The sequence below is a fragment of the Microvirga yunnanensis genome, from assembly GCF_025460875.1.
Map to the genome: position 1 here is coordinate 153,975 of NZ_JAMXFI010000002.1, position 41,409 is coordinate 195,383.

Genomic DNA, 41,409 nt, shown 5'->3' on the forward strand with positions numbered 1-41,409 from the left:
CCGTGAGGCCGGCATCTTCCGCGGCCTGTCGGGTTCCTTCGGTCATCTGTAGCGGGAAGATGAGAACCCGAAGCTTTTTGTCGTCGCGCCAAAGATAGCCAAACCTAAACCTGCCTTGGGCTTCGATCTGAGCCAAGTAAAGATTCTTATTGATCTTTTTGAACAGGTATTGATCTGGCCTTTGGGGGTCGCGATAGACTGTCCCGCCATTGGAAACCTTTTCAGGTACTGGGAGCATGGCTAGCTCCTTTTTCCCCATCATTGTGCAGAATGCCTTGCTCGGAAGGCCCACCTCGTCACCGTTTTCGATGACCTTTGTTTTCGACTCAAAGCAGCCAGCGAGGCTGAGGCTTGCGGCACAGACGGTGACCAGGGCAAATAGGCGAGTTTTCGTAAGGTGCATGGTGGAACCTTGGAGGGGATTGCAATGGGTTCTATTCGGTGGCGACCCAGGGTCAGATTAGTAGGGCGTGAAACTGCTTGAGTTCCTCGTCATTGGCGTTTCGAAGGAACTTGAGCCCGCCCTTTGTCGGATATCGGAGGAACTCTCCAGCGGTCGCACCGATATACCCGACGATGTTGCTGCCCTTATACAGGAACACATGGGTGTCTCCGGAGGGCATGGTCGCGAACGGGTAGTGCCATCCGTCAAGGCGATCGTTTGCGAACTGGATGATTGCGCTGACCTGATTTGGGTCAGTGATTTCTCGATCGAGCCGTTTAGGATCGGAGCCTTTATAGGTGACCCCTAACCGATCTGCCGCTGGCAAGGGCTCTACCGTCTCGAACCGACTGCACCCTGCGAGAAGCGGTGCGATGGTCGCCAGGAGGGCTCGTTTTGTAATCATGGGAAGTCTCGGCTGTCGAAGAGCATCGCCAATCAGACCGAGGGAGCTTCGGCGCTGACGGGAAACCCGAGCACGGTGCTCACTTTCGCCCTGAGCGTCTCGGCGCTGAATGGCTTCACAATGTAATTGTCAACGCCGGCCTGCTTGGCAGCAATCACGTTCTCGGGTCTGGCCTCTGCGGTGACCATGATGAAGGGAAGCTTCTGAAGCATGGGGTGCGCCCGGACCTGCTGGATAAGCTCATATCCCGTCATCGGAGCCATGTTCCAATCGGAGATTACCAGCCCGTAGGGCCGCTGATTGAGTTTCTCCAGTGCCTCTCGCCCGTCCCTGGCCTCGTCCACGTCCGTGAATCCGATCCGCCTGAGTAGGTTGCGGACGATTCTGAGCATAGTCTGATAATCGTCGATGATTAGGACCGGAATGGACGTATCGAAGGCCATGATGGTTCTCAGCCGATGCGGGGCGTGTCGCCTGCGGGGTCTGTACGAGCGATCTGTTCAAAAACGGTTGCGATCGGCCACTGCGGCTTTGCGACACTTTGGATATGTCCAACGACGCCGATCGGGCCAAGAGGTGTTCCAATCCAGAGAACATCCTCTGGATGGTAATCGATATGCCGGAACTTGGTCTCGACGACTGCCACCTTCAGGTCCTGAAGAAGAGGCGATTGAGTCTCGATGCGGCGCACTTCGCCCTCCTCTAGAACAGCGAGGGCGTTGAGTTCCGGCAGGGGATGTTCGGTCAGAGAGCAGAGATAGGTCGCTTCACCTGCATCATCCATTTCCCGGTTCAGGCCGTCGAGTTCTTCCCGCCAGTTTTCGCTCGTGACGGTTCGATCATCATCACAGGACTGCACAAAGGCGGCGGCAGCCCCCTCGGCTTCTGTCTTGTCGAAGAACGGCTGGACGGTATCGACCCCTGTCAGGAGCGTCCAAAAGTGGGTGGGCATGGGAGTTGTCCTCGTCACAGAAAGGGCAAGCCGTGGGGCTCGCCTTTAGGCTTCGCCCTTCAGCTTCGGGATGTAGTGAAACGGCTTGGTATCAGCCGCGATGTAGAGGGGATGGCCCGCATTGCCGTTCTTTGTCAGAGCCAGGCACCAGAGCCGATGGCCGTCTTCAATGAGGGCCTGGCATACAGCGTCAGCGTAATGCTGCAGCGAGGGGTGGACGGCGCCGAACCCCATGACGATCATTGAGGCGCGGCTCGCCTGATCCCGGATGGCGGGAAGGTTATGCTCGCTGCAGGGGATGACACCGGGATCACGCAGTCGCTTTTGCTCGGTGACGCAATAGTCCATCACGTTGCATTTGACGTACGAGCTGTAGCCCCAGCGTCGGGTGAAATCCTGCTCCCGCGCCACAGTGGGATCGTCGACCTCATAGCTAGCGACCGACGGGTTCATGCCCACCCACAGAACGAAGGGAGCGTTCGGATCCGCTGTCCAGCGGCGGGTCAGGATAGGCCGGTAGCGGCGGTTCTCGTAGAAGACGGCATCGGCAATGACGCCCTCCTTGAGCCGGAGGCGGCTTTTGCCACCGGCATCATGGAGTTCATCAGGAGAGACAGATTGGGCGACCGGCATTTGAGTTCTGATTTGAGAATTGAACTGCGGTCTTATACCAACCTAGGAGCACGGCTTCAAATGAAGTGATCAGTGGGAACGCCGCGATCGCGCCTACAGCGCTGAATTGTCTATTAAGCCTACTGGCATGCCGCCTGCCGGATCCGGAGCACCGAACTTGACCCTTGTCGAAGGGTTGAGCAAAACTGGACGAACATTTTTCGTCCCGGATTTCAAATGCGTTTTACTGTTTCGACCGTACTGAGCGTTTTGGTACTCACCCATCCTGTTGCCGCAGCCGAGTCTGATGAGAACTACAAGCTGACCTGTAACAGGGAGCTTCGTCCAAACCTAACTTCGAAGGCTGCCAGCGCCCCCTTCACCGTCGAGATCGCTTACACGGAAAGGTTATCTCCCGCCCTGATCCGAAGGATGGGGAAATGATGTCGTTCGACGAGCTTCAGCTGAAGTCAGGGAGCGAAGCAAAAGCTGGCGGCCGAGTGTTCGGCTCAACTTATGACGCGTCGCGGACTTGGGATGGGGAGTATGAATGGGCCTATTCCCGCGGCCTGAATGGCTTTTCGGTTACCCGCCGCGGGAAGAGCTATCTCTGCAAGATGGGTTGAGACACCGGTCGCTGACGCTACCTATGGGCCCGACCTTACCTCCTGACGGATGCTGTCAGCGAGCCTGTCGGTCGGGTGAATGACCTCGGACATTCCTGAGGCGATATTGATCACGACGATCTGCCCGCAGCGGAGGGTGTAGGTGTGGACGGGCCCCTCTCGCTTCAGAAGACGCGGGAAGGCTTTCTCGAAGCGAGTGCCGATCGTGCTGGTTAGGTGCGCGCCCTCTGGCAAGTCCGGCCCCTGAATGATCAGCCCAGGCTCCTGAGCCCAGCGCTCGAGCGTCCTGAAGTCGGTGATTGAGGGCAGATATTCCCGCTCGGCATCAAATGTTGCAACGCATTCGAGCTCCTCGACCGGGAACGCGGCCATGGCCGTCGTCGGGTATTTCGTCACCAGACGGCTGGCGGCCCGCCGCACGCGCTCATAGAAGCTCTCAAGACCCTTCGAGCCGATGGCGTTTCCCTCGTAGTAGCAGAGGATCCGGCCATCCTGCTCCCCTGCCCCGACGATGGCGCTCCCGGCGAGGACGAGGCCGGCGGCAGAGGATCCGGGCTTCGGGGTGTAGACGTTCAAAATCATGGGGCGGCCTTCATGGTGGATGTCATGACAAAGGGCGGCCTGATCGCTCAGACCGCCCTTGGGTTGCTCGGCTATCGCCACTGGTGCTTGCGCTGGCTTTTCCAGCTGCGCTCGTAGTGCCGCGGAATATCCGACCAATAGGTTGGGAGTTCGCGCTGCCTCTTGATGCGACCGAGCGGAACCCCGACGAGGAGAAGATCTTCGCTGTCGGCGTCGTGCCAGGTCATCGTCTGCTTCGTCCGCACAATCCGGATGGTGGAGCCGCGATGGCCGCGGGGCCGACGGATGCCCGGCCAGGGGCCGTTGCGGTAGGCGCCCTCGGGCGAGGCAGGCCGTGCTCTCAGGTTATGGGCGATATCAAGGACGTGATCCCGGGTGATAATATCGCCGAGAGACGTTCGGACGATCAACTGTCCTGCAGGGGCTGCATGGCGGACGCCGTCTATGTCGACACGGGTTTCGTATGAGAAGCGGTCGGTAAGGACCTCGGAGAGGAAGAAGCCTTGTTGGAGCGCCGCTTTGGTGAGGGCCAGAACTGCGGCTTCAAGGGTGTCGTAGGTCCAGACTTCCTGAGCCCGATTGATGATGCGGTACTGAGGCTGGAACCGGGTGGTGCTGTGCACGGGTAGTCTCCGTTAGGGGTGAACCTAACGGAAGCCCGGCATGTGCTCGTGACGGATGAAGCCCATCTGGCTGTCCTTACGCGGCAAGGGCTATCGGTGTAGCGATCATATCGGCGTCGGCAAGAGCCTCGGCCGACCGGAATTCGGCGAGAACTGCTAACGCCTTAGTGCGGGGCACCTCAAAGGAATTCGCGATCCGGAGGGCGAGGAGCGAGAGTACTTTCGACGGCTCCAGTCCGTGAGCGGACAAAACGAAGCGAGTGTCCACGATGCCGAAGCAGATCAGTTCCTTTTCCTGATCCGTGATGAGAATGGTGTCGGCATAGGAGGCAGCGCGAGCAAGTGCGCTCTCAAGAGCGTCGATCGCTCCCAAGATATTGATGCCTGCAGTGACAAAGTCTCTGATGCTGAACATGGCTCGCTTGAAATCTTTCGGGGATTGGCTGAAATTAACCTTCGTTAAAATGCTCTCTTCAGTGATCGTAATGCATGGCTATGATGGTCAAGAGGTCGGGGATTCGGCCGATCTCCTGAGGCACGAGGCTTGTAGGAACCTGACGAAATCCGTCGCTCCTCCGTGAGTGGCGGTTTTGTCGCAGACCTCATTTGTCGTTGGATGCAATGAGAGCGAATGCCTTCACCGGCACACAACGTAGAAACACCGGGAAAGTGCCATGCGTGTGACGGCTTTTTAAATCTTCGCCGGTCTGTGGATTCGGGGGACTTGTACGGATTGATGCCATAATCGTTGTGCCGCTTTGAGAAGAATCAATGCGGTGGCGAGTGCTATTGCTGCGTTCAGGGCTCCGGCCAGAACATCAACGAGGAAGTGGCTGCCGTGTAGCGGCGTGGCTACGAGCATGAGTCCGTTGAGGATGAGACCTGGGTACCGGAGATAGGGAACATGCCAGAGTGCCCAGGCGAGCAGCACCGCGTTGGCAGCATGGAAGCTGGGAAACGTGATCAGGCCTGTCGGTGCAAGGCGGGAGATGTTTAGAATTGAGCCATCGCGGACGCCCATAATCTCCGGCACATGGAGGCTTGCCACTCGCACCGCGATATTCGGATGTTGCGAGGGGTCGATGCCATAAAACTCGTAGGTTCCGAGAGCGGGCAGGATCCATGCGATTGCGTAGGTGACGATGAGGGTCAGCAGGAGAGCAATCGTTGAAACCTGCAGAGCTCGATATCTGCCAAAACCGGCGAGTAGGATAGGAGCCATGATGGATTGGAAGCCGGCCGACATATAGATCCCGTAGGCCATGGCCGACACGACGGGATGGTCGTTGGCCCATCCAAGCATCCCGACCCAGTCGAAGCCGAGGGCTTCATCTCCCTTGGCGAGGAGATCGTCCCAGAATGGTTGTGACCTGGAGAGATAGCTGACCACGTGGCCGAGCTCGCCGAAGGCCAAGGCTGAGAAGGGCACAAGAGCGACTGTGAAATACAATGATGCCATACGGGGCCGGTGCCGGGCCGGGCGGCTGTAGATCATGGTGCCGATGGCGGGGATGAGACCAAGCCCTAGGAGCGCAATCTGAGGTCCAGTGTGGAGCTCCAGCGGAGTTGCGGTTACGACAGTCAGCTTAAAGGCGACCACTGAGAGGCATAGGAACGCGCAGAGCAGCATTCCCGGAATGATCTCCTGGGGCTGTTCGCCCTCCCCTGCTCTAGAGGCAAGATGCGCGGACGATCTCATTACAGACGTCATGACCTATCTCACTGGTCGCGGATGGTGGGGTTGGCCGAAATAAAAAGGACGAGGCGGGATGCGCCTCGCCCAAGCGAGTGGCCTTTGCTCGCAAATATATCTAGGCGGACATCCCGAGCGCACTCATGTAAAGCTCAAGAATTGCCTCTTCTTCCATACGCTCTGAATGATCGCGCTTGCGCATGCTAACCAGTTTTCGGACCACCTTAGCGTCGAATCCAGCCCCCTTCAACTCAGAGTAGACGTCTTTAATGTCTCCGCTAATCCCGGCCTTCTCTTCCTCAAGCCGTTCTATGCGCTCCAGAAACGCCTTAAGCTGGTCGGCGGCCACGGATTCTGTGTTGAAAGCTGCGTCGTCCATTTCACGAATCGTCCTGGTTTGTCGTGTTCGATGGACGAATTATAATGCAGAATTTAAACTAATTAAATCGGATGCAACGCCCTGACCGGAAATGTGACCAGCGTCGTTAATGGGGAAATGGCCTGATCGTCTGGGCAGATGGAGCAGACGCTATCGGCGTGACCGAGCTAGTCCCGAACTGCTGGGAGACCAAAAGCTGGCTCCAGCGCGTCATCATCTGTACCTGGTCGCGTCCCATTAGATCTCCAAGAGCAAGCCCTTCCGCAATGCCTTTGAGATAAGCCTCATTGACCGGGTCACCTCTTCCAGCAGCGGTTTTGCCGAGATCTCCCACAAGCCGAATGATTTTTGCAATCTCATCGCTAATCTGGTTGTTCACGCAGGCACTCTTGGGGCAGGCTTCAAGGCTCGACAGCTTGGGGCAAATCGAGCCTTACCCTTCGGCGAAATTCCTTACCGTTCCGTTCTCCCGGCTCCTATGTCCGGTGATCGCGGAGCATGGGGTCGATAAGGGTGAACGAAGGCTTGAAGCCGCGAAGGTCTAGGCGGCCGCTCGGCACTGTTCCATTTCGTCGAGTTCCTCTCGATCGCCAGTTGGCGCGTCGATCTGTTCAGGCAAAGAGTTCACGAGCTGGGCAAACGCCAGCAGATCCATCTCGGCGGCAGTGAGCAGTTTCGAAAGTGTTTCGGTCGAAGGCCACCGCTCCCGTCCATCGGGGTGCATCCGCTTGGACTTGTTGAGTGAAGTGGCATCCAGCCCTGCCTTTCTCGCTAGGCCGGAAGCGGATAACCCGCTCCGCTCGGCAAGCAAATCGATGGCGTGCCAAAGGTCTCCATGAGCAAACATCAGTTCTATCCGTACGCAATTATCACCAATTCAACGATGGTTTGCGCCTATAGGGTACGAAACTGGCCTGAAGATTGCGCACGGATTACATCATTCGCCGCCTCCTCATAGCGAGGAGTTCAACCTCGAGGTCGAGTTTCCCGGCTTTGACCATGCGGACCAGGGCCCGATAGTACCCGCCCGGGTTCTTGATCCGGCTTTCTCCGCCGTTCTTGGCGAGGTCGTCGTCGTACAGCTGAAGGGTGTAGATCACCGCGATTGCGGCTCTGACGGTGCCGATCCCTTCGACGGCTTCGGCCCAGGCACTCTCGTTGGCGCCCAGCGATGCTCGGAGATAACGCCCGGCCGAGACGATGTCGGCTAGATCCCGTACCGGCTGGCCGTAGTCGCTCAAGGTGGGGCAAGCCTCAAGGATCAATTCCGGTGATAGGTGCTCTGCCGGTTGTTCGGTTGAACGAACCGCCTCAGCTTTCTTCGGAAAGCCCTTGTTACAAGCCTCGGTAGGAGATCCGTTGTTGTTATAAGAATGGCGGCAATCCTTGCCCCCATTGCCAGCATCAAAAAATGCTTTCTCGCAAAGTGTCCTCAGGTCTTTCCACTCGTCGAGAGCGTCCAGCGGCAAGGCTTTCGAGCTGCGCACAGGCGTCCGGGCTTTCAGGGACTTGAGGCGGTCTTCAAGGTCTGAGCGATCCAGATCCGGGTAGTGCTCGGCCAGGGCGCTCAAGGCCTCCTCGGCAGCGCGGCGGGCGATCGTGATCTCGTCGAAGGTGCGCTTGCGGGCTTCGCGAGCCTGCTTCTGCTCAATCAGACGCTCAGCCCACTCCCCTCGTCTGGCATAGACCGGCGTCAGGTCGAAGCCGAACGCATCGACGATCTCGCCTGCCAAGTCTTTGACTGCGAAGCGCTTTCCGTTAGGCGATTCCTTCGGAACGATCAGCTGGAGGTCGATGAGGGTCCGAAAGGCATAGCGGACCGACCGTTCGGATAGACCGGTGCGACCCATAAGATAATCGTTGGACGGCCACACCAGCAGGCGCTCCCATTCCTGTTCGCCCCAGCAGGCAATGAGCTCCGACAGAACCGACCGGGGGCCGTTCCGCAGTTCCAAGGCCTTGGCGGCGTCTCGGGCGGCAGCCGATAGTTCTTTCCGCGTCACCGTGCGCCCGGTTTCGAGCACAAGTTCTCTCGCGGCCAAAGCAGCATGTCTCAGCCGCCGGCCTCCTGACGATGCAAGCTGCATCGTACCCTCCTATGTGAGGGCAAAGCGGGAGCGTTCACCGTAACCGATGCTCTTGACAGTCAGTTTGTCGGGATGGCATAAGGAAGGTGCAAACTTTTCCGAATGCCCACCCCTCGCGGTGGTCTCCAAAGGCCCTCGAAGTGTCCAGCTTCGTGGGCCTTTTGCTTTGCCTGGTTTACGTCACGACATTTCGCTCCTTTTGGGCAAATGTGGCCTCGAGGGCATGAGTGATTGCTTCCTGCCGGTTCCGGAAACGACCGCTCTCGATCGCTTGATCGATCGCGACCCTAAGGGACCCAGGCACCCAAACGTTCATCTCGTGGTCTCCCCGCTCCCGGCGAGACTTACGAAAGCGCTGAACACGTTCGGTATGCTTTGCATCAGGCATGGCATCCACCCATTACACTCGTGCCATCACGAGTGATGCCCGATTCCAATTAGGCTGTGGAGTCGCCTAGCAAGAATCCATTCACAATAGATCGATTCAGCGGTGGGAAACTTCTTTGGCTTGAATCATTTAGCCCGAAAGGCAGAGTCAATTCGAATGTAAAAGCCCGGTTCCGGGTGATTCTCAGTTACGCACTTGATTCGATGTTGCGTAGTATTCGCGCCGAAGTTGGACTCGCGGTCCGGAATTTTGATTCGGGCGCAGGACGGGGTGGATGGTTAAGGACTGTTAACGGAACCATCCTACGGACCGGATATTTGAACTAGATTCTAGGCTGCCATCGGCAGGTCCGTTTTCGTCGGACGGGGCAGTCCCTTGTCCATCCGCCGGCGGATCTCCTGGCGAGTGGAATGCGTCCCGCACGGGAGAACATAAGCATGGTTCCCGTTGTGGCGCATCCGCCGGAACGGCCCCTCCTGAAGGGCTCGGCGAATGTAGTCGGCCTCTGGTTCGCCGAGAGCGCGGGCTGGGGCTCCATGGGAGCGGAGGAACTCATAGGCGTAAGCCGCGCCTCGCTCGCCGTTCCGGAGCTTCGAAAGCGCCCGGGGAGAGACGATCGATCCATCGCGTGTTAGCCAATGCGTCCGAGGAGTCCCGCGCCCGACGTAAATACTTGAAAATGCAACATAAATTTGCCCTATATGCCCGGCGTGAATGAGCGCCCCTGTCGAGGTCGTCCTGGGCATCGGATCGCTATACGAGAGACAGAGATCGTAAAATGGGCGGCGGTCTGCCCGCTGCTTGTCCTGGGTGAGGAGTCGAAGGGCTCTCGATAAGAAGAACGTTTCTCCGTTTCCTCCCACGTGGTCCTTAAGGACAAACCGTCCGAGCTCACAGAACTTCGCGGTGGGGGTTGCGCCATACGCAGCGGCGGCTTTCGGCTGCATAGGAACCGAGAATACCGCGACCCCGACCAAGTCCTGCTGGAAAGGACCAGTCCTCTCGAACAGCCCGTAGGCCGCGATCGCGGCTGGGTAGGATCCAGAATAATAGTGTTGGTGACAAATTCTCGGGCGGCCGCATCTCCGATGGGCTCAACAGAGAACTGGCTGGGATCGATTGGCTCCTGAGAGGGACGATAGAACGCGCGGCGGCTATTCCACCGCATCGACAGGTCGAAGAGCGATAGCTGGGTCATTTCCAAAGATGATTTGAGAGAGGGAGCTTCGAGAGTGGATCAGGGCGGCGCACACCGCGACGGCCGAAGCCGAAAACAGAAAACCCTACGTAGCGGGGGCTATGCTACGCAGGGTTCCCGGAGGACAGGATCAGTTGGGTTGATCCTTGACGCCAGAGGTAGGCTCCGGCCCTTAACAAAAGCTTACCGAGGGGACGGATCCACAGGCAGGAGTTTGAAGGGTCTAATGGCACTATCGGGGATCGGCGCAGCGTATCTCACCTGGCCGGTGATCATGAACACCGAAGCCCAAGGGATTACGCCGGCGGCCCATTCGGCCTGGGAATATCCTTGAGCCAGGATGTCATCGGCCATGGTCTGAGCCTCTTGATCCATATCCGGCAGGAGGTGTGCCGAGTCTATGGCGGAGGCGTCGATCGCAAGAACAATCCAATCGACCGGCCACTCTTCACCGCGATTGCAATCGGCGTAATTCGTTGCAATCCCGACTTCGTCGGTCAGGAAGACCACCGGCACGTCCTTACTCGAATGCATGCTTGGTCTCAGGCCATGGTCTTTGATTTGACCATGAACAGCGGGATCCCAGATACCGTGATTGGCTGTGGCGTGGGGATCGTACCGGTAGAGGGGAGTTGCGTGATAAAGGGTTCGGGGGAGAACAGTTGTCATCAGAAACCCAAAACCCCGCGCAGCGATGGGACAGCTGCACGGGGTTCATTGGATTAAGGTCCACTGAGCGAAGACCTTAATGTCAGGGTGGCAGAGTATGGTTAATGGCTGCTTAAAGCTGATCTAGGCTGCCATTCGCTTAGAAAAGCGGTGCTGCCCTCCGAGCACGTACTCGAGCATGCACTCTGAAGCGACCCAACGGCGGTCGAGGGCCTCAGCAACTGCGGCGGTCGTGAGAGAGCCACCAAAGGGCTCGAACACGAGATCCTTCGGTCGCGTGAGGAACTTGATGAACATCTCAGGCAATGCCGCAGGAAATCTGGCTGGGTGGACCGGAAGACCGGCCGCCTTGACGCTCCGGATGTAGTCAGAATTACTCTCGGTGTTGGCCGCGACGATGAGGTTGCCAGGGATGGCGCCGCCATTGTCATTGCCAAAGGCACCTTCTGCCATCCTGTATCCCGCTGGCCGAGTTGCTGCTTCCTGGCCTCCCCTCTTCAGGACTGCCTTCATGCTGTCAGAATAGGGGACAAGAATCTGACGGTTGTCAGCATATGGATTGTCCGAGGCGGACAACCAGAAGACATTCTCTAGAGATGGCTTCACGCGAATCCTGCGTACGGTGACCCATTCCGCCGGATTTGGAAGCCGCGCTGGATTCTGCCAGGCAAAGCGCTGACAGAGTTTCAGACCCAGCTCATCCTGAAATTTAATAAGAAGACGCTCTTGGTAGAGCGAGAGCGTAGGTTCGCCTCGACGCCATGCATCACCGAGGTTGAGGACGACAGAGGCGTCCTTGGCAAGTTTCGGCATCCACTGCTCGGCCAGGCGCAGCATCCAGTCAAGATACTCCCGTTCATCCAGGTTTCCGTACTCCTTCTGACGTAGGAGCGGATACGGAGGACTTGAAAACACGAGGCTCAAGCTGTTGTCGTCGAGCAGGCCGACGGCATCTTCGCAGTGCCCCCACAGGGCAGCGCCCTTGTCGGTCATGAAGATCGTGACAACGATCCCAGGGGTCGCCTTGGTAAGAGCCGAATGCCCTTTGTCGGTGAGGGCCCACAGGCCTGCATCCGCCGGTCGCAATAGCCCTCGAGTTTTGCTCTCTGCTGGGCCCAGCGCACCTCCCGCTCGAAGGCACTATAGGAGTGTCCGCAAATGGTAATTCTCGCGGAGCGCTCGTCAGCCGGCAGATCGATCTTCTCGGCCACCAAGTCATAGACGTCGCGAGCCTTCGCGGCCCCTCCCCTTTCCTCGATCGGGTCAAGCAGCGGAAGGATGAGCTGCGATTGGCTGATCTACTTTTTTTGGGGTTTGGCCTCGTCTGATCCACTCCAGACAGGTCACTTCGATAGGTTGAAGCTTAGGCTACTGAACGCCGAGCCAGTTCAGGGCAGGTTCGGACAAGCTTGGCGAATTAGGTAACAACTTTGTTGGTTCCGTAAGAACTTTATTGTCGCTGACCAAACTTTGTTGGCACAGGGCACAAAGAACGGATTAGGAACGGCTTCGCAGCGGCAGGCATATATTGTCGCAACCCTCACCTTAGCTACAAATGTTCCTTGCCTATGAAGCTCCGTCGATTCATTTCGGAATCGTTAATTCGGCGTTTGATTCCGAAGGCAAAACCAATAATGAACAGACCTTGGTTGTGGCGTGACGACTGTCCGGTCGTTGCTGACGATATTGCGCGTGCCCGGTCGACATTGCTCTCTCTGAGAATGAAGATCGATTCTAAGGGCCATGAGAAGGTGTATGCGTACGGTCAAGCGCTACGGCATGTGGCTCGGCTGATTGCTGGCGCCGTCCATGTGAGCGAAACCGATGCGCTTAGGGCACGTGGCGTTGATGCCGAGACGCTCGATCTTGTCTATCGCGATCTGTTTAGCAGCGCCCGTCGATGCCGGAGCTTCCTTCATAAAGGGACGCAGGCCTCAGAGATGGCGGACAATCTTGCGACTGCGTGCTCGATCCTAAAGAACCTCTACCGAATGCGCTTCCATGAGGAGCGAGCATCAGGTTCTCAGCAGGTTGAAGCAGGCGACTTGGCCGAGCGATTCATGACTCTATCTCTGGCTCTTTGTGAACTTGGGGCTGCCGTTTCGTCGGCCTATTGGGAAGAGGAGCAGCGCCTGGCCGCTTGATCGATGGCCGGGTAGGTTCTCCGACTAACCTTCTCGAAAATGCCATGATTGGTCTTCGGGCAGAGGCATCAATCCCTGCCTTGTGGAGATCGGTATGAGCTTCGACGACCACGACAGACCTTTCCGGCGATGGTTCCCGTATTTCTTCGTTGGATTGGCTGTGGTCGCCTCTATCGTATATATCTCTCTCGGCTAGCGCTTGTTGGCGCGTGCATCCATCAGCTGTTGCATGAGTGACCTCAAATCCTCAGCTGCCTTTCCTCCCCGAAGGAAAATGATTCCGCGCTCGATGGTTTTTCCGTTCTCATCCTTCGTGCCTTTTAAAAAGGCATCGCGTTCTGCCTTCGACATCTTCAGGACTGCGCGAGCTTCGCACTCGCGCTGCCACTCCTCGGACCACGTGTTGACCGGTTGTTTGGTGATTTCCGAGATAGCGGTTGTGTCGCGGGAATAGGCTATTTTATCAGGATCGCACAGGTGAATGGAGGAGATTGTCAGCTGATGCTGAATTAGACATCGGCAGGAGTAGCAACTTTCTCGACGGTCGGTCGCTTCGGCGGCGCTGAGAGGATGAGCTTGGCGAAAACCTCATAGACGGATTGTGGTCCACACTCGTTCTTACGAGCGGCGCAGTCTTCGAAAAAACCGAGATACTGGTCACATTGGATCGACCGCTGCTCCTTCGGAGCTTCCGTACACTGGGTGTATGCCTGCCTTAGCATAGGTGGTGGATCGAACGATTCAAACACTTCCCGGGCCGGCGATTGCGTGAGTGTCTCATGGGCCAGAATGAGACTGGCGGGGCCCGCGAGGACGACGATAGCTATGAAGCCATGATGGATCTTTCCCATTGGCGTACCTCGGACCTTTATGGTTAAGACGGAGTTAACCAATTCCCCCTGACATTGAAACATGTAACGGCATAGCATAGCCAGTAGCGTTGAGCCTAAGGAAGCGAACAGATGGAAAAGCGCCCCGAGCAAGAGGACGAACAAACGGAAACCAATGCGAAAGCCAGTACGCCCCAGCTGGATCGGCTGGAGAAGCTGGCCAATGCTGCTGCCACTGCCGCTCAGGCAAAGCAGTGGCGCGCACGCAAGAATGGTATCAATCAAGAGGAGGAACCCTCGGAGGTTCGCAACCTCAGTAACGATGCAGAGGCCCGGGCTCGGGCCGAGGAAGCGATGCAGCGGATGATGGCAAAGCCGCATGGCAAACGACGTGGATATTGATGATCGGACCTCTTATTTGAAACACTGATCCTGACATTTGGTCGATCAAACCGGGATTAAGGGAGTGTTCAGCCCTTGCTGGCCATGGTCCCGCCCCTCTTTGCCCCTGCGGATTGCAGCGAGGCGCAGTTTAGGAGTTTTACAATGACCGAAGCCAAAGCAGCCAAGAAGTCCAATCCCGCTCTGGCAAAGCCGCTGCAGCCGTCGAACGAGCTGGCAGCCGTGGTCGGATCGTCTCCCCTGCCCCGCACGGAAGTGGTGAGCAAGGTGTGGGAGTACATCAAGGCCAACAACCTGCAGAACCCTGCGAACAAGCGTGAGATCCTGGCAGACGACAAGCTCCGGCCGGTGTTTGGCGGCAAGGACAAGGTGAGCATGTTCGAGATGAACAAACACTTTGCTCAGCATTTGTCTTGATCTGCGCGCGAAGATAGCGCCAGGCGGAAGAGTTCCGGCTATGATCCCCGGGGCTCTTCCTCTGGGATAACGACCCAGACAAGATCGTCGCTGTTGTCAGGCGAGGGCATCACGCACTCGTTTAGCCTGCTAGCGTCGACCGCAAGCAATCCGGATCTCCACCTCGATCTGTATCGGACCGCCCGTGTCGCGAAGATCCCTCCGGATCTCCTCACGCACGGCGCGGCGGACCTCCTCCGGCAGCGCGACTAGCGCCTGTCCAGACGAGCCACCGCCCCGCTCGAAGGGTCCGAAATACGCGTCGAAGGAGGGTAGCGTGAAACGATATGCCTCGGTGCTGATGTCCACATCCCGGAAGCCCGCACCCTCGAGCAACGAGCGCAACCGCCCTTCATCGCCCAGCGAGAACCTGTGAGCGATCGCTGCGGCCGCGGATGGCAGGTGGCGTGCCACGGCTAAACTGATCGTCCCGTTGTAGGAGCGCTCGGGCGAGGTGGTGACGGAGGCCGCCGCCCATCCCCCGGGGCGGAGCACACGATGGAACTCGGAGAGACCACGCGCCGGGTCGGGGAAGAACATCAGCCCGAGGTGGCACAGGACGGTATCGAAGCTCTCGTCCGGGAACGACAAGGCTTGGCCGTCCTCGACAATTGCTGAGGCGCCCGGCGTCCGACCGAGGCGCTGGCGCGCCTTCTCGATCATTTCGGGCGAGATATCGGTGGCTACGACTGATCCCTCACGGCCAATGACGTCCATTGCCGCCTCAGCGGCGATGCCGGTGCCGGTGGCCACGTCGAGAACGCGCTGCCTCGGTGCAAGCCGTGCAGCCCGCAGAAGGAACGGAACGAAATGGGCTGAGACATGCGAAAAAGCATGATCGTACTCGGCGGCGGCCTCCCGCCTAAATGCCAGTTCATCGGTCATCTGCAGCGCCCTGCCGCGATGGCCTAGGATAGGCTCCGTGTCGCCGCAAGTACAGGCGCGGGCCGCAAGCGCCTATTAGCAACACCGAGATACTACGTTCCGTTGGGTTCTTACCATCAGCGCTCTAGGTTGGGATTAGCGGCCTACACCGAATGTTAAGCCTGGCCGGTCCAAGTTGCCTGCAACGGGCGCGTTGCGTATCAGCCCGAACATTCTCCATAGCCCTAATGCTTGGAGTTGGCCCTGGCCGAGATCCCTTACACTCTCGGCTGGGGCTTTTTCGTTCGATACAGCCGGTTTTATTTGAAGCATGCTGGCTGTCACGAAGCTAGGGATGTCGGCTTCTGGGAGCGCAAGTATGCATCCCGATTCTTCTTGAAGGTTGCTGCCTTCTCCAGATCCTTCAGGACCTTCTTCTGCGCTGGCACCTGTCGCTGGGCGTATCGAGCACAAAGCCGGGGTAGTGAGAACGGGACTGCAATGTCTGTCCGGTTCTTCTGAATGGCGTCCTGGATGAGCTCAACCTGCTCCCCTGGCACGGGCATCCCACCTTCCTCTCCGAGGAGCAGCAAGAGGTTCATCACGGCTGAAGGCATTGCTCTGATGAGTTCCTTCCCGGGCTTCGCAGCGACGATCTCGAGATACTCGGTCCTTGCGAGCGTGATTGTCATCGCTTGGTCCTTGCTCACGGGTCCATCGGCGAGGTCGGTGAGATAGTCCCGGAAACTCTGCTCCCGCGCACGCGCTGCATCGTCATGGCGGCCGAACCCTGCCTTTTGTCGGATCCACTGCTCGCTCGGACCTTTCGGGCCGACCGCCACGATGGAGGACTTGATCAGGCCCTCGGCGAGGCTCGGGCGGAGTTGCTCTTCCTTCTCAGGGTTGTCGATGATGAAGAATCGCACGTTCGTGTTCGCCACGATGGCCTTGATTTCAGGCAGTACGCTCGGGTCGAAGGTCGTGACGGAAAAAGCCGTCGGCTTCCCTCCAAACGCATAGGGATAGAGATCGGCGAACCGCTGGCGCAGCCGGCAGTAGGCGGCGAGAAGATCGCGCCTTTGTGGGGTGAGTTGGTTGGGCCGGTCCAAAACGACCGAGCGGAGGTCAGGCCGCAGGCTGTGAGCACCCGTTGCCCGCTCGACCAGCCGGACAGCTGCAACATTGAGCAACCTGGCAAGCAGTCCTGCCTTGTCCTTGAGGAGATCGATGGCGGCCGACATCTGGGTCGCGTTGGCCGGTGCTGCAAATCCCGTGAGCCACGGGAGTGCGAGAGGCCGTGCCTGCTGAAGGCTCGTGAGGAACCGGCGTTGCTTGTCCGTGGGGCTGGCGCTCTCATAGTCGCCGTCGTGGCGGATGCCAACGAAGGCCACGTACTTGCGGGCCACATCCTGGGTCTTGCAGAGGAAGGCCTGCTGCGCCCCGGTCCGTTCGTCGTGGGTGGCAACCAGCCAGCGCGGGAGATCCGGGGCAGCTTCCTCGTCAAAAAGCCTGAACTCTTTAAGGTCGCAGAACAGCGCCACGCGGCTGGAGTATCTCTTGGTCTCGGAATCGTACCGACGCATTCCGGTCGCCATGAGACCGGCCGCAAAGGGCTTCGGCACCGGAAGGGTGTCCTCGTCGCCAATCTCCATCGTGGGGTCGAGCGGATCGTCGTACTGCTCGCTATCCCCCTCGCCCATGCGGAGGCGGATCTGACGCTGGCGTTCCTCGATCTGCTCACGAAGGCTGGGATCCTTGTCGAACCATGCCTCGAACTGCTCCCGGATCGGGGCGGCCAGCCCGCGGATCTGACGCCGACAGCGCTCCGGATCGTTCCGGCGCATGGCGTCGATGTCGCTGAAGATGCGCAGGATGGAATTGCCGACGTCGACGAAGACTTGGTGCGTCTTCCCAGACGCCTTATGAGCCCGTTCTCCTCGCCCACTGATCTGCTTCACCGGGCCGATGGATCGCTCCTGACAGGCCAGGATATTGAGGTCGGTCTGTGGAACATCGGTACCGACGCCTAGAGCATTCACGTTGACCAGAATGTCGAAGCCGCCGGCACGGGCCGCATCGAGGAGATCGTCGCGCTTGATCTTGCGACCTGGCTCCTCGCCGTCCTTCAACCCTACCTCGGTGCCGTTGCGCCAGACGCGGATTTCCCCGGCCACGACAAAGGCCACGCGGGGCTTCTCTCCTTCCCTACGATGACCGGAAGGGAGGCATTCTTGAGCCAGATAGCCGGAGAGCTCCTTGGCGAACTCGACGCTGTCGCAATGGATCATCGCCAGGGTGGCACTGGCCGCACGCTTCGCCCAGATCCTGGCGACGGCGGCTACGATGAGGGCAGCAATCGCCTTGTCACCCTCACTCGCACCTTCCTTGAAGAACCGCGAGAACGCCTGCTGGGAGGCTTGATCCACTGACTTGTTCTCGGCCAGCAGTGCGAGGAAGGCGCTCTCGATGAGCCGGACGGCGTCGGTGCCGAGATGAGCCTCGAATTCTCCTGTAGCGATATCGAACCTGGTGGGAACCGTGCGGCCCGTCGCCAGGACCTCGTCATAGGTGGCAACGTCGATCAGGTCGTGCTCGATGCTGGCACCGAAGGCATCCAACGGATCCTTGCCGTCGGTCCGGAATGGTGTGGCGGTCAAAACAATGCCGGAGCCACCAGCATGGGCAACGCGGGAGAGCACCTTTGCGAGCTCATCTGCCGCAGCCTTGTGCCCCTCGTCGATAAGGACCACCCCTCCCCTTTTGCCGAAGCGGTCGAGGGAGCGCAGGAATTCCTCGTCATCGAGCTTGTTGACGAGAGACATGTTGGTGGCGGGGATCACATTTGCGTCGAGTGAATTCCGAATCATCGGACCGTCGCCGATAACCTCATTCTTGGCGACGTAGAACGCGGTCTGGGCCCCTCTGACAGCCGGAACGCTCTGGAATTGGGCATAGTTCTGGCGCAGCAGGGAAACATCGGGATGGAGAACAAGGATCGGCTTCCCCAGATCGATCGCGTCTTCGGCGGCGCCAGCCGCCAGAAGACTCTTGCCGCTGCCAGTAGGTGCAAGCACCGCACCTGAGCGTCCCCGTCGAATGGCCTCACGAACGGATGCTGCGATCCTAGCCTGATAGGGCTCAGCCTGCTTGTCACCGATCCGCCGGCCGGATTCCGAAACGGAGATTTGAGGCAAGGATTCCGCAGGGTTGGAGTTTGGCCGCATCGGTCAAGGATCTGAAAACAATGGAAAACGAGTGAAGTGGCGGACCGAAAATGCGTCATGATTCGCAAATCAAAACGCGGTCTGCCGATTGCAGTGATTATACCCTGAAGGGTTGCGCGGGGCAGCGCTTATTGTCACGTTGGGCGCAGACAAATGCTCCTGGATGAAACGAACGCCCGGATGCCAAGACGGAAGGTTCCACCCGTGTGCAATCTCTATAGCTCGTACGCAACACAGGCCTCGATGCGGCAGGCCTTCGATGTTACCCGCGATAGCGCAGGCAACCTCCCTCCCCTGCCGGCGATCTTCCCGGACCAGATGGCGCCGGTCATCAGAAATCATGGTGGCGAGCGCGAGCTGATCCAGATGCGCTGGGGGTTCCCTCCTCCGCCGAAGGTCGGCAATCATCCGGTGACGAACGTGCGCAATGTTGGCTCGCCGTTCTGGCGTGCCTGGCTCAAGCCGCAGTACCGGGCCCTTGTGCCCCTGACGTCCTTCTCAGAATACAAGGATACCCGTCCCCGTAAGACACCCGTTTGGTTCGCCCTGAATGAAGAGCGCCCCCTTGCCGCATTTGCTGGCATTTGGCGGCCGTGGACCGGCGTACGTGGAACGAAGGCTGATCCTGTCGAAGGTGAACACCTGCTCTATTCATTTCTGACATCGGAGCCGAATGGCGTAGTGGGGCCGATCCATCCGAAAGCGATGCCGGTCATCCTCACCACGCCTAAAGAATATGACATCTGGCTCAATGCTCCGACTGAAGAGGCCCTGAAACTTCAGAGACCGCTCCCCGATGACATGCTGCAAATTGTTGCGGAGGGGGAGAGATCAGACCAAGCGAAGGTGCCGGTTTGAACGGTCACCGTCACAGCCGGAGCGTGGGGCGCTACCATCGCCCTCGGAATTCAGTCCGACGAACAAGCCTATGAGGTAAAATCGCAAGTAGCAGTTTGGCAAACAAACGACACTCTGAACAATGCAATCTAGCCCACGCAACTTTCCTGCAGCGCATTAACCATAAGCTTTGACATTGTTAGTCTTAAGTTTGTGCGGGCGAGATAAGCATTCCTCAACCAATACGCCGTACCTTCCCACGCGCTATTTATCCATTTTCCTGGTATAGCAACAAACTTCACGGCCACTGGCAACAGCGGCCGTTTTTCATATCGGGGTGCTTGAAGCAAAGGTCGGGCCAACAGGGTTGCCGCGCTTACAACCTGAGAGACCCGAATTGACTCTCGCCTGTTATCAGGGAGCTTGTAACGTCAGACATGTCTACCGAGATCGCGCAAGCCGTGTTCGAGGATCTCCGCGCCCGTGGCGTGCACGTCGGCACCGTCACGGTCGGGACCTATGTGAAGCCAAGCTCACCCGAGGCCGTCGCGGCGCTTCAGAACCAGCTGCCCTAGCGCTGGACCTGAGGGACGGCGTACCCCTAGCGCCGCCCGCATCACTTGAAGCGACTGGCCGGTCGCGCTAGGTCTCACGAATGGCTGATACCCGCACGAAACCCAAGTCCATTGACCCGTTCTTCGAGGTAATCGCCGACGGCGAGTGGAACGCGTGCGTTGGCGTTCAAGGCAACGCTCTGAACTATGTCGACGGTTACCTGGAAGCTGCCCGCGAGCTGATCGCCGCGGTCATCGACAAGCGCCTTTTCGCGAGCCGCGACACGCTAGCGATGCCGATCCTCTACAACTGCCGCCACGCGCTGGAGCTGTCGCTCAAGTTCGCGATTGACCGGCTGCACCGGATTGAGATGATCGCGGCCACCCATCCCGTGAACCACGACATCCACTCGCACTGGCAGCACCTGCGCAGTGCAGGCGTCGGCGATGCCCAGCTTGTTCGGATTATTGGCGAGCTCGAGCCGTTCGTGACCAGCCTGGCTGGGATCGACGAGGATGGCCAGGAATTGCGTTACGCGACCAATCGCGACGGCGGAAAAAGCCTGGGCGGCATCGCGATCGTCAACCTGCCGCTGATTCGGCACAGCATCGACGCGATGAGCGCCATACTTGAGCGCCTGAAGAACCGGCTCTTCGATCTCGAGGACGAGCGGCCGACTGGGACGCATACTAAAGAGTGCTCGCGCGCCGATCTCGAGGAGATCGCGCGCGTGCTAGGCGACCACGCGACGTGGTGCGAACCGAGCTTCGATGAGAAGAAGCGGCAGGTCATGGAGCGTTTCGGGCTCGGGAGCCGCAAGTTCTCTGCGGCCGTTGATGCGATCCGCCGGTCGCGCCCGCTCGCCGCCATGGTTGGTCTCGAATCCGAACTGCGCTACCTTAGCGACGACAAGGCGATCGCTGCGCTTGAACTGTGGGCCAAGGCGCACCCCGTGAAGGTCTACGATCCCGAGGATCTCGGCATGGACTACTTCGATCGCGACTGGGACAAGTTTCGAGAGGAGGCGCGGATCGCGCACGAACTATACCAAGCCGTTCTTGAGCTTCTCACGGTCGAAGAGCTCGCTGACCTGCAGGTCCTGTTCTACATCGGCCGCGACCGGATCAAGGGCGAGCACTACGACGACCATCTTGAGCGCACGATTGCGGAGCACCAGGCTGCCAAAACGCTCTGGGAGGGCGTCCATCACCTCATGTCGAAAACCAGCCTGCTCGATGCCGCAGTCGATGGTGCCGCCACTGTTGGACGGCCAAGCTTGGGCGCAAAAATCCGCGCCATTCGCCTGAGATGAGAGTATTGCGCGTCGCTAGGCTCGCACTGCGCCCGGTTATTAGACTTTTTGTCTCGCCCCAGCGCACTTGCGGTAAGCAGTCGTGTGAGGGCACAACTCTGCCCACCGGCAGCCTCTCGGATCAGTTCAAGCCGTGATCACTGGGAGCTATTCTCACCGTGAGCACGGGTGATGGAGCGGTGCCGAGATGAGCGAGAGAAAGTACCTGACAGCTGAAGAAGTGTCCGAGCGTTATCGCGGCGAGATCAGGGTCGGCAACGCTCCGAAATTGGCGCGATGCGTGTCGGTCCTAGCTTTGTGAATCGGGAAAGCGGCGATCTATCCGCTTGACCAGCTCGATGCGTAGGACGAGACGAACTTGGTGGTCTGCCGTGCGTCACGACGACTCACGATGAGCGAGCAGGACTGAGCGTGATGATTACGGGGCAGCACGATCTGCCGATCTCAGCAACCGCTCCCAGCGATATCGCCGATCAAGAGAAACTGATGCTTTCTCAACGCGGTACCTCCTAAGACTGTGCTGTTCCATAATCAGCCTCCGGAAAACTCGGCGCGGTTCATCTGCTGGTGAACGGCGGGGGTGGTGCGGGCTTGGGGATGAAGGGACAGCATCAGATCTTCCACTAGGCACGCGGTGGGCGCCGCGAGCCATCGAAGCGCCAAGTATATTCCTCAGTCGCCCAACGCACCGGTCCCAACAACGTTCCGCCACCAAACAGCTAAACACTTAGCCCGTCGATTGTCCGTCCTCAAGATCTGGGAAGCTCCCGAGGACAGGGGCTTTGAGCCATTCTCCGACGACAGCTTCGTGCGGCGGATGAGGACACGCATGGAGAACGGAGGCTACGACGAGGGAGATCTTCAGGGATTGTTGCGCCGTGACCAGGGGGTTGACTTGGCGACAATGGTCCGGGTTTGGCCGAGACTTACGTCTTCCCGGTCTAACTCACCAAGGAGGAGCATGCCCTGTTGGACGACAAGCACGAGCGGGAGCGGGGTCTCTATTAGGCCCACCGCTCGGCGATCCAGGCAGATGCCGCGTTAAGCGGCCCGCCAACGCCTTAGCGAGCAGGTTATTGCGGATGATGATGCCTGACGTCACGCACCCCAAGGCCCCCACCATGACCAGCAAGGATAAACCTGCCATCGGCGTTGATCGCTTGGCGGCTCAGGTCGGGCAAGCGTCGAGCGGCAGCCGCTCAGTCCATCCGGTAGCACTCGCCAGCAAGCCACAACGAAACCGGCACGCCATGGTCGTCCGCGCTCAGCGAACCGGCCTCGTAGCGCCTCGTCTCGACGTAGGCGAGCCCCGCCCTCACCTGGTCCTGGTTCCCAGTCAACCGCTTCTCAAAGCAGGCCAGCAGGGCACCGACGGACAGTCCCTTACTGGACAGGGGGGAGAGCACGAAGCGGACACCGCCGACAAGTGCAAGGCTCTCCTCGTAGCGCTGCATGGCACCAAGAAGGCTTCGGTACAGCTGGAACGGATTGTCCTCCGTGGCATACAAAATGTCACGGGGATCGACCTCGAAACGCTCGAACAGCTGCTCGCCGACCTCATGCATGATGTTGTCCGCCCGGTGCGGGTCGGCGGTCTGGGCCGGCAGCACAGGGCAGACGTCCTCAGGCACAACATGATCGGCAATTCGCGCAAGGATTTCAGCGTTGCCCTCGCCGAGCACCGGAAACCAGACCGTCGGCCATGCCTCCGTTGCCTCTTCGTCGAGGCGAATGGACAGGTTGTGGATTGGAGCAAGGTCCGGCTCCAGCTCCTTTTTCTGAATGCGGCTGTCGATGCCTGCGGCCTCTGCGTAGACCACATGCAGGTTCGTCGATGCCCCAAGCGGCCATTCGGCGTCCTTGTCGACAAGCCAAGTCAACAGCGTGTTCAAGATCGTCAAGTAGATGATCCGAGGCAGCGAACTGATGTCGAGAACGATGTCCGTGTACCCGGAGAAGCTCCGGACGTCCCCGAGCATGAGCGCCGTGTTGCGCGATACGCTGCGTATACCGTCCTGATCGTTCGGCTCCAAGCGCCGGACATCGAGACTTCCGCCTGGGAACAATGCATTGAGGCCGGTTTGGTTGACGTCACGGAATGCCCCTGCCGCCTCGTCGGCGGTGAAGCCGTCTTGGAAATCGATGGCGATACAGTGGCGCTCCGCGTTGGGCTTGGCGGCGACGATCTTCTGCAAGGGGCCGAGGACGCGGGGGTCGAAACCAACCCCTACGATGAACAGAAGCTTGCGCGGTCGCGCGAGATGTTCCGACCAGAAGCCGTCAAATCCCGGCCCCACGAACCGGCTGTAGGGATTCCACCACCTCGTCATCGTGCAAAGCCTCCCGCCTCAGGTCAGGCTGAGACGGCCGACGGCCTGCGGAAGCGAGCCCCGGCACCACTCGGCGAGCCTGCGCAGCGACACGCGCTGCCAGCCTCCCATGTGGTAGACCAGATCGAAGCGGGCGCACAAGGTACGGTTCAGATAGAACACCGTGAACTCGCGGTTGTCATGGCGAATATCCCGCATATCGAACACGTTCTGCGCGACGCATGAGGTCAGCACCGCGGCCAGATCGGTGTAGATCGATAGGGACGGCTTCTTGCCCAAGGCTGCATCAGCCAGCATGATTCGGTCTTCCGCGCTCAAACCGAAGCCCGTGACCCCAGGTGCGTAGGGAGCGTTCGGCTCGTAGGTGCGCTCCCGCGACATCGTGCCAACTGCCTCAACGAGCTTTTGGGCCATCTCGCCGTGACGGACACTCCTGGACAGTTCGGCAAAGCGCCGTTCAGCGAGCTTGCGCACCGCGGCCTCCTGGTCAGCAGCCGAGACGGCCGTGGGGCGTCGGCTGCGGACCACCCGCGAAGCGTGGATAAGGTCGTAGAGCGCCGCGCAGATCTGCAGAAACTCCTCGACATTGTACGAGGCGAGGCGAACGATGCGCTCGATGCCGTAATAGTATGGCACTCCAAACCGCTGCGCCACAAAACGCTCTGCGGCCTGCGCGACGCCAGACGCGTTCAGGTCGCTGTCCGGGAGCGGCTCCAGGTCGAACGATCGTTGCGGCTTGTTGCGGTCACGGGCGATCAGGATGCCCACGCGTGCCCAGTCGATCGCCTCCTGCGCCGAGGTCGCGTGATCGCTTTCCGCAACCATGCGCACCCAGTAATCATACCGGTTCGTCGCCGCCGCCCGTTCTGACATCTCCTTGCGCAGTTCCTTCACAGCGGCGGTGATGCGGGCCTGGATCTTCTGGTCGGAGAGGTCACTCGCCAAGGAGGCCGCGAATTGGAGATCGTCGCCGACCTGGCGCAGGCGGCGGTCGGCGATCGCGGTCGCGAAGGCCTGGAACCGCTTCGACTTGTCGCTCCAGGCCCTCTCAAGCTGGATGACACGGTAGTCCCTGTTACTGCGGCTTGCGCTCAGCACCTCCTGTGGATCAAGCGCCTTGGTCTGTTCGGCCAGCCAAACCATGACGGCCGTGCGGTGCTCCATGCACTCCGCGAACAGGATCTCGCGCTGCCATGGCCGCAAACGCTGGACATCGTCGAACATCAGGAGGGGACGGTGGGCCAGCGGGGCGCCGTCCAGGCAGAAGCGGGATTGGGCAAGCCACCGAATCGCGTCGATGCCCGGGTGCGCCGGAAGGCCCCCGCGCGGCTCGCCCACGCTGAGAGTGTCGAGGTGCCGCAGGCAGAGAGCCTCGGTCTGCTCGGCCCACGCCCGCAGATCGGTGGCGGACGCCTCCTGGGGCACCGCCCCTTGATCGAACAGTCCCGGCTCCGTCTCGATTTGCAGACGTCCAAGGCCGCTCGGGTAGTCAAGGTCGGACAAGGCGCAGACCGCGCGTAAGGTCCGCAGCACGATGCGGGCGTTGAGAAGGGCGCGGAACAGGCCACGGGAGAGCTCCTCCGGCAGAGGCGGCCCGATCTCCGCGTAGCCGCTGCTGGACGACAGATAAATGCCAAGGATCCCAGGACCAGTCCTGTCGAAGGTGCCCAGCGCGTCGAGCTGGCTGTAGATCTCGTCGTATGGAGGATTCTTCCGGTTGCGGGCGACCTGCAGCAGAGGCCCGGGCGTGAACATCCGCAGCAGCGACGTCTTGCCCCCTCCAGGGGCACTCCTGATGACCAGGGCTCCCGGCACGAAGACATCGTCCGGCAGGATCTGAAGCGCATCCGCGGCAAAATAGCGGGTGAAGGTATCGTCCGGCGAGGATTGCTCCGATGTGCGGAGCGCAAAGGCGTTGCGGGTCACGTCAGATGTCCTTGTGCCGGGTCACTCGTGGGAACAGGCCATGCACAGCTTCCGGCTCGTTCGCCCACAGGAGATAGACGGAATTGTTTGGCGTATTATGAACGAGAACCACGGGCAATGCGCAGCCCGCGTAACCCAGCCTCATGTCGTCGGTGCGGCCCTTCTTCTCGTGGGAGTCCATTGGCCGCGTCCGATAGTATCCCTCCCCTCTGATGAGGCGTAGGAATTCGGCATCCTCGGGGTGCTGGTCGCTCACCGCCACCTGTCCGGACAGCGTGTACACGGCCGCGGCCTTAGGCACCGGCCCGACCGGGTTCTCGGCGGCGAAGCGGGCCAAGTGATCCCCGATATGGACCAGGGCCCCGGTCGTTGCGATGTACAGGATAATATGGATCTCCCGGTCGGGCGTGACCAGCTCGGACGGGATCTCATTGACCGCCTTCTGGATCTTGCCGGTCCAATTGCCATCGTCCTTCCGAATGTAGCTTGTGCCGCTGGCTGTGAAGTCGTCGATCAGGAAGATGGTTTCGAAGCGCGCATCGGGACCCTCTTCCTTCTGCAGGTCCTTGAGGAAGCGTTTCGCCTTGGGATCGCCAACCTCGTAGGCCTGCCATACCTGCTCATTGCTCAGGCCCGCCGCGCGGCGGAAGATATCCATGCGCGCGCCGTCGCTCAGGCCCAGGAACAGGCTTCGACGCCGGACACTCTGGTACTCGGGGCTGTGCATGACCTTGAGAAGGCGGTGCGGTGCGCAGTTCGGGATCCGCCCAGCCGCCTTCCTGAGCAGAATCGGCTGCACTACGTCAGGGAACGCGGATTCGATCAGCTGGCGCATCTCTTGGGTCGAGATGAACACCAACCGCCTTTTGACCCAGGCGTACGCCGCCTCGCGCTCCTCAAGGGTTTTGAATTGCCACAACCAAAGCCCGAGGCTTTCGATAAATTTGCGCCCCGGCAGGAACTGCTGGTACTCGTCGTACTTGAGCCGCGCCATGCGATCGAGCACAGGCCACTCCTCGCCGAGCCGCCCGACGTCCCACCGCATGACTTCCGCGAGCATCCGCTCGGCGAGCGCCTGTTTCATTGCCTACACACGTGTGCGGGCCGGCCATGACTGCCCTGTGGCAGCGACTCGCCCGGTCTTGCTGACTATGGGAGTTCCGGGCGCATCGCGGCCCGACGGATTTCGGCCACCACTCTAATGATCTGCGCGAGGCGTTCAAGCCCTTCGAGCGTGCCCCCGGACGCGTCACGGAGCAGCCCGCGCAGGGCATCGAGCTCGTCAGCGGAGCCCTCCGCCGGTCTCCGCCGCTCCCGCGTTTTTGCATAAGCCCACAATTTTTGCATAGTGGGGGTCCACGCTGGCCGCGGGCTGGTCAGAGCCCGATGCACGCTGGATTGATTGACTCCCACGAGGGTAGCGAGCCCCTGATCCGAAAGGCGCATTTCTTCCTTCACTGCACGGATACGCGCAACCGCGCGATCCGCCCCTTTCACCTTGCTCCTGGGTCGTCCGGGCCTGCGCCGCACCGCTTGATCCTTTCCAATTTATTGCATATACATTTATTGCACAAATTGAGTTAAGGGCAAGGGGTGTCCCAATGGACGAGATTCGCTTTTACCGGGCCAGCGAGCGGCCGTATGGCGTGTTCAGCAATCTCTATCGACGGACGATGGAGTTCGAGGGCCGGACGTTCCCGACCGCCGAGCACGCTTACCAGTTCGGAAAGGCCCGCCGGCCCGAGGTCCGCGAGTGGCTTATGGCCGCGCCCAGCCCGGCGCTCCTCGCCATGGCCGCGCACGGCCTCTATTATTGGGACGTGGCGCCGAATTGGTCGCGGACCAAGGTGGACCGCATGCGTGCCGTGCTGCGGGCGAAATTCTCACAGCATAGGGACCTCCACGATATTCTTCTCTCGACCGGGGCCGCTCGGCTGATAGAGTCCGCCACCGTTGACTCGCCCGTCAACCGGTTCTGGGGCGAGGTCAACGGCCAAGGCCAGAACACGCTTGGGCGCCTCCTGGAAGAGATCCGGGAGGAGCTGCGTCCGGCCTACAGCACTCCCTCCAGGACCGTGGCAAATGCGTAGATTCCGTGCAGCGAACCGTTTTTGACGCAAAATTGGAAACCCTGCCGCTCACGTGGCGCAAGGCAATGGAGCAGGATGTCTCAAGCCTGAGCCAGGATCTCGCGCTCAGCGGCGTCGCCGATGTCCTGGCGGTAGGATCAGGCGGATCCTACATCACCGCCCTCCTTATCGCCGACGCCGCACGTCGGGTGGGCGGGCGCGCGGCGGAGGCCGTGACCCCCCTTGAGATCGCTGCGATGCCGGAGCGGGCCCAGGGCCGCCATGTCTGGGTTGTCAGCGCCGGCGGGGCCAATGCCGATGTTGCCGCTGCCTTGGAGGCTGCCGCCCAGGTCGAGCCGGCCCGCATCTCGGTCCTCACCAACCGGGCCGGGACCGCCTTGACAGCGCGCGCGGCCGACCTTGCGCGAACCTGCCTGCACCTCTTCGAGCCTTGGGAGCCCAAAGACGGTTTTCTGGCGACGCACAGCCTCCTCATGAACGCTGTGCTCGTTGCCCGCGCCCTTGACCCGGACGCCGTGCCGGGCACCATGGAGGAGATCGTCCCGAAGGCGGGCGTAGACATTCTGCTCCACGACCCGACGGGGGATGCACTACGACGGTCGACGGCCATCATCGCCTACGATCCACTGCTCAAGCCCGCCGCCTCCGTCCTGGAAACAAACCTGTGGGAAGCTGCGCTGTGCAACGCGCAGCTCGTTGACCTGCGGAATTTCGCCCATGGCCGGCATGTGTGGCTTCACCGCCGCGCCGCCGAGACAGTCCTGATCGGCTTTGTGTCGCCTACGGGCGAGCCGCTCTGGACGACGATCGAGGCCGCGGTTCCCGCCGCCATCCCACGGGTGAAGGTGCAGATCGATTCCGCTCGTCCCGGTGGGCCAATCTCGGCCCTCCTCGCGGCCTACGAGCTCACCCGCGGGATCGGACAGGCGCAAGGCGTCGACCCGGGTCGGCCCGGTGTCGCGGAATTTGGACGGGCTCTCTACGACGCACAGGACCTCGCGCGGGTGCGGCCCGCGCTGGAGCCTCCCCCGGTGCGGCGCAAGGCGCAGGCATCCCGGGACGCGGGAGTCCCGGTCGCGACCACGAAGCCCATCGCCGCCGCGGCCGCAGCGTTCATGTCGGCGCTTGCCGACACGCCCATCGATAGCTTGGTTCTCGATTACGACGGAACGTGCGTCTGGACCGGGCATGCGGGCACCCCGCCCGGTCCTGGCATCGTAAACGCCCTCGTCCACCTGCTCGACCGCGGCTTGCGGATCGGCTTCGCAACAGGCCGTGGAGGTTCCATCGCGGAGGAACTCCAGAGCGTCCTGCCCGAACGGCATTGGCCGGCGATCACGATCGGATATTACAATGGCGGCCATATCGGCACGTTGGCGGTTCCGCCCGCCAACGGAAACCTGCCGGCTGATCCATCGCTAGCCGCTTTTGCGCGCGCCCTCGCCGACGATGAGGAAATCGCCCGGTGGTTGGATCGCCTGGGCGAGAAGCCATATCAACTGTCCCTCGTTCCGCGCCGGCCCGTTAGCCCCGTCGCCTTGCGAAGGCTGCTGGCTCAACGAGTCGACGCGGGGAGGCTGCCCAACCGAAGAATGCTGTGCTCGGGTCACACAGTTGATGTGCTCGCCGAGGGGGTCTCGAAACTGAACCTTTTGGCCACGCTGCGAAGCCAAAGGGTGGATCCTCAGGCGCAAAGCCTATGCATCGGCGACTCGGGAGGCTGGCCGGGAAACGACTTTGAGCTTCTGTCCGCTCCGCTCTCCCTCAGTGTGGATCGGGTATCCCCGGACTTGGCGACGTGCTGGAACTTGCTTCCGGGAGGGTGCTCCGGCCCTGACGGTTTGCTGTTTTATCTCGCCGCGCTGTCGCAGAGTGGCGACAGTTGGCGTTTCCAACCGGAATTGCTTCCGTCCCGCTGATCCGCGATCCTGACACTGTCCAAAGCCGGTGCCCGTTATGACACACGCTCGCCATCCCTTGCTGGTTGCCACGGGCTTCGTGGCCCTCGACCGGATCTTCAGCCCGGACGGGAAGCCTGCGTTCAGTGCCCTCGGCGGGAGCAGCGGCAACGTCCTTGCGAACGCGGCCGCCCTTGGCGCGCGCACCCTAGGCCTCTATCGCATCGGAGCCGATGTCCCCGGCCGGCAGGTCCGAGTCGAGATGGAAGGATTGGGCTGCGACGTGTCGATGGTGCGCGCCGACCCCGGCATCGTGACGCCCGTGATCGAGCACCTCGTCGCGCGCGAAGACGGTGGCGCCCCTGGGCATCATGAGTTTCGCCGGGTCGATCCCCTGACCGGAACCTCGTTGGGCCGGTGGTCCAGCATCGAAGCCTCCGACGTCGAGCGCCTCATTCGCTATGCTGTCCCTCCTCAAGTGATGTACTTCGACCGTGTGTCCGCCCCTATTCTCCATGCTGCCACATGGGCTCGCGAACAGGGTACCCTCATCATCTTCGAGCCATCCGCCATCCGGGACCCTGACCTTTTCCGGCAGGCGATGGAACTCGCGCACATTGTGAAAATCTCAGCCGAGCGGATGGCGGAGATCGTCGCAGGTGCCTTGCCGCCGGCGTCAACCATGATCATCACCTTGGGCGCACGCGGCCTGCAGTTCCGGCTATCCCCGGACGATGACTGGATCTCCCTTCCGGCTGTCGACGCTCGGTCAGTGATCGACACGGCGGGAGCGGGCGATATGGTCACAGCAGCGCTGATCTGGCAAATCCTGGATCACGGCTGGCAGGTAGACGGGTCCGTGCTCTCTGGAACACTGCGTCTTGGCCAGGAATTGGCGGCTCTCAATTGCGAGTACATCGGCGCCCGAGGGCTGATTCACGCTCTTGGAGCCGACCCGTTCCGCGCGCTTGCCCAGCGGCTGCGGTCTGCCGGCACCACACACCTCGCCTCTTCGACATAGCAGGGCAGCGCCACGATTTCACCCCGACAACCACGATCACGGCTTAAATAGCACGATGTGGTTGTCAGAGTTGCGGCGCACCACCTCCAGCGCGGGACCGGACCACACATCGAGGCGACGGGCATAGGCCGCCAGGAAGCGCTCGCCCGGAACAGCTTCGTGATCGCGAGGTAGATCCCCATCTCAGTGGTGGCCGGCAAGCCCTCCCTTGGCCAGGCAGCCGTCGCGCACGAGCATACAATCGTGCGCTCCACGATCGCCCGTATAATGGCGCCGAAAATCGCTGTCTGGGGGAGATTCCGACAGGCTTGAGGTTGCAGGTGTTGGCGGTGGAACGCGGAAGGCGACTTCAACGTGGTTGCGGTCGATCTTGGTCCGTCGCACCACAGTTCGGATCAGGGCCTGCTTGCCGGCAAAGCCCAACTCGTCCAACCTGAACGGAGAAATCCAATTGTGCAAACTTCTCCCGCGGAGGCCTCCTTGTATATGGCTGATAGACAGCGCCATCATGGCACAGTGCTGCTGTCGAGGGGGCGTCCACCTCATCGGGGTGCTCAGCGCACCTACGGCACTTCATGATTGGCAGAAGCTCAGAGCTTGCTTTGCTCCTCTCCGGACGCGGCGGGCGCTCGCACGCTTGGACAGCTTGCGCGGGAGGACGAGGCTCCCTTTCAAAAAGCTCGCGCCGTTGCCAGTGCCGGTAACCACAAACCCCATGAAGCAGGGCAGGACTGCCGTATCGATTTCAGCTAAGGCCGCTTATCATGAAACGCAGAGGCTTTGCTGCCCAGCGAAGTAAAGGTAAGCGTGGTGCAGTCTTGTCAGGTCCCGCCTTATTTGCTCAGTGGTAGCTGTGAAGATTGCAGCCATCGCGGATATTCATGGGAAACACGCTGCTTTGGAGGCCGTGCTGGCGCATATCGCTCAGCAAAGCCCTGATCTGATCGTCAATCTTGGAGATACCGTCTTCGGGCCGTTGCAGCCCTCAGCGACGGCCGAACGGCTCATGAGCCTCGGATTGCCGACCGTACGCGGCAATCATGAGCGTCAGCTTCTCACCATATCGCAGGATTAAATGGGGCCCTCGGACCTTTTTGCTGCCCAGAACTTAAGCTCCGAGCAGCGCGCCCGGATGGCCACCCTGCCACAGACCCTTCTCATCGGGGACGATGTACTCCCGGTTCATGGGACCCCAGACAGTGATCTCACCTACTTCCTCGAAACCTTGGAGAATGGAAGCTGCCGTCCGGCAATACGGAATGAGTCGACCACCCGGGCGGGCCAAACCAGCGCCTCCCTGATCCTGTGCGGTCACACTCATATTCCGCGGGTTATGACCCTGGACGACGGTCGGCTCATCGTGAACCCGAGCAGCGTGGGGCTTCAAGCCTTTCACGATGATGCTCCCTTCCCGCATACAATGGCGGCTGGTTCACCGCATGCCCGCTACGCCTTAGCCGAACGCTCCAAAGGTGGATGGCACGTCAAGATGATGGCCGTTGAGCATGATTGGGATGCGGCTGCAATCCTGGCAGAGCAGCGGAGGCGGCCGGACTGGGCCTAAGCGCTCAGAACGGGCAGGCTATGAATTATCCTCGAAGGGTAGGATCGTGATGAGTGTAGCGCATCGCCTCAGCGTCGCAGAGGAATCCGTAAAGCGCTGGCACATCTGCTCGGGTCGACCGCCGCAGAAGAAGTCGTGCTGTTTCGGTGCTCATCCGAAGCCCCTGCCGAGCTGCTAGTCCATTAGCTTAGTGCAGGTCGCCTGCTCGCATGATTTCGCTGACGACGCTATATGGAACTGGGTGATGTGTCATTTGAACGTGTCCAAAAGTTTTGTATAGCGCTGCTGACGAGGAGCCAGTAATGAGTCAGTCTGAGTGGCCCTTCGAGGGAACTCACCGAGGCAAATATCACTTGGCAGTACTGCTCACTGAACACTGGCTAAATTGCGCTCTCAAAGCCGCCGCAGTCTGTGCCACCTCTTCTCGCTGCTGCTGAAAGGCGGCCGATCCTTCCCGCACCGTCGCAATGACAGCAGGGTCAGAACTGCTCGGAGATCCTCCAGGAAATGGTGGTTCGGGATCGTACTCCATGGATAGCTGCACCCGCCGGGCCCGATCTTCACCAAACAGAGCTGCCGCGAGCGTCAGAGCGAAATCGATCCCGGAAGTGACACCCGCCCCGGTCACCCGGTTGCGGTCTACCACAACACGTTCCGCCACAGGCTCGGCTTCAAAATAGGCGAGTTGGTTGAGCGACAGCCAGTGGCAGGTAGCACGATGGCCCGTCAGCAGACCGGCGGCGGCCAATACCAGTGACCCCGTACACACGGAGGTCACGTAAGTAGCGTTTTCAGCCTGGGCCTGGAGAAAGGTGAGAACCTCCCTGTCAGCCATAAGGTTGATCTGCCCAGGCCCGCCAGGACCAAACAGGATGTCCGCCTGCGGACAATCGGCAAAGGTGGTGGTCGGTATCAGGCCCAGCCCACTCCCATCGACGACCGGATCGGAGGACTTCCAGGCCAGATGAAGAGACAATTCCTCGAATCGGGCGAACACCTCAAAGGGCCCGGTCAGGTCCAGTTGGGTCATACAGGGGTAGGCGAGCATGACAACGTGCATGGGCACTCTCCGAGGAGCTATCGCGGGTGTCTAAGCGAGCGGCGTCTTACAGCTTACGCTCCCCAGTGGTGATCCACCTTGCCTTGCCGGTCACGTGAACACGCAAAGATGAGCTGAGCTCATTAGGGATAGCAAATGGGACATTTTGCCTTTGCTCAGTGCTGACAATTTAACTTTTGCGCCTACACAAGACTTGGCTGGCAACAGGTATTTTGACAAAAAGTCCTTAGCGGGTGTCGGTCATGGACCTGACCGGGAGAATTTTCTCTTCTCAATGGTTCCACGTTGGGAGCCGGTTTGCTGCCTCTCTGGTGAAGCGCTGTCGGAGGCAGCGCTTGGCTGTGAAACTTCGTTTTGGGTGAAGTAGGTATTGATCAGGGCCACAACCTTTCGGCCCAGCGCCCGATCCTCTTCAAGGCTGCCCGTATCGAGGATCTCGAGCCGGATCTCGAAATCGGGGTCGCAAATGAGAATGGCCGGATCCTGCTCGTTACCGTCGCCCGAGCTGTCGAGGAACCAGCCCTCGTCCAGGTTCGGGTCGTCAACAACGAGACCCGCATTCAGGCTCTCGACAAGATATCTCGCCAGACGATCGTTGATCCGTGTGCCATCGTCCTCACCAAAGAGGATCCGGGGCTCGCCCTGAGGATCCCGGATGACGTGCTGCCGCTCTCGTCCAGGGCGGGCGAGGAACAGGGTCCATTGTGACGACGGGCTCATGGGCTACTTCTTGTCCGAAGATTATTGGGGACAGCTTACGCTGGCGCCATGACAAATAGCACTTCTGCCTTCGGATCAGTATCGCCGTCCGAGCATCCAGTCGCCTACCTCATCAAGGGCATCAAAGGCGCGGTTGGTCAGGCGGCGCGGACCGGCCAGCAGCCCCTCCTCCCGCTCCACATTATCAGGCAGCGGACGGGGTGGCATCGCCTCACGGTATCCTCCGAATTCGCCAGCCGGCCCGTCGATAGCCCAGTCCCGCTGAGCCACGGCAGGCGGCGTGCTCGCTGGCGGCGCCGAGTGCCTGTCATTCCTCGCCTCGGCTGAGCGCCGGTTCTCAGGCGGCAGGATGTCCTCGACCCCGCTCAGGGCCACAGACTGCGACTGGGGCAGAGCAACCCTGTAGCCGAGCTCCTGGGCGACACCCGGCAGGTTCCGGACCGCCGCCCGGCCCGCTTCCATGCCATGGCAGATGCTGAAGTACAAGGCATGGAAGTTGGCGTTCTGACGGATGGTCTCGCGGCTCTCCCGGGTGGCGAACGGCGCGAGATAAAACGCCATCGTGCGCCCAGCCTTCTCGGCCACAATCGCTGGCTTGGTTCGCGAACAGTACACATACCCGTTCTCCTCACTGAGTTCCCTGCGTCCGCTTGAGCTGGCATGGAAGGTCTTCACCCGGGTTTGCATGAGTGTGCCCTCCCCTGTCCTGGTCAGAGGAGAGGCCGCCAGGATGGCGAACTCGTCGCAGCCATCAGGACGGCAGAGGCCGCGGATGATGTCGGGACGGCTATTGGTCTGAGCAAAGGCCGGCGTCGCGAGCACGAGGGCAAGGGCAACAAGGGGTCGGAGCATTGGTGGCCTTGGGCGAGCTGATGGTTAACGAAGCGTCACCTCCGACGTCGCGTACGAATGTGACGATTTCAGGCCGGTCCACCCATGGTATCTGGCGGCGATAGCCGCGACGCCCCTTCGGCCGCGAAGGGCTCCAAGACGTCCGGAAGTCCTGCCGTGGGCTTGGACAAGTTCGAGTGTTTTTGTCCCGCTAAGAACCCGAGCATCAGGAGCGCCTTTCATATCGGGCGATCTGAGCGACCTTTAGCCTGCTCGCGACCGCCGTCACCAGGGACCGTTCCGCAGGTTCCGTGTGCGGACGGGGATGACGTACCCCGGCGATGGACGCCGAGCGTGTCGTTGTTCTCGCCTGGCTGCGAAAACCTGCCGCAAAGTTCTGCAAAACGTGGACCTGTGCGTTCCTCTCCTGCGTAACAGAATTTCGAACTTCTCAGTCGCTTTCTCTTTCCTGTCCACCCGAACGGATCAGACCACGTGAAAGACCTTCTCAAAAAACTCTTTGGACTAGGGCTCTCTAAAGATGCCATCATCGCTCCCCACGGTGCGATCCTCACGCTCGGGGAGGACCGCCGGGGCGTTCCGCACGGCACGACCCGGAACGCGAACACCCTCCTCCTTGGAGCCAGCTCGCGCCAGCGGGTGGAGAGGGTGATCGTCCCGACCCTTCTGCGGGGCACATCGGCGAGCTACATCGTCGACGACCCGACCGGAGAGGTTTACGACCTCACCGCTGCTACCCGGGCCAAACTGGGACCCGTCTCACGCATTCGGTGGCACAGCGGGAGCTCCTACAATCCACTCGCTGACATCAATCTGGGCACCGATCCGGAAACCCGCTCCCGACGGCTGCGCAACATCGCGGAAACGTTCATCACCCAATGGGCAGAACGATACGATCGGATTCCAGAGATCAAAACGAATGATGGCAACGACACCATCGAGCAGGAAGCAATCTCCGCTCTTTGGGGCCTGCTGGAGCTCGCCACCGCTCAGGTCGCGAACATCGGCGGATTGCGTCTGGTCGAGCCGACCTTGATGGGGCTGTGCACGGTCCTCATCGAGCACCATCTTGACGATCAAGCTGCTGATTATGTTGCCGCCGCCGACAGGTCCGGGAGCCCAAGGGCACTATTCGAATTGCGCGCCTACGCGGCTCTTTCCGATGAGCGCCGTCGGGTGATCCATGACGCGATCGTGCAACGGTTGGTGCCCTTTCATACTCCCGAGACGTCCTGGGCTTCCGGCGATCCGCGCGGCCAGTGGGCGGCCCACCGGAACATCAGTACCTCTGAGGGGGTCGAGATCAGCGGCCCGGCAACCGTTTATGTGTGCTGCCCGACCCGACACGGCCCGCATGCCGCGGCCTACAATCTCCTGACCCGCCTCCTGTGGCAGCAGATCATTGACGAAGCGATCCACGGCCGCAGCGAACAGGCGGCTGACAAGCCACAGCGGCCAGCCGTGTTCATCTTCACAAACACCGATCAGGCCGAGCCGATCTCGGGAATGACAGAGCTGGCCGCAGCCGCCAAGAAGACGGATCTTTCAATTCTCGTTTCCGCTGACGATGCGGCGTCTCTTGACCGGCTCTATGGACCGGCCAACGCTGAAGCTCTCAAGGCTGCGATGGACCTGGAACTCGACTTCGATCCAGCCGCTACCCGATTCGTGGTCAAAGGACCTGAAAAGCCCATTTTGCGGCCGTCCCAGGCGATGGGATCCTTCCTCCTACCGGCCCCCAGAGATCTTTAGAAAACCGCGCCAGAGGTTTCAGACGCGGAAATCTCTGGCGCGGTCTGCAACAAGGCCGTTTCTGGCCTCAGCAGGATGATCAGTCAAAGTTTTGGATCAGAGATGAGTTTCTTTCGATCGACTACGACTTCGGGAAACCTGTGGCTCATGGCCGTCCGCCAATTGAGAACCGGCTGCCCGGAGGTGCGTCTATACTGGATCTCGAGAAGTGTGCCACGCTGCCGCGCCCCAATTGAGCCGCTTGTCACCTCCGGCAAATCAGCTCAGTCTGATCTCGGCTGCCTGTCGACGACAGCTATCGACGAGCCCCGGGAGTTGGCACGGATGGACTGCCCTCCCGGGCTCCTCGTCGGACCTGGCGCGATATCGGGTCTGCCGGCTCTCTCAGCAGCAAAGCCCCAAGTCAGCCTGCTCTCCTATCAGTGGCCTTCCGCCGTCGTAGGAACATGTGCATGTCCTTTGGAACGCCCGAGCGTCGTTCGAGTGAGCGCTTCTGCGCCCCCTTGAAAGGGTGGATCGCAGACAAGACGGCTCCGGCACAGATTGAATGCGCCATTTGGGATTTGTCTCAGACCGGAGTGCGTCTTGTGGTGTCTGAGCCAGCCGACATTCCCATGGAGTTTCAGCTGCAAATGCCAGACCATGGGGCGGCCGCTCGGGTTCGCTTGATCTGGACAGACGGGGTCCATTATGGGGCGACATTTACGGATTGAGGCTAGAACCCGACCAAGTCCAACGATGAGAGGGAGCGAGGGTCCTGGGCTTGGCCGGGAGTACGGTCGGGCAACCGGTATCCTAAGATGCCGGCCCACCACTGAACCACTGGTGAACGCGGATCAGCATCCTGTCTGAACTCCATCGAAAGGGGATGCTCACCGCTCCCAGGCGTCACCATGGCGATTGTTGGTTTTCATCGCCGGATTTCCGAGCCAATCACAAAGATCCTCCAGCGAGGCGAAGACATGCTCGAGGTCGGTAAAGGGTGCTGGCCTGCGTGCTGGCGGTAAATCCTCGAGGAGTTCCGCTGTCCACGTATAAGGCTGATAGGAGCTGTTGCGCACCACACTACCCACGACCTCTCCATTCAGGAGGAGATCATAGGCGCCGGGCGCCAGCTGGATCAGGCTGTAGGTCATTGTCGGTTCTTGTCAGAGGCGAGTTGCCGATCAATCCATCATCATTTTCGGCCTGGGCGGCAACCATCAATTGTCCTCATCCTCGGCGGATGACCTGTGCCTCCCCTGACACAGACACCCCGAGCTGATCAAGCCGCCAGTGCTTTCCCTGCATGGATCCAGGCAAGGATCCTCTCCGATGCAAGCTCAACTATCTTGACGACAAGATCAGCGTCCCTGTGGCTGCAATGAGCGGGCGAGTTCCCGGATCACGCTGTCTTCGATGTTGAGCCTGTCGAATTCCTGTTCGGCCGCAGGATCTAAGACCGGCTCCGAAGCCTCAGGCGCACGCGCCGCCTGGGATGGCTGCGGCTGGGGCTCGCCAGCGCGATTGTCCAAGATATCGAGCAGGCTGTGGAGGGCTGCGTCCGTGACCTCTATCATTGCAGGGGATGGCAGACCGGCCAGAGCGATGGCGCGGGTTTGATAGTTGGGATCACTGGTGACCTCAGGCCCGAACCAGGCCGGAGGCCGGAACTTTCGCGCGGCCTTGTCCTGCTTGAACACGATAGTGATCAGATCGAGCGGTCCCGGACTGATGAAGCGGTGGACGGCGGCGATGTGGGAGCCGATGTCCACGCTGACATTCTGGAGTTCGACCTGTCCGGCAGCCAACTCGAGCAGAGCCTCGGCCTGCAGGCGGGAGATCGCGGTCAGATCCTCGTGCATCCCGGCGGGATGAGGGGAGACCAGGACAAGGTGCCCTGCTTCGCCTTCCAGCTGGACATGGGTGCTGCGGCTTGGTCCTTCCGGGAAGTAGCCTCGTCGGACAAGCTGACCTCCTCTCTCCCTCTCGATCAATCGAGCCAGGGAGGAGGCGAGCAGAAAGACACGGGTGGTGCTCATCGGGTGTCCGCCTTCCACAAGAGGTGCTGGTCGATCAAATCGATGCAATGTTACATTGCGACGACCGACAGGGCACGACAGTTTGGCGGGATCTGCTTCAAATGCAACCCGGTGGTTAACCCGGAACTCGACCAGCATCTCCTGATCGCGTCCGATGTCTCGGTGGGCACCGAAGGACGGTGATGAGCCGAGATGATCCTCAGCAGAAGGTTGTTGGCGACCACCCTCTCTGGTGAGGTGCTAAGCATTGAGGACAGGGCGATCGCCAGGTCGGAGGTTCTCGTTGGCCCACATGGCGGCTTGGGTGCGGTTGGCAGCCCCGATCTTGCGCAGGATCGACTTCACGTGAACCTTGATCGTCGATTCCGTGATCTCGAGCTTCCGGGCAATGACCTTGTTGGCCTCCCCACCCATCAGCGACTGCAGGATGACCGTCTCGCGAGGCGACAGCTTGCCCACCTTCGGATCAGGAGCGCTGTGCTCGGATCCCGAAGGGGTGCGAGCCAAAGCCGAAACCGTGGACGCTTCATCGAGCATGGACTGGAGCACGCTCCGCGGCAGAATCGGCTCGCCCAGAACTGTCAGCTCGAGGACGTTGATCAGCACCTCACGGTCAACTGTGGCGAGGCAGAAGCTATCCACCCCGGCCGCGACCGCAAGCCGGACCAGGCCAAGATCAAAGCTCGTGGCGATGACCACGATGCGAGCCGAGGGGTGATGCCGCTTGGCGTCTTCAACAAGGGTGATTGTTTGCTGGGGCGATCCGCTGGCGTCAATGACATACAGGGCCGGGACTGGATCAGCCTGACCAGCTAACACGCTCTCTCCGGGGCGTCCTCCGTCGATAACCTTAAAGCGGGTCCCCGTCAGCAGATGCGTGAGCCCCGCGCCCAGCAGCGCGTTTCCGCAGAGCAATGAAGTGACGATCTGCTGATCGGAGCGACCTGCCTCGCCGTTCGAGCCGACCGCACAGCCGTATTGATCGCCAAACATCCCCTGCCCCCGTCGTGTCGCCCCAAGCCAATCCTGCATGTTCATCAATGATGAAGAATCCTGGCTGGGCAAGGGAATGCGACCCAATCTACTCATTAAGAGGTACGCATTAGTACGTAAGGGCAAGGCACCATTCAGCTGTGCTTAACGAAGTTGTGGGCGGGCCTCTGTGTCTCAGCCCCCTGGAGGGTAGAGCATAGGGATCCCTTGCTGCGCCGTGGGATGAGATGGGTTAGCCAACGTCTCAAGGGCTGCTTGCCCGCGCTAGCGACGGGCCTTATCGGACTTCTGGGCATGGTTCTTGCTTAGCCGAAGGAACTCTCCTGATGTGAGGCTCGCATGCTGAACTTTCTCCGCCCCTGGCTCGAAACCCTGAACGAGGCCGAGCGCGATCTCAGGCGGCAAGGCTACATTGTTATCTATGGTGGCATGACTTCCATCATCGTCCCGATCAGCTCAAGCGAGCGAACGCCACGGCCGCCTGGCAAGCCCCTGTGGCTGTGGGGAGCGGCTCCAGCCGCGTTTGGAATCTGATCAGAACCTCCGTCCTGGTCTGCCATGCGAGAGATTCACTGCGTCGACTGCAACGCCGATCGCTCCATCTGCGCGATGCCACGCTCCTGGCTCAGGACTTTAGCTCCTCCCTTCCCTCCCCCGCTTTGGCCTCGCCGGATGCCCCGGTCTCCAGCGCGTGAACTCGGGCCTCGATCCACTCGCTCATCTTGTCGACGAACTCCATGGCGTAGCCCCTCAGCCCCTCATCAGCCTCATAGGTCTGCAGGAAGGCTTGCCGCACCTTCTCAACTTCATCCCGGATGTAGGCGGAGCGGTGATCAGGAGGCACGCTGACGGCCCGCTCGGCAATAGTCGCAACGATCTTCTCGATCCGAGCGGCTTGCTGTTCTCGATTCATCTTCGCCTCTCGTCCCGGTGCTGCCGATCCTGTTAAGCGCCTCCGGTTTTGCCGATAGCCGCTCTCAGGTCCGCCAATGCTGCTTCAAATTTCGAGCCCGGCACATAGGCCTTTAGGAGAAAGCTGATTGGCTCTTCTGTCCTTACGTCCGTCAGATTCAAGGTTGGATCCGCTTGTGAGATCGACAGCCGCCGGAGAATGCGCAGAAGCCTGTGATCATCCCTCAACCGGCTGATGGACCGAGCGACCTTCGCCGAAACCCTTGTATTTCGGAGCTACTCCTGAAAGGAAACAGGGCGTGGTCCAGGACCAAAGACCCACTCCTCTTGCTCAGTTGCGGATGGATGGAGACCCCTTAGCCTATGAGACGTGGCTCAAGTAGTTGCCCCTACGGGAGTTACGGCGCTCCGGCTGAGAGTTAAAGCGAACCTCTCTTGGCTGGAGCGTTTCCTTTTTGGCTCGACCTGGCCGAGCAGCGCTCGATCCTGCCACCTCATTTCGGGCGCCTTGCGTCGGTTGGCCAATTATCTCAGGCTCACCGTGGTAGTCTGTCGACGGTAGTCCGCCGCATGAAGGGATCCGAGTTTGAAGCGGAATTCAGGTGGGTTTGGGAGGGCCGCAGGTGACTGCCTGGAGGGCTGCTGCCTGATGCGGCACTCGTCCGTGAGCTTTGCGAGCATCGGCGCCGTCAGCGTAGCGCCGCGTGAGCCTCTGCTGAGGACCCCGCGTTTCCGCTCATATGCCAGGTCGAGATCACCAGCGTAGCGATCAGCACTTGTCGCGAGAGCTCATCCTGACTCCCATCCATGATGATCGTGCGATCACGTCCTGTCCTGGTAAAGAGAAGCGCCTCGTGCGTAGCAGAGGCGCTCCCCTTCCAGGGAGATTCGGACCCCAGCCGTTCCTTCAAGGACGCGACCAATATGCCTGATGGCCAGCGCTTTGGCTGTATCGGAATCAGCACAGGCGCCTAACAATGTGGCCTTAG

The 41,409-nt window shown here is 60.3% G+C and carries 44 protein-coding genes and 1 pseudogene (1 of these 45 cut by a window edge); 16 read left to right on the forward strand and 29 right to left on the reverse strand.

Annotated features, from left to right (window positions below; translation table 11 throughout):
• The 5 genes in view from NF876_RS01905 to NF876_RS01925 are tightly spaced (at most 52 nt apart) and all read right to left on the reverse strand, a layout consistent with a single transcriptional unit that may run on beyond the window.
• A protein-coding gene (locus NF876_RS01905) for a hypothetical protein (protein WP_262267318.1) crosses the window boundary here: on the reverse strand, window positions 1–403 show its beginning. 752 nt of this gene lie to the left of the window's left edge; 403 of the gene's 1,155 nt are visible here — the first part of the coding sequence; its start codon is at window positions 401–403; its stop codon lies beyond the left edge, outside the window.
• A gap of 52 nt (window positions 404–455) precedes the next feature.
• Complete coding sequence (locus tag NF876_RS01910; protein WP_262267319.1) at window positions 456–848, reverse strand: hypothetical protein; 393 nt, start codon at window positions 846–848, stop codon at window positions 456–458.
• A 32-nt stretch (window positions 849–880) separates the two neighbouring features.
• Window positions 881–1,291 (reverse strand): response regulator, encoded by a 411-nt coding sequence (locus tag NF876_RS01915; RefSeq protein WP_262267320.1) that lies wholly within the window; start codon window positions 1,289–1,291, stop codon window positions 881–883.
• An 8-nt stretch (window positions 1,292–1,299) separates the two neighbouring features.
• A complete protein-coding gene (locus NF876_RS01920; protein WP_262267321.1) occupies window positions 1,300–1,800 on the reverse strand; it encodes a hypothetical protein in 501 nt (166 codons plus the stop codon).
• A gap of 45 nt (window positions 1,801–1,845) precedes the next feature.
• On the reverse strand, window positions 1,846–2,433 hold the full coding sequence (locus NF876_RS01925) for a DUF1643 domain-containing protein (protein ID WP_262267322.1): 588 nt from the start codon (window positions 2,431–2,433) through the stop codon (window positions 1,846–1,848).
• A gap of 419 nt (window positions 2,434–2,852) precedes the next feature.
• On the opposite strand from NF876_RS01925, the gene NF876_RS01930 reads away from it, so the two are divergent.
• On the forward strand, window positions 2,853–3,038 hold the full coding sequence (locus tag NF876_RS01930; RefSeq protein ID WP_262267323.1) for a hypothetical protein: 186 nt from the start codon (window positions 2,853–2,855) through the stop codon (window positions 3,036–3,038).
• Between the two features lie 21 nt (window positions 3,039–3,059).
• On the opposite strand, the gene NF876_RS01935 is transcribed toward NF876_RS01930, so the two are convergent.
• The 11 genes and pseudogenes from NF876_RS01935 to NF876_RS01985 form a co-directional block, all read right to left on the reverse strand.
• Window positions 3,060–3,620 carry a hypothetical protein gene (locus NF876_RS01935; RefSeq protein ID WP_262267324.1) on the reverse strand — a complete coding sequence of 187 codons (561 nt, stop codon included), beginning with the start codon at window positions 3,618–3,620 and terminating at the stop codon, window positions 3,060–3,062.
• Between the two features lie 71 nt (window positions 3,621–3,691).
• Window positions 3,692–4,243, reverse strand: a complete 552-nt coding sequence (locus NF876_RS01940) for a hypothetical protein (RefSeq protein ID WP_262267325.1) — start codon at window positions 4,241–4,243, stop codon at window positions 3,692–3,694.
• A gap of 76 nt (window positions 4,244–4,319) precedes the next feature.
• The gene (locus tag NF876_RS01945) at window positions 4,320–4,658 is read right to left on the reverse strand and encodes a hypothetical protein (RefSeq protein ID WP_262267326.1); all 339 of its coding nucleotides are present in this window, start codon (window positions 4,656–4,658) and stop codon (window positions 4,320–4,322) included.
• Between the two features lie 276 nt (window positions 4,659–4,934).
• Window positions 4,935–5,873, reverse strand: coding sequence for a phosphatase PAP2 family protein (locus NF876_RS01950; RefSeq protein ID WP_262267327.1), 939 nt, complete (start codon window positions 5,871–5,873; stop codon window positions 4,935–4,937).
• Between the two features lie 181 nt (window positions 5,874–6,054).
• Window positions 6,055–6,315, reverse strand: coding sequence for a DUF2312 domain-containing protein (locus NF876_RS01955; RefSeq protein WP_262267328.1), 261 nt, complete (start codon window positions 6,313–6,315; stop codon window positions 6,055–6,057).
• 106 nt (window positions 6,316–6,421) lie between these two features.
• Complete coding sequence (locus NF876_RS01960) at window positions 6,422–6,694, reverse strand: hypothetical protein (protein WP_262267329.1); 273 nt, start codon at window positions 6,692–6,694, stop codon at window positions 6,422–6,424.
• A 293-nt stretch (window positions 6,695–6,987) separates the two neighbouring features.
• A pseudogene (locus NF876_RS01965) lies at window positions 6,988–7,162 on the reverse strand (helix-turn-helix transcriptional regulator); the annotation flags it as partial.
• A gap of 85 nt (window positions 7,163–7,247) precedes the next feature.
• Window positions 7,248–8,402 (reverse strand): plasmid replication protein RepC, encoded by a 1,155-nt coding sequence (gene repC, locus NF876_RS01970; protein ID WP_262267330.1) that lies wholly within the window; start codon window positions 8,400–8,402, stop codon window positions 7,248–7,250.
• Between the two features lie 717 nt (window positions 8,403–9,119).
• Complete coding sequence (locus NF876_RS43820) at window positions 9,120–9,857, reverse strand: Mom family adenine methylcarbamoylation protein (protein ID WP_444547398.1); 738 nt, start codon at window positions 9,855–9,857, stop codon at window positions 9,120–9,122.
• Window positions 9,858–10,171: 314 nt separating this feature from the next.
• Window positions 10,172–10,657 carry a hypothetical protein gene (locus NF876_RS01980; protein ID WP_262267332.1) on the reverse strand — a complete coding sequence of 162 codons (486 nt, stop codon included), beginning with the start codon at window positions 10,655–10,657 and terminating at the stop codon, window positions 10,172–10,174.
• Between the two features lie 123 nt (window positions 10,658–10,780).
• Window positions 10,781–11,650 carry a DNA-methyltransferase gene (locus NF876_RS01985; protein WP_262267333.1) on the reverse strand — a complete coding sequence of 290 codons (870 nt, stop codon included), beginning with the start codon at window positions 11,648–11,650 and terminating at the stop codon, window positions 10,781–10,783.
• 728 nt (window positions 11,651–12,378) lie between these two features.
• On the opposite strand from NF876_RS01985, the gene NF876_RS01990 reads away from it, so the two are divergent.
• The gene (locus NF876_RS01990; RefSeq protein ID WP_262267334.1) at window positions 12,379–12,801 is read left to right on the forward strand and encodes a hypothetical protein; all 423 of its coding nucleotides are present in this window, start codon (window positions 12,379–12,381) and stop codon (window positions 12,799–12,801) included.
• A gap of 192 nt (window positions 12,802–12,993) precedes the next feature.
• Here the strand turns inward: NF876_RS01990 and NF876_RS43825 are convergent, their stop codons facing one another.
• Entirely contained in the window at window positions 12,994–13,311 is a 318-nt protein-coding gene (locus NF876_RS43825; protein ID WP_444939745.1) for a DUF7696 family protein, read from the reverse strand.
• A gap of 452 nt (window positions 13,312–13,763) precedes the next feature.
• Between NF876_RS43825 and NF876_RS02000 the strand changes: the two genes are divergently transcribed.
• Complete coding sequence (locus NF876_RS02000) at window positions 13,764–14,033, forward strand: hypothetical protein (RefSeq protein ID WP_262267336.1); 270 nt, start codon at window positions 13,764–13,766, stop codon at window positions 14,031–14,033.
• A gap of 144 nt (window positions 14,034–14,177) precedes the next feature.
• Window positions 14,178–14,450, forward strand: coding sequence for an SWIB/MDM2 domain-containing protein (locus NF876_RS02005; RefSeq protein ID WP_262267337.1), 273 nt, complete (start codon window positions 14,178–14,180; stop codon window positions 14,448–14,450).
• 129 nt (window positions 14,451–14,579) lie between these two features.
• Here NF876_RS02005 and NF876_RS02010 read toward each other — a convergent pair whose 3' ends face one another.
• Both NF876_RS02010 and NF876_RS02015 read right to left on the reverse strand, forming a co-directional pair.
• Window positions 14,580–15,374 carry a class I SAM-dependent methyltransferase gene (locus tag NF876_RS02010; RefSeq protein ID WP_262267338.1) on the reverse strand — a complete coding sequence of 265 codons (795 nt, stop codon included), beginning with the start codon at window positions 15,372–15,374 and terminating at the stop codon, window positions 14,580–14,582.
• Between the two features lie 320 nt (window positions 15,375–15,694).
• Window positions 15,695–18,577 (reverse strand): DEAD/DEAH box helicase, encoded by a 2,883-nt coding sequence (locus NF876_RS02015; RefSeq protein ID WP_262267339.1) that lies wholly within the window; start codon window positions 18,575–18,577, stop codon window positions 15,695–15,697.
• A 204-nt stretch (window positions 18,578–18,781) separates the two neighbouring features.
• Here NF876_RS02015 and NF876_RS02020 point away from each other — a divergent pair, with 204 nt between their 5' ends.
• From NF876_RS02020 to NF876_RS02030, 3 genes are all read left to right on the forward strand, one after another.
• The gene (locus NF876_RS02020) at window positions 18,782–19,435 is read left to right on the forward strand and encodes an SOS response-associated peptidase (RefSeq protein ID WP_262267340.1); all 654 of its coding nucleotides are present in this window, start codon (window positions 18,782–18,784) and stop codon (window positions 19,433–19,435) included.
• 416 nt (window positions 19,436–19,851) lie between these two features.
• On the forward strand, window positions 19,852–19,989 hold the full coding sequence (locus NF876_RS02025) for a hypothetical protein (protein ID WP_262267341.1): 138 nt from the start codon (window positions 19,852–19,854) through the stop codon (window positions 19,987–19,989).
• Between the two features lie 80 nt (window positions 19,990–20,069).
• Window positions 20,070–21,281, forward strand: coding sequence for a DUF3775 domain-containing protein (locus NF876_RS02030; RefSeq protein ID WP_262267342.1), 1,212 nt, complete (start codon window positions 20,070–20,072; stop codon window positions 21,279–21,281).
• A 1,199-nt stretch (window positions 21,282–22,480) separates the two neighbouring features.
• Here the strand turns inward: NF876_RS02030 and NF876_RS02035 are convergent.
• From NF876_RS02035 to NF876_RS02050, 4 genes are all read right to left on the reverse strand, one after another.
• Window positions 22,481–23,611 carry a hypothetical protein gene (locus NF876_RS02035; protein ID WP_262267343.1) on the reverse strand — a complete coding sequence of 377 codons (1,131 nt, stop codon included), beginning with the start codon at window positions 23,609–23,611 and terminating at the stop codon, window positions 22,481–22,483.
• A gap of 18 nt (window positions 23,612–23,629) precedes the next feature.
• Entirely contained in the window at window positions 23,630–25,537 is a 1,908-nt protein-coding gene (locus NF876_RS02040) for an ORC-CDC6 family AAA ATPase (protein ID WP_262267344.1), read from the reverse strand.
• Between the two features lies 1 nt (window position 25,538).
• Entirely contained in the window at window positions 25,539–26,621 is a 1,083-nt protein-coding gene (locus NF876_RS02045; protein ID WP_262267345.1) for a phosphoribosyltransferase-like protein, read from the reverse strand.
• Between the two features lie 65 nt (window positions 26,622–26,686).
• A complete protein-coding gene (locus NF876_RS02050) occupies window positions 26,687–26,884 on the reverse strand; it encodes a hypothetical protein (protein WP_262267346.1) in 198 nt (65 codons plus the stop codon).
• A 254-nt stretch (window positions 26,885–27,138) separates the two neighbouring features.
• On the opposite strand from NF876_RS02050, the gene ybiA reads away from it, so the two are divergent.
• The 4 genes from ybiA to NF876_RS43340 all read left to right on the forward strand — a co-directional run bounded on the left by ybiA (window position 27,139) and on the right by NF876_RS43340 (window position 31,621).
• Window positions 27,139–27,627: a riboflavin biosynthesis intermediates N-glycosidase gene (gene ybiA / locus NF876_RS02055; protein WP_262267347.1), complete on the forward strand. Its 489-nt coding sequence runs from the start codon at window positions 27,139–27,141 to the stop codon at window positions 27,625–27,627.
• Window positions 27,628–27,659: 32 nt separating this feature from the next.
• The gene (locus NF876_RS02060; protein WP_262267348.1) at window positions 27,660–29,546 is read left to right on the forward strand and encodes a hypothetical protein; all 1,887 of its coding nucleotides are present in this window, start codon (window positions 27,660–27,662) and stop codon (window positions 29,544–29,546) included.
• A 37-nt stretch (window positions 29,547–29,583) separates the two neighbouring features.
• Window positions 29,584–30,546 carry a PfkB family carbohydrate kinase gene (locus tag NF876_RS02065; RefSeq protein WP_262267349.1) on the forward strand — a complete coding sequence of 321 codons (963 nt, stop codon included), beginning with the start codon at window positions 29,584–29,586 and terminating at the stop codon, window positions 30,544–30,546.
• Window positions 30,547–31,399: 853 nt separating this feature from the next.
• Entirely contained in the window at window positions 31,400–31,621 is a 222-nt protein-coding gene (locus NF876_RS43340; RefSeq protein ID WP_373371523.1) for a metallophosphoesterase family protein, read from the forward strand.
• A gap of 838 nt (window positions 31,622–32,459) precedes the next feature.
• Here NF876_RS43340 and NF876_RS02075 read toward each other — a convergent pair.
• Window positions 32,460–33,170: a DJ-1/PfpI family protein gene (locus NF876_RS02075; RefSeq protein ID WP_262267350.1), complete on the reverse strand. Its 711-nt coding sequence runs from the start codon at window positions 33,168–33,170 to the stop codon at window positions 32,460–32,462.
• A gap of 354 nt (window positions 33,171–33,524) precedes the next feature.
• Here NF876_RS02075 and NF876_RS02080 point away from each other — a divergent pair, with 354 nt between their 5' ends.
• Window positions 33,525–33,878 carry a hypothetical protein gene (locus NF876_RS02080; protein ID WP_262267351.1) on the forward strand — a complete coding sequence of 118 codons (354 nt, stop codon included), beginning with the start codon at window positions 33,525–33,527 and terminating at the stop codon, window positions 33,876–33,878.
• 87 nt (window positions 33,879–33,965) lie between these two features.
• Here the strand turns inward: NF876_RS02080 and NF876_RS02085 are convergent, their stop codons facing one another.
• Window positions 33,966–34,742: a hypothetical protein gene (locus NF876_RS02085; RefSeq protein WP_262267352.1), complete on the reverse strand. Its 777-nt coding sequence runs from the start codon at window positions 34,740–34,742 to the stop codon at window positions 33,966–33,968.
• 474 nt (window positions 34,743–35,216) lie between these two features.
• Here NF876_RS02085 and NF876_RS02090 point away from each other — a divergent pair, with 474 nt between their 5' ends.
• Both NF876_RS02090 and NF876_RS43345 read left to right on the forward strand, forming a co-directional pair.
• Window positions 35,217–36,494 (forward strand): type IV secretory system conjugative DNA transfer family protein, encoded by a 1,278-nt coding sequence (locus NF876_RS02090; protein ID WP_262267353.1) that lies wholly within the window; start codon window positions 35,217–35,219, stop codon window positions 36,492–36,494.
• A gap of 452 nt (window positions 36,495–36,946) precedes the next feature.
• A complete protein-coding gene (locus tag NF876_RS43345) occupies window positions 36,947–37,207 on the forward strand; it encodes a PilZ domain-containing protein (RefSeq protein WP_373696611.1) in 261 nt (86 codons plus the stop codon).
• A gap of 159 nt (window positions 37,208–37,366) precedes the next feature.
• On the opposite strand, the gene NF876_RS02095 is transcribed toward NF876_RS43345, so the two are convergent.
• Together NF876_RS02095 and NF876_RS02100 are read right to left on the reverse strand one after the other, a co-directional pair.
• Entirely contained in the window at window positions 37,367–37,630 is a 264-nt protein-coding gene (locus NF876_RS02095) for a hypothetical protein (protein WP_262267354.1), read from the reverse strand.
• A 207-nt stretch (window positions 37,631–37,837) separates the two neighbouring features.
• Window positions 37,838–38,515: a CYTH domain-containing protein gene (locus NF876_RS02100; RefSeq protein ID WP_262267355.1), complete on the reverse strand. Its 678-nt coding sequence runs from the start codon at window positions 38,513–38,515 to the stop codon at window positions 37,838–37,840.
• A 42-nt stretch (window positions 38,516–38,557) separates the two neighbouring features.
• On the opposite strand from NF876_RS02100, the gene NF876_RS02105 reads away from it, so the two are divergent.
• Complete coding sequence (locus NF876_RS02105) at window positions 38,558–38,698, forward strand: hypothetical protein (RefSeq protein WP_262267356.1); 141 nt, start codon at window positions 38,558–38,560, stop codon at window positions 38,696–38,698.
• 57 nt (window positions 38,699–38,755) lie between these two features.
• Here NF876_RS02105 and NF876_RS02110 read toward each other — a convergent pair whose 3' ends face one another.
• Window positions 38,756–39,553, reverse strand: a complete 798-nt coding sequence (locus NF876_RS02110) for a LuxR C-terminal-related transcriptional regulator (protein ID WP_262267357.1) — start codon at window positions 39,551–39,553, stop codon at window positions 38,756–38,758.
• A gap of 294 nt (window positions 39,554–39,847) precedes the next feature.
• On the opposite strand from NF876_RS02110, the gene NF876_RS02115 reads away from it, so the two are divergent.
• Window positions 39,848–40,042: a hypothetical protein gene (locus tag NF876_RS02115; RefSeq protein WP_262267358.1), complete on the forward strand. Its 195-nt coding sequence runs from the start codon at window positions 39,848–39,850 to the stop codon at window positions 40,040–40,042.
• 91 nt (window positions 40,043–40,133) lie between these two features.
• Here NF876_RS02115 and NF876_RS02120 read toward each other — a convergent pair whose 3' ends face one another.
• Entirely contained in the window at window positions 40,134–40,421 is a 288-nt protein-coding gene (locus NF876_RS02120; RefSeq protein WP_262267359.1) for a hypothetical protein, read from the reverse strand.
• Window positions 40,422–41,409: the final 988 nt, after the last annotated feature.

Bases quoted from the DNA above. Each gene is read 5' to 3' on its own strand.
- NF876_RS01910 (WP_262267319.1), bottom strand. From the start codon at position 848: ATGATTACAAAACGAGCCCTCCTGGCGACCATCGCACCGCTTCTCGCA.
- NF876_RS01990 (WP_262267334.1), top strand. From the start codon at position 12,379: ATGAAGATCGATTCTAAGGGCCATGAGAAGGTGTATGCGTACGGTCAA.
- NF876_RS02110 (WP_262267357.1), bottom strand. From the start codon at position 39,553: ATGAACATGCAGGATTGGCTTGGGGCGACACGACGGGGGCAGGGGATG.
- NF876_RS01925 (WP_262267322.1), bottom strand. From the start codon at position 2,433: ATGCCGGTCGCCCAATCTGTCTCTCCTGATGAACTCCATGATGCCGGT.
- NF876_RS01945 (WP_262267326.1), bottom strand. From the start codon at position 4,658: ATGTTCAGCATCAGAGACTTTGTCACTGCAGGCATCAATATCTTGGGA.
- NF876_RS02035 (WP_262267343.1), bottom strand. From the start codon at position 23,611: ATGACGAGGTGGTGGAATCCCTACAGCCGGTTCGTGGGGCCGGGATTT.
- NF876_RS02085 (WP_262267352.1), bottom strand. From the start codon at position 34,742: ATGCTCCGACCCCTTGTTGCCCTTGCCCTCGTGCTCGCGACGCCGGCC.
- repC (WP_262267330.1), bottom strand. From the start codon at position 8,402: ATGCAGCTTGCATCGTCAGGAGGCCGGCGGCTGAGACATGCTGCTTTG.
- NF876_RS02025 (WP_262267341.1), top strand. From the start codon at position 19,852: ATGTCTACCGAGATCGCGCAAGCCGTGTTCGAGGATCTCCGCGCCCGT.
- NF876_RS01980 (WP_262267332.1), bottom strand. From the start codon at position 10,657: ATGACAACTGTTCTCCCCCGAACCCTTTATCACGCAACTCCCCTCTAC.
- NF876_RS02045 (WP_262267345.1), bottom strand. From the start codon at position 26,621: ATGAAACAGGCGCTCGCCGAGCGGATGCTCGCGGAAGTCATGCGGTGG.
- NF876_RS02065 (WP_262267349.1), top strand. From the start codon at position 29,584: ATGACACACGCTCGCCATCCCTTGCTGGTTGCCACGGGCTTCGTGGCC.
- NF876_RS01920 (WP_262267321.1), bottom strand. From the start codon at position 1,800: ATGCCCACCCACTTTTGGACGCTCCTGACAGGGGTCGATACCGTCCAG.
- NF876_RS43345 (WP_373696611.1), top strand. From the start codon at position 36,947: ATGTCCTTTGGAACGCCCGAGCGTCGTTCGAGTGAGCGCTTCTGCGCC.
- ybiA (WP_262267347.1), top strand. From the start codon at position 27,139: ATGGACGAGATTCGCTTTTACCGGGCCAGCGAGCGGCCGTATGGCGTG.
- NF876_RS01930 (WP_262267323.1), top strand. From the start codon at position 2,853: ATGATGTCGTTCGACGAGCTTCAGCTGAAGTCAGGGAGCGAAGCAAAA.
- NF876_RS02000 (WP_262267336.1), top strand. From the start codon at position 13,764: ATGGAAAAGCGCCCCGAGCAAGAGGACGAACAAACGGAAACCAATGCG.
- NF876_RS01950 (WP_262267327.1), bottom strand. From the start codon at position 5,873: ATGCTGCTCTGCGCGTTCCTATGCCTCTCAGTGGTCGCCTTTAAGCTG.
- NF876_RS02095 (WP_262267354.1), bottom strand. From the start codon at position 37,630: ATGACCTACAGCCTGATCCAGCTGGCGCCCGGCGCCTATGATCTCCTC.
- NF876_RS02115 (WP_262267358.1), top strand. From the start codon at position 39,848: ATGCTGAACTTTCTCCGCCCCTGGCTCGAAACCCTGAACGAGGCCGAG.
- NF876_RS01935 (WP_262267324.1), bottom strand. From the start codon at position 3,620: ATGATTTTGAACGTCTACACCCCGAAGCCCGGATCCTCTGCCGCCGGC.
- NF876_RS02120 (WP_262267359.1), bottom strand. From the start codon at position 40,421: ATGAATCGAGAACAGCAAGCCGCTCGGATCGAGAAGATCGTTGCGACT.
- NF876_RS02005 (WP_262267337.1), top strand. From the start codon at position 14,178: ATGACCGAAGCCAAAGCAGCCAAGAAGTCCAATCCCGCTCTGGCAAAG.
- NF876_RS02030 (WP_262267342.1), top strand. From the start codon at position 20,070: ATGGCTGATACCCGCACGAAACCCAAGTCCATTGACCCGTTCTTCGAG.
- NF876_RS02075 (WP_262267350.1), bottom strand. From the start codon at position 33,170: ATGCACGTTGTCATGCTCGCCTACCCCTGTATGACCCAACTGGACCTG.
- NF876_RS02105 (WP_262267356.1), top strand. From the start codon at position 38,558: ATGCAATGTTACATTGCGACGACCGACAGGGCACGACAGTTTGGCGGG.
- NF876_RS02050 (WP_262267346.1), bottom strand. From the start codon at position 26,884: ATGCAAAAATTGTGGGCTTATGCAAAAACGCGGGAGCGGCGGAGACCG.
- NF876_RS01955 (WP_262267328.1), bottom strand. From the start codon at position 6,315: ATGGACGACGCAGCTTTCAACACAGAATCCGTGGCCGCCGACCAGCTT.
- NF876_RS02010 (WP_262267338.1), bottom strand. From the start codon at position 15,374: ATGACCGATGAACTGGCATTTAGGCGGGAGGCCGCCGCCGAGTACGAT.
- NF876_RS02100 (WP_262267355.1), bottom strand. From the start codon at position 38,515: ATGAGCACCACCCGTGTCTTTCTGCTCGCCTCCTCCCTGGCTCGATTG.
- NF876_RS02015 (WP_262267339.1), bottom strand. From the start codon at position 18,577: ATGCGGCCAAACTCCAACCCTGCGGAATCCTTGCCTCAAATCTCCGTT.
- NF876_RS01985 (WP_262267333.1), bottom strand. From the start codon at position 11,650: ATGACCGACAAGGGCGCTGCCCTGTGGGGGCACTGCGAAGATGCCGTC.
- NF876_RS01915 (WP_262267320.1), bottom strand. From the start codon at position 1,291: ATGGCCTTCGATACGTCCATTCCGGTCCTAATCATCGACGATTATCAG.